The following is a 57,207-nucleotide window of genomic DNA, read 5'->3' on the forward strand; positions in this document are numbered from 1 at the left end:
AACCGGCGCGGCGATGAATACGGCGGCAGTCTCGACAACCGGATGCGGTTCCCGCTCGAAGTGTTCGATGCCGTGCGCGAGGCGTTTCCGGCCGACCGCCCGGTCACCGTTCGCGTTTCGGGTACCGATTGGGTCGAAGGCGGCTGGACGGCGGAAGAAACCGCACGGTTTGCGCAGGAACTGGAGCGGCGCGGTTGTTCGGCGATCCACGTGTCCAGCGGCGGCCTCGACCCGCGCCAGCAGATCCCTGTCGGCCCCGGCTATCAGGTGCCGCTGGCGCGGACGGTCAAGGACGCGGTTGCCATGCCTGTCGCGGCGGTCGGAATGATCACCGATCCTCAGCAGGCAGAGCGCATCCTCGAAGACGGGCATGCCGACACCATAGCCATTGCCCGCGCTGCGCTGTGGGATCCGCGCTGGCCCTGGCACGCCGCCGCCGCGCTCGGCGCATCGGTCAAGGCTCCGCCGCAATACCTCCGGTCCGAGCCCCCCGAGGCGGGCCGCATCCTCAAGGAAATGACACCATGAAAATCTCCGTCAAACTGCTTCTTGCCGCTGGCGCCGCCCTCTCGCTCGCCGCCTGCGCGACGACCCGCGAGGGTGCATCCGCGCCCCAGATCGAACAGGTCGCGACCTTCGATGGCGCGATGCCGACTGGCGTGACCGTCGCCCCCAACGGGCGCATTTTCGTCAACTTCCCGCAATGGGGCGACAACGCGCCGTTCACGGTTGCCGAGTTGGTCGACGGCAAGGCGGTGCCTTATCCCGATGCCGCGACCAACCGGCCCGATCCGGCCGACCCGGCGGGGCATTTCATCTCGGTGCAGAGCGTGGTGGCCGACGGCGCCAATCGCTTGTGGGTGCTCGACACGGCGGCGCCCAAATTCTCTCAACCGCAGGCCGGCGGTGCAAAGCTGGTGGCAATCAACCTTGCGACCGACCGGGTGGTGAAGACGATCGTCCTGCCGCCCAGCGTGGTGCTGCCCACGACCTACCTCAACGACGTGCGCTTCGATCTGCGTCAGGGCGCCGAGGGCGTCGCCTACATCACCGACAGCAGCAACGAGGGGGTCGGCGGCATTATCGTCGTCGATATCGCCAGCGGGCGTGCGATCCGGCGCCTGTCGAACCATGCGACGACCAACCCCGAGCCCGGCTTCACCCCGGTTGTCGACGGCGCGGTGCTCATGAACCGCCCGGCTGACGGCCCCGCGACGCCGGTCACGATCGCAAGCGACGCGATTGCGCTCAGCGCCGACGGCAGCCTGCTGTATTACGGTCCACTGTCGGGCCGCACGCTGCACGCGGTGCCCACGGCGATGCTGCGCGATCCCGCGGTGTCCGAGGAGGAGTTGAGCCGCGCGGTCCGCAGCCTGGGGCGCAAAGGCGCCTCGGACGGGATAGCCGAAGACGACAAGGGCCGCGTGTTCGCCGGCGATTACGAGAACAACGCGATCCGCATGCTCGACCAGGGCCGCTGGACGACGGTGGTCAGCGACCCGCGCATCAGCTGGCCCGACACGCTGTCGATCGGCACCGACGGCTATCTCTACTTCACCGCCAACCAGCTTCACCGCCAGCCAGGCTTCCACGGCGGGCGGGACTTGCGCCGCAAGCCCTACGAGCTGCTCCGCATCAAGGTGGGCACCGCTCCCGTCCTGTTGCGCTCGCGGTGACCCCATCAGGCCGGGCGGGCTCGCGCGGGCCCGCGATCCGGCGAAAAATCAACAACTGACTTGAAGGAATACTGTCATGACCAAGGGTATCGAAGGCAAGGTCGTTCTCATTACCGGCGGCAGCACCGGCATCGGCGCGGAAACCGCGCGTCTTCTCGCGGAACGCGGCGCCAAGGTGGCCATCGCCGCGCGGCGCAAGGACAGGCTCGACGAGGTCGTCGCGGACATCGCCGCAACTGGCGGCACGGCACGTAGCTACGCGCTGGACGTGACCGACAAATCGGCGGTCCAGTCCGTGGTCGCCGCAATCATTGCCGACTTCGGCCGCCTCGACGTGCTGATCAACAACGCCGGGCTGATGCCGATCCGTCCGATGGCCGAGGTCAACACCGACGAGTGGGACCAGATGATCGACGTCAATCTGAAGGGTACGCTCTACGGCATCGCGGCGGCCCTTCCCGGTTTTCTCGAGCAGGGCAGCGGTCACATCATCAACTTGAGCTCGGTTGCAGGCATCAAGGTCTTCGCACCGGGCGGCACGGTCTACTCCGGCACCAAGTTCGCCGTCAGCGCGATCAGCGAGGGCTTGCGCCACGAGGTGGGGGAAAAGGTCCGGGTCACGTCAATCGAGCCTGGAGCTGTCGAGAGCGATCTGAAGTTCACGACCTCTGGCACGGCTGCCGAGACGGTGCTGGACTTCTACAAGCAGGCCATTCCGGCGGCATCGGTGGCGCGTGCTATCGCGTTCGCTGTCGAACAACCTGATGACGTCGATGTCAACGCGATCGTCATCCGGCCGACCGCACAGCAGTTCTGATTTCGACGAGGAGGCGGGGCCGCGTGTGCTCCGCCTCCTGGGGAACGTACCGGCCCGCTCGTCCGTTATTTTGCCAAATGATATCTGTCCGTTTAACTTGAGGAGTCGATGATGCCCAAACTCGCGCTGTACGTGCCACTGAAGGCCAAACCCGGTAAAGAGAGCGATGTCGCCAATTTCCTGACCTCGGCATTGCCGCTCGTTCAAGCTGAGCCGGGCACTCTGACCTGGTATGCGATCGAGGAAGGTCCCGGTGCGTACGCGATCTTCGATACGTTCGACACAGAGGAGGATCGGCAGGCCCATCTTGACGGCAAGGTTGCCGCCGCGCTGATGGAGAAGGCGGAAGAACTGTTCTCGGAACCGCCGCAGATTCACAAGTTCACCCTGCTGGCCGCGAAATAGCGGAGCGGTCGGCACCCCAAGCTGCCGTACGACTGCACGGTTAGGGTCGCCTGCCCTCGGGAATGGACGGCCCGGCCGGCTCTGGAACTAAAGAGAAGAATACGACAGGCCATCCGCGATAGTGGATGGCCTTGTCTTTTGCGCTTATCCGGCCTTTTGATGCTGCTGCTGATAAGTCGGCGTTGATGTGTTGGGTTATCATGGCGCCGTTGGTTTCGCAGGAACTTCTTGAGGTCATCAATCTGCCGCTTTTTTAGATCGTCCTGGCCCAGGCAATCGAAAAGCCGCCGTAAATCGATCCTAGAGTTGCCGAACGGGAAGGAACCGCTCAGGCATCAGGCGGTTTAGGAAACAGACATCGGTTGGAAAGATGCGATGCTATGCGCCTTTGCGCTGGTCCGGATCATCAGCAAGCTCTCGATTTGATGACGCCCAGAGCAGAGCTACAAAAGGAGAAGATCCGTGAAAGCTATCGTGTACAACGGGCCCAAAGACGTTTCCGTCAATACCATCGATGATCCCAAGATCGAAAAGCCAACCGATGTTATCATCCGGCTGACCACGACCAACATTTGCGGGTCCGACCTTCACATGTACGAGGGCCGTACCAGCTTTGAGAAGGGCAGGGTCTTCGGTCACGAAAACCTTGGCGAGGTCATCGAAGTCGGCGCTGCCGTAGATCGTATCAAGAAGGGCGATCGCGTCTGCATGCCGTTCAACGTCGGTTGCGGGTTCTGCGAAAATTGCGAACGCGGTCTGACGGGTTTTTGCCTCACGACCAATCCTGGAACCGCCGGCGCAGCGTATGGCTTTGCCGAGATGGGGCCGTGGCAAGGCGGTCAGGCCGAGTTGATGCGCATTCCTTATGCAGACTTCAATTGCCTGAAACTGCCCGAGGACGCCGAAGAGAAGGAGGACGACTATGTCATGCTCTCCGACATCTTCCCGACGGGTTGGCATGGCGTCGAACTGTCAGGTTTCTTGCCTGGTGAGAGTATCGCGATCTATGGGGCTGGTCCGGTCGGTTTGATGGCCGCGCACTCAGCCGAAATTCGCGGTGCCTCTCAGATCTTCGTGGTCGATTCTCACGATGACCGACTGAAACTCGCCGAGGCGATGGGCGCCATTCCGATCGACATGCGCAAGGGCGATCCCGCCCAGCAGATCCTTGACGCAACCGGCGGCCTCGGGACCGACCGGGGGGTCGAGGCGGTCGGATACCAGTGTTGCGATCGCCACGGCAAGGAGCGCAGCAATTACACGATGAACTGCCTCGTCAAAAGCACGAAGGCCACCGGCGGAATCGGTGTCGTCGGCGTGTTCATTCCGGAAGACCCGAACGCGCCCGACGATCTCCAGAAGGAAGGCAAGATGGCGTTCGACTTCGGCAACTTCTGGTTCAAGGGCCAGAAGATCGGCACCGGCCAGTGCAATGTAAAGCACTACAACCGGCGACTGATGAAGCTTATCGAGCAAGACCGGGCCAATCCTGCCCAAATCATCTCGCACCGACTGCCGCTTGATCAGGCACCAGACGCCTACAAGCATTTCGACGAGCGCGATGCTGGTTGGACGAAGGTCGTGCTCAAGCCGGGCACCTGACCTTGGTCTTCGACGGAATAGGAAATAAATCATGACTTTGGAAGGCAAATCAGTTGCCATTCTGATCGCACCCCGTGGGACGGAAGAACCAGAATTCTCGAAGCCCAAGCAAGCTGTCGAGGACGCTGGTGGCAAAGTGACCGTGATCAGTTTTGAACCGGGCAAGGCTCGCACGGTCAATAGCGATCTTGACGAGGGCGGCAGCTATACTATCGACAAAACGTTTTCCGAGGTGATAGCCGACGATTTCGACGGACTTGTTGTGCCCGGAGGGACTGTCGGTGCCGACAAGCTGCGCGGCAGCGTCGAGGCAATTGGTTTCATCCGGGCTTTCTTTGATCAGAAAAAACCTGTTGCGGCCATATGCCACGCACCCTGGACATTGATCGAGGCGGGCGTGCTTGAGGGTCGCACCTTGACGTCCTACCCGACGCTGAAGGTCGATATCGAGAACGCCGGCGGTGCATGGACCAATGAGGAAGTCGTGGTCGACAACGGCCTTGTTACCAGCCGCGATCCCAATGATTTGCCCGCCTTCTGTGCCAAACTCGTTGAGAAAATCGCAGAAGGTGTCGGCGCAGCGCCCGCAGCAGGGAATTAAGGCGGGGCGTTTCGACGAAACGATGTGAGGGCCCTCTCCCTGGGGAAGGTCCGCACAAAGTGAGCGTGGCGGATGGCCGGCGATTGGCTGTCGGCCACGCCGCGTATCACACGAACACGGCGCACCTGACGGGCACTCAAACCCTAACCCGCGTCAACCGCGGTGACACATCGCCGGCTCCCGCTTCCAGATTCGACCCATTCCAACGTGTGGTCGAGATGCACCTGATCGAACGCCCGTTCGGTCAGGTTTACGACCTACAGCGCCGCTTTGAGATAGGGGGCAGTGAGACTGCCTTCCGCTTCCGCAACGACGCCAGGGACTCCGCTGGCAACGATACCGCCACCATCTTCCCCGGCCCCCGGTCCCAGATCGATGATCCAATCCACCTGCGTGATGGCGCGCATGTCATGTTCGACGACTACGACCGTATTGCCGGCGTCGACGAGGCCCTGCAGGTGTTGCATCAGCCGGTCGGCATCTGAGGGGTGAAGCCCCGAAGTTGGCTCGTCGAGGATGTAGATCGTGTTGCCGCGCTGGGCGCGTTGCAGTTCAGTCGCCAGCTTGATGCGCTGCGCCTCCCCGCCAGACAGCTCGGTCGCCGGCTGTCCGAGCCTCAGATAGCCAAGACCGATCTCCCGCAACACGTCGAGGGAGCGCATCACAGATGCCTCGCCAGCGAAGAAATCGCACGCATCGTCGACCGTCAGTTCGAGCACTTGGGCGATATTGCGCCCGTTCCATTCGACTTCGAGTGTTTGCGGGTTGTAGCGAGAGCCGTGACAGGTCGAGCAGGGCGCAAAAACGCTCGGCAGGAACAGCAGCTCCACCATGACGTATCCCTCGCCCTCGCAAACAGGGCAGCGGCCTTGCGCGACGTTGAACGAGAACCTGCCCGGGCTGTAGTGCCGCCGGCGGGCGAGCGGCGTATCAGCGAAGATCCGTCGCACATGGTCGAACATGCCGCTGTAGGTGGATAGGTTCGAGCGCGGCGTGCGGCCGATCGGTTTCTGATCGACCCGCACCAGCCTGCGAACATGCTCCATGCCCGCGATAATGCGTCCTTCAGTATCGTTCTGAACAACATCGAGCAGCGGATCGATATCCTCCTCCGCGGCCACGGGGGAGCCGCCGAGGTGTTCCGTGACAAGCTCGGGCAGAGCCTGACTGACAAGACTGGATTTGCCCGATCCCGAAACGCCGGTGACAGCGGTGAAGCAGCCGATGGGAAACTCGACGTCGAGACCATGGAGATTGTTCCGCCTGATCCCTTCCAGGCGTAGCCATGCCTTGGGATCGCGCGGTGTGCGCTCACTCCGAAGCGGCTCTGCGAACAGGTAGCGGCGGGTGATCGAAGTTTCGACGTCGGCAAGCCCCTCTATCGGCCCGCTGTAGAGGACTTCACCGCCCTTCTCCCCGGCTCCTGGCCCGACATCGACGAGCCATTCCGCGCGGCGGATCACGTCGAGATCATGTTCGACGACGAACAGGGAGTTGCCCGCCGCCTTGAGACGCTCGAGGATAGTGAGCAAGGCTTCGCCATCTGCCGGGTGCAACCCCGCCGAAGGCTCGTCAAGCACATAGACCACGCCGAAAAGCTGTGACGACAACTGGGTGGCAAGCCGCAAGCGCTGCAGCTCTCCGGAGGAGAGCGTCGGCGTGCTGCGGTCGAGCGAAATGTAGCCAAGGCCAAGATCGATCAGCGGCTCGAGCCGCTCGATCAATTCGCAGGCGAGGCGTTGGGCGGCGATCCGCTTCTCGTCAGAGAGATTGGGCGTGCGGCGCACGTCGGGCGCGCTCTTGTGCGCAGAGCCGCCCGCCGCAACCCGTTGTTCGACCGCTGCATCGCGGGCCACTTTTTCCAGAACATGGCCCTTCGAGGCGGTGGAGGCCGTCCCATATTCGCCATGCGCTACGGGCATCAGCAAGTCCTTCAGCTTGAGCACCGTCAGGTCGCCGAACTCGGCAATGTCGAGGCCGGCGAATTTGACCGACAGGGCTTCGCGCTTCAGGCGCTTGCCATCGCAGGTCGGGCAATCGCGGCCGATGATATATTGCGAGACGCGCTTCTTCATCAGCGCGCTTTTAGTGTTGGCGAAGGTTTCCAGCACATAGCGGCGCGCGCCGGTGAAGGTGCCCTGGTAGCTCGGCTCCATGCGGCGCTTGAGCGCCGTCCGGGTCTGTTCGGGCGTCAGGCCCGCATAGACCGGCACCGTCGGCGCCTCGTCAGTGAAGAGGATCCAGTCGCGATCCTTTTTCGGCAGGTCGCGCCACGGCGTATCGACGTCATAGCCGAGCGAAACGAGGATATCCCGCAGGTTCTGGCCATGCCAGGCGGTCGGCCAGGCGGCGATCGCCCGATCGCGAATGGTGAGGCTGTCGTCAGGAACCATCGTCTCTTCGGTCGCGTCATATACGCGGCCGATGCCGTGGCAGGTCGCGCAGGCCCCCGCGACCGTGTTGGGGGAGAAATCCTCCGCATAGAGCATGGGCTGATGGCGCGGATATTCGCCCACGCGGGAATAGAGCATCCGCACGAGGCTGGAGAGCGTCGTCACGCTGCCGACCGAGGATCGCGCGTTGGCCGAGCCGCGCTGCTGCTGCAACGCGACCGCAGGCGGCAATCCGTCGATCGTGTCGACCTCCGGCACGCCGGCCTGGTCGATCAGGCGACGGGCATAGGGCGCAACCGATTCCAGATAACGCCGCTGGGCTTCGGCATAAAGGGTGCCGAACGCGAGCGATGACTTGCCCGAGCCCGATATGCCGGTGAACACCACGAAGGCGTCGCGCGGTACATCGACGTCAATATTTTTGAGGTTATTCTGGCGCGCGCCGCGAACCTGCACGCAAGCGGGCGGCCCTGTATTCCCATGATCGGTGGCCTGCGTCGTCGCGTGAATATCCTTGCTCTTCAATTCAGTCTTCCTGCCCTATACGCCCGTGCGGCCCGTGATTCATCAAGATCGGGTGACCGATGAATGCATTTCCGACTCAAGACATCCAACGGCCAGGCTGGCCTGATGTTCGGCACCTTTGAAGTATTTTTCCGGCATTAGACAAGGTTACGACAAAACCATTTCTCCCGTTGGTCACGTTAGCGTCCGCGCTCGTGGTGTAATTTCTGGTGTAGATTGAGATGATCGCATGGGGTGGGGCATGCCCCACCCCATGCGATTTCGATCTCGGTGGCCACCGGGCTCATCGGTAAGGTGGAGTTACCACACTTCACACGCCCACCGAGGAGTTGATCCCGATGACCAACGACAGACTACCGCTTGCCGAGCTGATGGCGAAGACTGGAGATGGAGATTTCCTGCGCACGATCGCCGAGAGCGTATTACAGATCATCATGGAGGCCGACGTCGATGGCCTGGTCGGCGCTAGCCGACACGAGCGCTCCGGCGACCGGACGACCTGGCGGAACGGCTACCGCGACCGCAGCCTCGATACCCGGCTCGGCACGCTCAACCTGAGGATTCCCAAGCTACGGACCGGCGCCTACTTCCCTGGCTTCCTGGAACCCAGGAAGACCGTCGAGAAGGCGCTGGTCGCGGTGATCCAGGAGGCGTGGATCGCCGGCGTCAGCACCCGGCGTGTCGACGAGCTGGTGCAGGCCATGGGCATGACCGGCATCTCCAAATCCTCGGTGTCCAAGCTGTGCAAGGATATCGACGAACGTGTCCATGCCTTCCTTAAGCGGCCGCTCACCGGCGACTGGCCCTACCTCTGGCTCGATGCTACCTACCTCAAGGTGCGCGAGGGCGGGCGGATCGTCAGTGTCGCCGCGATAATAGCCGTTGCCGTCAACACCGAGGGCAAGCGCGAAATCGTTGGCCTTCACATTGGACCCTCCGAAGCCGAGCCATTCTGGTCGAGCTTCCTCAAGGACCTCGCACGCCGCGGACTGACCGGCGTGAAGCTGGTCATCTCCGATGCCCACGAGGGCCTCAAGGCAGCGATCACTCGCGTGCTCAGCGCCACCTGGCAGCGGTGCCGCGTCCACTTCATGCGCAATGCCCTGGCCTACGTGCCCAAGGGCCAGAACACCGTCGTCGCCGCTGCCATCCGCCAGGTCTTCCTCCAGCCCGACCATGCCGCCGCGACACAGGTCTGGCGCCAGGTCGCCGACCAGTTGCGTACCCGCTGGCCAAAGCTCGGCGCCTGCATGGACGATGCCGAGCACGACGTGCTGGCCTACATGACCTTCCCCGAGCAGCACCGCGTCAAATTACATTCCACCAATCCACTGGAACGCCTGAACAAGGAAGTGAAGCGCCGCGCCGATGTCGTCGGCATCTTCCCGAACGAGGATAGCATCATCCGCCTCGTCGGCGCCGTCCTGCTGGAGCAGAATGACGAATACCAGCTCCAGCACCGCTACATGCAGATCGAGGGCATGGCCGCCCTTGCTACACCAATGATCGAGGAGGCACAGCCGCTACAGATTACACCCAAGGCCGCCTGAAAATGCAGCCCGCTGGCCACACCCAATTCTACACCACATTGACGGACGCGACCTTGGTCACGCGACGAGGCCACACACGCTCCGCTGTCAAGCGCCTGGGCCACACGGCCCTGGTCCGTGCCGCTATCGGCATGTAACGACCGCACTTCGGCGCTTTTTACCGCATCGCGACGCGTTGCCCACTTGCCAGAGCGCGCGTCATCATGGCCGGGGTCGGGCCATGATGACGGCCGAGTTGTCGATCCGAGCGCCTCGCGCCGCGTCTTAGAACGCGACTGAACGGTCGATGTTGGCGGCGTCGAGGAAGAGGGGGAAGAAAATGCTGTCACCCCAGATAACCGGACTGGTCATCCGGAACTTCCTCGATGACTGGTGTTGCCAGAGGCGCCTGGGATCGGCGGGTCAGTAGTGAATGACCGTGCGGATCGACTTGCCTTCGTGCATCAGTTCGAACGCCTCGTTGATCTCCTCCAAACCCATGGTGTGGGTAACGAACGGGGCCAGATCGATATCGCCTCTCATGGCGTCCTCGACCATGCCGGGGAGCTGTGTACGTCCCTTAACGCCGCCGAAAGCGGACCCCTTCCAGACGCGGCCCGTAACGAGCTGGAATGGACGGGTGGAGATTTCTTCGCCCGCGCCGGCAACGCCAATCACGATCGACTGACCCCAGCCACGGTGCGCTGATTCAAGAGCGGCGCGCATGACATTGACGTTGCCGATGCACTCGAAGGTATGATCGATGCCCCATCCCGTCATCTCGATCAGCACTTGCTGGATGGGCTTGTCATGGTCCTTGGGGTTGATGCACTCGGTCGCACCGAACTGGCGTGCCAGCTCGAACTTGGACGGATTGGTGTCGATGGCGATGATGCGACCCGCCTTCGCCTGGCGGGCGCCCTGAACCGCCGCGAGGCCGATCCCGCCAAGGCCGAACACGGCGACCGAGTCTCCGGGCTGGACCTTGGCGGTATTGTGGACTGCGCCGATGCCGGTCGTGACGCCGCAGCCCAGCAGACAGACATGTTCGGGGTTTGCCTCGGGATTGATCTTGGCGAGCGAGACTTCGGCGACGACAGTATATTCACTGAAGGTTGAACAGCCCATGTAATGATAGAGGGGCTGACCGTTGTACGAAAAGCGGGTGGTCCCATCGGGCATCAAGCCCTTGCCCTGCGTTTCGCGGACAGCGACGCACAGGTTGGTCTTGCCCGACAGGCAGAAGTCGCACTTGCCGCACTCGGCGGTGTAGAGCGGAATCACGTGATCGCCCGGCTCGACGCTGGTGACGCCTTCACCGACCTCGACAACGATACCCGCGCCCTCGTGGCCCAGAACCACCGGGAAAACACCCTCCGGATCACTCCCCTCCAGCGTATACGCGTCGGTGTGGCACACACCGGTGTGCGTCACCCGTATGAGGACTTCGCCTTTCCGGGGTGGAGCGACATCGATCTCGACGATTTCGAGTGGCTTGCCCGCCTCGAAAGCTACAGCGGCGCGAGATTTCATGTTGGGATACCCTCGTTGAGTTAAACTGATTGCTGGTGGGAGGTCGTTGCGTCGTCGCAAATTCGACGACATTCTCATACTGGTAGGGAGTATCTTTATCATACTCCCTACCAGTATACAAGAGGTGTCCTGGCGAGGATCTCAAACCAGAGAAGGCAGCAGGGGCTGGCTTCTAAGTTCGGGAGAACGCGGGCAAGAAAATGAGCCTGAAATTGTCATTTAAGATAAGTACGCAGAATCTTCATTACGCCCTCCACGCCGTCATCGTGATCGCCGCCTGCGCCTCCGACGGCCCGATCTGCGCCCGCACCGAATGTTTCCCTGAGATGACTCTCCATCACTTCTGTCATCAGTCCATTTGTCGCACCACGCATGGCGACAATTTGCTGCAGCAGGGGAGCGCAATCGGCCCCCGCTTCGATCGCGCGTTCCAGAGCGTCCGCCTGACCCTTGATACGCCGCAAGCGTGTGATGGCTCGCTTCTTGTCCTCTGATGAATGTGGCATCGCGTTCTCCCGAGAAATCGCTCCAGCATACTATACAGGGGGGGAGTTTCAATCCTGCACAGAGCCGGGCGTTTTTATGATCGGGCGAGGTTCCGGTCATGCTCTCAAGGATGCGCCACGAGCAGCCTTGGCACGGGCGCCGCAAGTCCGATCCTCTGTCGGGGAAGGGGGGCGCGATCGCTCACTCCCCCACCGGTATGCCGGTCAGACCGTAACGACGACCTTGCCGATCTGCTCGTTCGATTCGAGGAAGCGGTGCGCGTCCTGGATGGCGTCGAGCGGGAAAGTGCGCGCGATCCGCGGCTTGAGCGCGCCCGATTCCAGACCCGCCACGATGAACGCCTTGGCGCGATCGAGGGCGGCGTCGTCCGAGACGATCTCACTGTAGAGATAACCCTTGAGCGTGAGGCTCTTGCCCAGCACGGAGAACAACGGGAACGGCGTCGGCTCCTCGCTGAGCGCGCCATATTCGAGCAGGATGCCGCCGCGCGCCATGCTCGCGGTCAGCGGCTCGAACGACGGGCCTCCAACCGGGTCGAGCACCACGCGCGCACCTGCACCATCGGTTATCTCCATCACCCTCGCCACCAGATCCTCTTCCCCGGTCGCGACGACATGATGTGCACCGGCATCAAGCAAGGCCTGGCGCTTGGCGCCGGTACGCGTCGTCGCGATCACCGTCGCGCCGACCATCCGCGCAATCTGGAAGGCAGCAAGGCCGACGCTGCTGGAAGCAGCGGTGACGATGACGAAATCACCTTCGCCGAGCTTCGCCTGCTCCACCAGCGCACCCCAGGCGGTGACATACTGCATCCACACGGCCGCCGCTTCCTCGAACGACAGCGCCGCCGGATGCTTGACGACGAGGCGGGCGGGCACGTTGGCGACCTCGCCATAAGTGCCCCAGCGCGCGATATCGAGCGGAGGGATGACGCTGACGGCTTCGCCTTGCGCAAACCCGGTCAAGTCCGCGCCGACCTTAACGACGGTGCCGGCAGCCTCATAGCCAAGGCGGCTCGGGAACTCGGCTTCCTGAAGGTAGGCATGGTTGCGGAACATCACCTCGGCGCGGTTTATGCCTATCGCCTTGACCGCGATCTGCACCTCGTCGGCCGCGGGCGCGGGCACTGCCAAATCTTCAATCTTGAGGACACTGGCGTCGCCATATTCGTGGATTCGAACGATGCGGCTCATGGGACATTCCTTGATTATTGAACGATCGTTCTGTATCGATGTCAGCGACGAGGCTCAAGCTATTATTTATCGATCATTCCATATCAGGCGCCAGAAATGACAGAGACGAAAGCACGTCGCGGCGCAGGTCGCCCTCGCGTGTTCGACACTAACGCAGCGCTCGACAAGGCGGTACGGCTGTTCTGGCAGCGCGGCTACGAGGCGACTTCGATGGCCGATCTGGTGGCAGAGACTGGCGTCGCCGCCGCCAGTTTCTATGCGGCGTTTGGCAACAAGGCGGGGCTGTTCGCGGCGGTGATCGAGCGCTATGCCGCGACGTTCAGCGTCCACCTCTATGCCCCCATCAACGACCCGGCGTTGTCCACCTTCGAGGCCGTCAAAGGCCTGCTGGAGCGAGCGGCGTCATCGTTCTCGGAGCCTGGAACGCCGGCCGGCTGCTTCATGTATTCGGCAGCGGCAGCCGTGTCGCCGGCGTCCGCCGCCATCGAATGCCTGCTGCGCGACAAGCGTATCGCGGCGGAGGCCCTCCTGATCGAGCGTCTGCATCGCGGCGCCGCGCAGGGCGAGCTTGCGGCCGATGCCGATCCGGCCGTGCTAGGCAAATTCATCAATACGGTCATGGAAGGCATGTCCGTTCAAGCGCGCGACGGCGCTACGATTAACGAACTGCTCTCCATCACCAAAATGGCACTCGATCGATGGCCGGCTGCGGTGTAATCGTCCAGGCGAGATCGTCCTTGATGTTCTAGCAACAAGCCTCTGTCGACTAACAACCAAGCCCACTGCGAGCCCAGTCCGTATGTCCGGATTGACCTGATCGCGCCAGCTCCCGCTCAAAGAAAATGCCCGCGCCCGGTTGAAAGGACTTTTCTACAACATCCGTGTAGGTCGGCTTTCCCGGCCTGCTGAAGTCCGGCGTGACGCGGTTGATGTAGGCCCAGTGGTCGAGCGCCCGCGAAATAAATTCCGGACCATAGCACATTGGGAAGCGGCCCCTCGAAGGGGCGCATTGCCTTGATGAAGGCAAGGGCGCGTAGCGCCCGCAGGCTTCATCAAGGCAGTCATGATCGGCCCGCAGGTCTCTAAAGTGAAGTTGTCGACTCAACCCTTTGGAGACAGACCGACCATGACCAAGCGTAGCTCTAATCCCACCGACGCCGTGCTGGTAGCCATCGATATGTCCAAACACCGCCAGGAGGTCCTGATCGAACGTCCAGAAGGCGGACGCCGACGTCGCATGACGGTGATGGCGACAAAGGCAGATTATGATCGCCTAGCCACGGATCTTAGCGACATCGGGCGTCCGATCATCGTCGGCTTCGAGGCTACTGGTAACTACCATCGCACGCTGGCGCATCGCCTGCTGTCCGCCGGCTTCGAGTTGCGCTTGATCTCGTCCGTTGCCTTGGCTCGAACGCGCGAGGCTCTGCACAATGGCTGGGACAAGAACGATTCCAAGGATGCGCAAGTGATCCTGCACATGCTGCGGATCGGCGCCACCCAGCGATACGTCGATCCGCTCGCCGCCGGGATCAACGACCTGCAGGAGATGTCGAAAACGCACGAGGCGATCTCCAAGGCTAAGACGCAGACATGGCATCGCATCCTGACCCACTACCTGCCGCTCTATTTCCCGGAGATTGAACGCTTCGCTGGCAACAGCCGATCCGACTGGTTCCTTGCTCTGCTCGAACGATTCCCGACTCCAGCCAGCATGACTGTGCTCGGCCAGGAGACTTTCTCCCGCGAAGCATGGGACTTGGTCGGCCGCAAAGTGTCCAAAGCCCGGCTGATCAACGATATCTACGAGACCGCCTGCGCCTCCGTGGCGCTACCTGTCAACGAGGATTCCGTCTCGATCGCTATGTTCCGCATGGTGATCGCCCAAGCACGCAACCTGATCCGGCAGCGCGACGAGATCGAGCGAACGGCGCATGCCATGCTGGCCGAAAACCGCGATTATCAGCTTCTGCGCATGATCCCCGGCATTGGGCCCATCAATGCGTTGACCATTCTCGCCGAGGCAGGCGATCTACGCCGCTTCAGCCATCACCGTCAGTTCCTGAAGTTCTGCGGTCTTGATCTTGCGACCCGGCAGTCCGGTACATTCCGAGGCCGCACGATGCTGTCCAAGTACGGTAATGCGCGATTGCGGCGGACCTTTTGGATGGCTGCCCAGGTCGCCGCACGTCAGCGCAACAACAGTTTCCGCGACAAGCTCGGACGATACACTGCCGGGCACGCGGATGATGCCGATCGTCGCCGCAAGGCGATGACGGCGCTCACCGCCAAGATGGCGCGCGTTGCCCATGCCGTCATCAAGACGGGGACAGAGTACCGACCGTTCCTTGAACGGTCGGATGCCAGGTGGAAGGACCCCTCTCTGCAAGTGCCGTGAGGGCGCGAAAGCGACCCTGTAGATAATGTTCGGGCCTTCCACCTGGGTGCGTATCTCGTTCTAAGGACGGTGAGGACCACGGCCGCTTCGGCGCCGCTGGATCCTGTGTTTGCTATGGCAGGGAGCGATCCCGTTGACGGTGGAAGCCATCTGGCTCAGAATGCATGCCTCGCCGCTCAATGTCGGCGCATAGAGATCTGTTGACCAAATCTCGCTTTCCTTCGTGACCCAGGACGTTATCCACCCTGATCTTGGCAGGCGGACTGCCGCGCTCGAACAGCAGGCGGTCCATGACATCGACCACCTGTTCACCCTTGATCCCCTGATCGACGTGGATCGCCAGGCACTCGCGGGTATAGGCATCGACAACATCTCCAGCTTAAATCAGCGACAGGTCGTTCCTTGCTCCGCTGGAATCGCAGCCTGACATGCGAGAAGTGCTGATCTCCATCGTCGGCCTGGCGAAGGCCTATCATCTTGAAGTCTGTGCCGAAGGGATCGAGACGCCGGGACAGGCGCAGCTTGCGCGCATCGCGGGTTGCGGCCGCTTGCAAGGTTGGCTGTTCGGGCGTCCGCAAGCCGCGAGCGCGTGCCAGACCGTGGCGTTGCGAGCTTAGGAGCGCGAGGGAAGCGGTCGTCCGGTCAACGACCGCGCCGACCCTGCGGAACGATCATGGCCGAACGACGGGCGAGCAATGGGCCGCCTCGATGCGCCACTGATCGCCCGGCAGCCGGTGCCAGCAGCGCGTATAGGCGAAGGTGCCGCTGAAAGGTTGCGCGTCGTAGGATCCCGACAACTGGACCGTGACGCAGACCACCGCGCTGTCGCCTAGGAGGCGAATGAGGGGTGGCTCGATGGGGTCCAGTTGTTCGATGCGAAGCAGGCCGGACTGGTGAGCGCCGAGATCATCGCCCTTGTCGAGCCGCACGCCGACCTGGTTGGTAAAAATCAGATCGGGGCTGAGCAGGGCATCGAGGGTCGCCGCATCGCTGGCGAGCATCGACGCGCGAAGCCGGCCTTCGGCATGCTCGATCTGCGCGCGGTCGTCCATAAGCAGGCCTGCCCCAAAGTCGTTTGAAAGGGAGGGCGGTCAACGGCCGCCCAGGATCGATCCCAATATGCCGCCGAGTCCGCCGGCTGATGCGGCGCTCCCGGAGGACCCGCCGCTACCGGCGAGCGCACCGGCAATGCTGCCGAGAATGGATTCCAGTCCGCCCTGCTGCCCCCCGGAGCGCTTGGCGAGGTGCCCCGCGACAAGCATCGCGAGGATAGGGAGCATCTTCTTGAGGATCGCGGGATCGAGGCCAGTGGCTTGCGATGCTTTCCCGGCGACCTCCCGGCTGACGTCCTTCGAGCCGAACAGGCTCGCCAGCAGTTGATTGCCAAGGCCGGTGTCAGTGGGGCTGGAGCCGACGACATTATCGATGAGCCCCGAGCCGCCCAACGCCTGGACCTGCGCCGCTAGACCCGCCGGCTCAACCGGGGCCGCCGTCTTGCCGTCGATACTGCCGATGAGCGAGGGAACAAGAGCCTGCGCCCCGCGCTCGGCATCTTCGCGTGAAATGCCAAGTTGCTGGGTCAAGGCGTCGAGGCTTCCTTCGGGAAGCAGATCGGCAAGGTTCATGTCACGTCTCCATTTCGCATGCGGGGCGGGGCAGCGTTGCACCAAGGGGTGGGCATCATCGGTCAGGGCGTCAACAGGCTTTCAGCCGCGCCGATACTTGCGCAGCGATGAGGCGGACAGTTCGGCGCGGCCCGCGGCGCCAAGAGCAAGCGCCGGCCCTTGGGATCAAGGGCTACCGTGACGATTTCGACGCGCCCTCGGCCCTCGAGGCTGCCAGCCAATAGAGGACCGCGGCGATAAGCCAGAGGCCGGCGAACAGGGCGCTGAATGTTCCGCCGCGCGCATCAATCTGTGCGCCCATCGCCGCGATGCCTGCCTGGGCAGCGGCAGCCGCGCTATGGGAGATCGCCATGCCCAGCGGTCTGAAGCGCGCCATCGCCGAGCCGATGAAGGCGATGATGGGCACGCCCGCGAAGAGGAGGTTGAAGGGACTGTCTTCCGAGCCGATCATGCCGACCGCGAGATTTGCCCAGATCATCAGGGTCCCGGAAAGACCGATGAGCGTCATGAGAAGCATATGAGGTTTTGCTGAAAAGTGCCGCCGCGCGGATATCATTTCGGCCAGTTCGTCCTCGATCCCGAGGATCGGCCCTTGCTGCGTGACGGCGTTCCGGTCGAGCTCAACGCTCGCTATCTCGACGCACTGGCGCTTCTCGTGCGCAATGCCGGGTCGCTCGTCGGCAAGGACCGTTTTCTGGGGGAAGTCTGGAAAGATGTGCCTGTCACCGACGAGGCGCTGACCCAATGCATCCGGCTCCTTCGCCAGCGTCTGGGTGACGATGCGAGCCGTCCGCATTTCATCGAGACGGTACCCAAGCATGGCTACCGCTTCATTGCCGAGGTCAACTGGCGCGAAGGCTCTGCCCCGGCCGAAGACTCGGCCCCCACACGCTTCACCCGTCGGCCGCGCCCTCGGCGCTCCGCCGCGTAGCGATGATGGCGGGAGCCGGAACGCTGGGTGCTGGGGGCGCCGGATTGATCGGCGGGCTCGCCTATGGGTTTGTCGCCGCGACGCCGCCACTGCCAGGCGGAGGCGGCGCCGCGTCCTCCGTCTTCGTGTTGCTCTGGCTCACCTTGGCGGTGGCTTTCGTGGGCGGCGCGAGCGTCAGCCTGGGGATCGCCATAGCCGAGGCCGCAGGCAAACGCCCATGGCTTACTCTTGGCGGCGCAGTCGGCGGAATGATCGTCGGCGGCGTCGTGAAGTTGCTTGGGATCGACGCGTTCAATCTCCTGTTCGGCCAGTCACCGACAGGGATTACGGGCGGGCTCGAGGGGCTTTTCCTGGGGGCTGGGGTAGGCCTTGGTGCTACTTTGTCCGGCATGGGCCGCTCTGATCGTTCCCTTCGCTCTGTGGCAGCGCGCGCGGCGCTTTGCGGCGGTGCGGCGGGCAGCGTTGTCGTTCTTCTTGGCGGACATCTCATGGCCGGGAGTTTCGAGCAACTCGTCCAGACATTCCCGCAATCGCGGATCGGCCTTGCGCAGATCGGCGGCCTGTTCGGCGAGCAAGGTCTTGGTCCGGTGGCCGAGGCGGCCTCTGCGTTCGTTGAGGGCGCGCTGTTCGCGGCGGGCGTGGTCGTTGCCATGAAGCTCGCGCGCCGTGATTTGGACAGGCCTGAAGGCCGCTCGGCGGCGTCGTCCGGCCTGGTCACGAGCGGCAGAGGCAGCGCGCCTCGGTTGGGTTAGGGCCCGCCAGCCCGGGTATGGGCAGCGAAGAGGTAGATAGGCCTGATCGGCTTGATTTTCCTTTCGGTTATCAGAACAGGTTTCCTGCGATAAGAGCGGTCGACATGAACAATGATCTTCCCGAACCGCGCCTGGATTTTGACGGCCTCAATGCGTTTCTCGACGCCGCCTTTCCGCTCGAAGCGCGCGCCAATTTAGGTTCGCTCGTGGAGATCGCTCCGGGGCGTGTCCGGATGCTGCTCGAGCCGACTGCGGCGATGGCGCGGCCTGGAGGGATCGTATCAGGCCCTTCGTTGATGGCGCTGGCCGACATTGCGGCGTATGCTGCGATTGCCGCCCATTATGGTCCTGAACCTATGGCAGTAACACATAACCTTTCGATCTCTTTCTTGCGGGCCTGCCAGTTCGAGGCGATCCATGCCGATGCCCGGCTGCTCAAACTCGGGCGCAGGCTATCAACGATCGACGTGCGGATCTGGCAGGGGCGCGAGGATCGCCTGGTGGCGCAAGCAACGGTTGGATACGCGCAGCCATAGTCGCAGTGTCCCCGCCACTTGGCGGCTGCTCCTTATCCCCGGGCCGACCGGAGGCTCGGCCAGGCGCCGCCGGCCGCGTCGTTTCGGCAATTATTGATCACATATATCGCCCGCTAAATGTTGCGGAAGGCAATGGATTCCTGCCTGGCACATCGCCGAACCGCCCTCGCAAGGGACGATGATTCCTACCGGCACCATCTGGCGAAGGAGGAATCATGCGTTTGTTCTTCATCGTGTTCGTGGGTTCAGGGATAGGTGGCGCGCTACGCCATCTCGTAGGTCTTGTATCGCTTCGACTGCTCGGACCGAGCTTTCCCTCTGGAACCCTGGCCATAAATGTCTTCGGCTCAGCGCTGATGGGGTTGGTCATCGTAGTGCTTTCGATGCGTTCGGGGACCAACCATGAGCTGCGGGTCTTCCTGACCACCGGCCTCATCGGCGGCTTCACCACCTGGTCGACGTTCAGCCTTGACGCGTACAGTCTCTGGGAACGCGGCTAACAGGCGGCAGCGATAGGCTACGTCCTTAGCAGTCTCGTCCTGTCGTTCGCGGTTCTGGCCGTTGTCCTGGTGGCGGCTCGCCGCTTCGGTTGATGCAGATTAGAGGTTAGACTGAGTGTCAGCGCTCATTTGCCGGCGGCCCTGACGGCGGGACGGAGCCAGAAGAAAATCGTGCAGCCAGCCCCGACCGAAATCTTGTTTTTGTCCCGACCGCAACAAAATTGGATGAGCGCGGCTATGCCGCGCTGGGCCAATGATACAGGAGCGAGGGCACCACGTTGAGCAGTCCTTATGAGGTCTTGGGGGTATCGCCGACAGCCTCGGCGGATGAAATTCAGAAGGCCTACCGAAAGCTCGCCAAGACCCTCCATCCCGATCTCAATCCTGGCGACCGGACGGCTGAAGACAAGTTCAAAGCCGTCGCGGGAGCCTATGATCTCCTTCGCGATCCCGAAAAGCGGCGTCGCTTCGACGCCGGCGAGATCGACGAGACCGGCGCCGAGCGACCGCCGCAGGGCTATTACCGGGACTATGCCAGCAATGATTACGGCCGATATGCCAACAGCGGCGGCTTTGCGGATTTCGACGAGGACCTGTTCGCCGACTTGTTCCGGCAACGTGGGAGAGCGCAGCCCAATCGGCGCGGCGAGGATCTCCAGTTCCGCCTGGGTCTGACCTTGGCGCAGGCGATCACGGGCGGCGAACAGCGACTGACCCTGCCGGGCGGTGGTACGCTCGACGTCAAGATTCCCGCCGGGATCGTCGATGGCCAGACATTGCGCCTCAAGGGCAAGGGCGGGATGGGCTTTGGCAGCGGCGGCCCCGGTGACGCCTATATCATGCTCGAGGTTCTGCCCGATCCGCGATTTGCGCGAGAAGGCGATGATCTCGTTCTCGAGGTTCCGATCTCGCTGAGCGAAGCGGTACTTGGCGGCAAGATCCAGGTCGCGACACCGACGGGTCAGGTGTCGATGACAGTGCCGGCCGGTTCGAACAGCGGCAGCACATTGCGCCTGAAGGGGCAGGGGGCCCCGCGCGCAGGCGGCGGCCGCGGCGACGAACTGGTCAGGCTGAAGATCGTACTGCCCAAGCCGACCGATCCGGAGCTCGAAGCCTTTGTGAAAAACTGGGAGGCGGGCAGGGCACATAATCCGCGGGAGGCAAGCCGATGATCGACCTGGACGACTTCGTGCAGCGCACGGGTATCGCACGGCAGGTTCTGACGACCTGGATCGAGCGCGAATGGCTGGTCGCCGAGCACCCCGGCACGTTGCAGCTCTCGGAGATGGATGCCGCCAGAGCACGGCTCATTCATCAGTTGGAAGGCGATTTCGGGATCAACGACGAGGGTATCGAGATCGTTCTCCACCTGCTCGACCAGGTCCATGGCCTGCGCCGCGCGCTCGAGACCATGCAGCGAGCAGAACCTGCCGGGCGGGGCAGGGTGACCCGGCGTGGGAGCCGCCTCCGCCAGCGCTACTATCGTTTGGGCAAGCGCCGGCTTTAGTTGGCCAGTCGCCGCCCGCCAATAGGCGCGACCAAGATGGGGATTATCGCCAAAGGCACGCCGGTGACGCGCCTGGCTCGCGCGCAGTGGGAAAGTCGGCGGAAAGAGCGGGGAAGACTGTGGAACGCCTGTTAAAAGGACAGGACCGCACCGCGATACAATTCGGCGTGTCGTGGAGCATCAGCGACAAATCGCGTGGTCACAAAAGGGATCGGTCTTGGCCATCCGGTGGGCGCAACCGGAGCCATGTTGACAGTGAAGGCGCTCTACGAGTTGAGCCGCACCGGCGGCCGCTACGCCCTCGTGACCATGTGCATCGGCGGCGGGCAAGGGATCGCGATGATCATCGAGCGGCTTGGCCCAAGGCTTTCGTGATCCGCCCGCTCGGTGGCCATTCTATTTGGCAGCGGCAGGTTAGGCTTTGATGCAAAGGCCGGCGCGCTTCCCCTCCTAGGCGGAACCGCCCGGAGGGATGGCGTCTTGCGCGCTGGCGTCAGCCTCCGCGGCGCCGGCCTTTGCACCTTCTTCGGCGGCTTCGGCCACCGACTTTTCGAACATCTTCTTGAGCACCCAGCCCACCGCGAAAGTGACGGTTGCGGTGACCACTGCCCGTGCCGCGGTTTCCTCGAGCGACCGGATGAATTTCCGACGCCGGCTCGGGGCCGTGGCGCGTTCGATGATACTGTCAGCTGCTTTCATGTCCTGCCTCGCGTGATCCTTCGGTCGTGGAACGCGCTAGGCCCGGCTGCGCTCCCGGCGCCTATGGATCATGCGCAATAAAATGACGTCGAGGAGACGCCAGTAGCCCTCGTCAGCAGGAGGGGCCCGGGTGCTTGGAATGTCGCGCCGGTTGCCGACGCTACTTGCCGGCGAGCAAGGATTGGTCGAGACGCGCGTCATCCGGAGGATTTTCGCGTCCGATCATCTCGATGGCGTCACGGGCTATGACACTGCCGCGATCAGGCAGATGGCTCGTGAATCGGACAGCGGTTGTACGCGGAGCGGTAATTGGCCGACATCGGATACGCGCTGCGCCGGACGCGATTGATGACGCCGAGTGGCTGGTGAGCGGCAAGGCCATGCCATGGACTGAACGCAAGCCCGTCGTCGATGCGCCTGGCCTTCTCGTCGTTCCAGCCAGGCTGGGGCTCGACGACAATCCGGCCGATCGCGCGGAATGGGCTTTGAGCTTCGTCCCAGACCACTGTGGCATCCTCTACGGGCATCGCCTCGAGATCGGTGCACAACTGCACGCGCAATTCCCATTCCGCGCCGTGGGCGGCGATCACCGCGTCTACTTCTTCGCGCAAGCCATTGTCCCGGCCCGCCAAATCGACCGGCTGGTCTTTCAGCGCAACGAGGTGCGGCGAAACAGGAGCGAGGGAAAATTTCGCAATATGGTCGCCGAACCGAAAAGCGGTCTGGCTGTAGAAGGTTTCCCCGAGCGGATGCGTGACAGGGTGACCGCCCAGTTGCTTGATCTTAGCGCTCTCGCCGCCAAGGGCTTCGATCACCGCTTCTGTGCCGCGCAGGACGGCTGACAGCGCCTTTTTGCTGCGTTCCGCCTTGTCCGTGGTCTTGGCGAGCAGTTTCAGATTGGCGAGAAAGTCCTTGGCTCGCGGCGCCGAGAAGGCCGGTCCGTTGACCATGATGATGTCCTGCGTGCTGGCATCCTCGGAACCTGGAAGCCGCTCGCCCTCGACGCCCAGGATCTTGATCGCCATCCCGCGCGGCAGGGAGACGCTGTCGGGAAGGATGTCGCCGGCGTTCGTCGAGATGCGCAGCACGACCTTGTGGTGGCCGCGGCGGGCGGCGATGCCCTGGGCAAGTTCGGCCGGCAAGCCGTCGAACAAGGCGAGCATACCCTCAAGCAGGCCGTGGCTCTTGGCATGCACGCTTCGCACCGCGTGCCCATAATCCTGCGAGGTCGTCTCGAGGATCCTGTGCAGTTCCCGGTCGATCGCCATGCTGGTCTCCGCTTCCTCCGGCTCAGGCGTCTCGACATCGGGGGAGAACAGAACCGGCTGCGGCATGAGGTGTTCCTTGGATCTAGCGTCTGTGCCGGAACCCGTCGCCGGGCAGGCGAGTTCCCATAGCGCATCCATTATGCCGGTCGCACGGCAACCGCCGCAAACCGACCGGACCGCCCCATGCCGCACCGACCGCTTTCCGATCAGGTCTTCGTCATCACTGGCGCGAGCTCCGGTATCGGCCTGCTTACCGCGCGTAAGGCGGCAGGGGCCGGCGCGCGCGTGTTCCTCATCAGCCGGAATGACGCGGCCCTGCGCGCGATCGTGCAGGAGATCGAGGCGGACGGTGGCCGGGCGGCTTACGCTGTCGCCGATGTCGGGGATCGCGAGGCGCTGCAGCGCGCCGCTTCCTGCGCCATAGCGGCCTTCGGCCGCGTCGACACATGGGTCAGCAACGCGGGGGTCGCCATCTATGCGCCGCTGCTCGCCACGCCATTGGAGGAACATGAGCGATTGTTCCGCACCAACTATTTCGGGGCGGTCAACAGCGCGCAGGTCGCCGTGCCCTATCTCACGGCAAGTGGCGGCGCGCTCGTTACGATCGGCTCGATTGCCGGCGACATGCCTTCGCCTGTCATGGGCGCTTATACTGCCTCCAAGCATGCGATCCACGCCTTCGTCGCCTCGCTGCGGATCGAACTCAAGGCCGCGCGATCGCCGGTGCGGGTGACGCTGATCAAGCCGTCGGGCATGACCACGCCGATCGCGATGCATGCCGCCAATCACCAGGACGGCCAAGCGCGGATCCCGCCGCCGCCTTATGATCCGGCGCTCGTGGCCGATGCCATACTCTATACCGCGACCCACAATGTTCGTGCCCTCACGGTCGGCGGCATCGGACGGCTGGAGGTGTTGTTCGCCAGCCATTTTCCGGCGCTGTTTGAGCGTCTCGCGCCGCTCGTCGGGCCTTTTCTCGTCGATCGCTCGAAGCCCGCGACGCAAGGTGACAATCTTTTCGGGCCGGGCGCCGATGGCGAGGCACGCTCGCGCAACGAGGAAGGGCGCCGATCGAGCCTAACCCTGGCGGCACGGACACGGCCACACGCGGCTGCGGCGCTCGTCGGCGGGGCTGCTGTGATCCTGGGCGGCCTGTTCCTGCGGAATCGGCGATCCTAGGGGAACCAGGGGGCGACCGGGGGGATTATCGAACAGAGCCGCGCTCCCGCGCGGGACAGGGAGCTGCCATGGCCACCATTTCCAAACCCGCGGCCCCTGGCGACGTCGAACCTCTCGATATCAGCCTCACCATCAACGGCGAACGGCAGGCGTTCACGGTCCTGCCTTGGGTAACGCTGCTCGATCTGCTGCGCGATCATGCCGATTTCACGGGCACGAAGAAGGGCTGCGATCATGGCCAGTGCGGCGCCTGCACGGTGCTGGTCGGCGACCGCCGGATCAACAGCTGCCTGCGTCTTGCGGTGATGCATGATGGCGATAACATCACAACGATCGAGGGGATGGGCGATGGGGAGGCGCTGCATCCCCTGCAACAGGCGTTTTTGGACCATGACGCCTTCCAGTGCGGCTATTGCACGCCGGGCCAGATCTGCTCGGCCCAGGGGCTGATCAACGAAGGCCGTGCCCGAAGCCGGGAGGAGATACGCGAGCTCATGAGCGGCAATCTTTGTCGCTGCGGCGCGTATACGAACATCGCCGACGCCATCGAGCAGGTCTTGGGAGAGCGAGCATGAACCGCTTTGGCTATGCGCGGCCAACGTCGATCGCGGACGCCGTCAGGCTGGCCGCAAAGGACGGTGCGCGCTACATCGCGGGTGGCACAAACCTGGTCGATCTGATGAAGGAACATGTCGAACGGCCGACGAGCGTGATCGACATTACCCGGCTGCCACTGGGTAGGATCGAGGAGGCTGAGGATGGGGGATTGAGGCTCGGTGCGCTCGTGCCCAATGCCGACACCGCCTATGACCGGCGCGTCCAGGATCGTTACCCGCTACTGTCGTCGGCGATCCTGGCGGGCGCCAGCCCCCAGCTGCGCAATGCCGCGACCAATGGCGGGAATCTCAACCAGCGCACGCGTTGCTACTATTTTTATGACACGGCGACCCCCTGCAACAAGCGGGTCCCGGGCTCTGGCTGCGGCGCGATCGGTGGGGTCAACCGCATCCATGCCATTCTGGGGGCTAGCGATCAGTGCATCGCAACCCACCCGTCGGACATGTGCGTCGCCCTGGCCGCGCTCTCGGCCCAAGTGGAAGTGGCCGGCCCGAATGGCGTCCGCACGATCGCGTTCGCGGACTATCATCGCCTGCCCGGCGAGGATCCCGCGCGCGACAACAGCCTCGAGCGCGGCGAGCTCGTCACGGCCATCATCCTTCCGCATGAGGATTTCACGCAGAACTACACCTATCTGAAGTTGCGCGACCGCTTGTCCTACGCCTTCGCGCTCGTGTCGGTGGCGGCGGCTCTGCGTATCGAGGGCGCCAGGATCGCCGAGGCGCGCCTCGCGCTTGGCGGCGTGGCGCACAAGCCCTGGCGCCTTCCCCACGTCGAACAGTTGCTGGTCGGCCGCGAGGCGGGCGAGGCGGTCTTCCGGCAGGTCGCTGACGCGCTGCTCGACGGTGCGGCCGGCCAGGGCGAGAACGACTTCAAGATCCCGCTTGCGCGGCGCGCGATCGTGCGGGCGCTGTCGCAGGCCGCGGCCGGCACGCCGCAATCGCAAACCGACAAACGCGTCGCCTGAGGACAGGACCATGGCAGCCATCATCGCTCACGACGGCATCGGCGCTCCGCTCAGCCGGGTCGAGGGACTTCTGAAGGTGACCGGCAAGGCGCGCTATGCCGCCGAATATCCCACCACTGGTCTGCTCCATGGGGTCGTCGTCAATGCCGCGATCGCGCGCGGGCGGATCACCCGGATCGACGACAGTGCCGCACGCGCGGTCGCAGGCGTCGTCGATGTGCTCACCCATGAAAATCGGCTGGAGATCGCATCCGCGGACAAGAAATTTCAGGATGACGTCGCCCCGCCCGGCTCGCCCTTGCGCCCCCTGTGCGACGCGCAGATCCACTATAATGGCCAGCCGGTCGCCCTCGTCGTCGCCGAGACATTCGAGGCGGCGCGCTATGCGGCAAGTCTCGTCGAGCTCGGCTACGAGCAGGATGCGCACAATACCCGGTTCGAAGTCGCGCTTGCGGAAAAGTTCGTGCCCAGGAAGAAGCGGTCAGGATATTATCCGCCCAAGAACCGTGGCGACGCGCGCTCGGCCTTCGAGACCGCACCGGTCACGATCGCCGGCGATTATCACAAGGGCGCCGAGCACCATAATCCCATGGAGATGCATGCCTCGACCGTCTTCTTCGAAGGAGACGGCAGGCTCACGGTTCATGACAAGACACAGGGTCCTCAGAATGTGCAGGCCTATCTGGCCGGCGCGTTCGACCTGAAGGCCGACGATGTCCGCGTGCTCAATCCCTTTGTCGGCGGCGCGTTTGGTTCGGGGCTGCGACCACAATATAATGTGTATTTGGCAGCCATGGCCGCCTTGAAGCTGAAACGCTCGGTACGCGTCGTGCTCACCCGCCAGCAGATGTTCACCCATACGCACCGCCCCGAATGCCTCAACTCGATCTCGCTTGGTGCCGAGCGCGACGGGGCTCTGACAGCGATCCTGACCGACGCCACGACCCTGACGTCCAGGTTCGAGAATTACATGGAGACCGTCGTCAACTGGGGCATGATGAACTATGCCTGCGAGAACGCGGAAGGCGCCTCCTATATCGCGCCGGTCGACACCTATACGCCTGGCGACATGCGCGCGCCCGGCGCGGCGACCGGCATGACACAATTCGAGATGGCGATGGACGAGCTGTCTTACGCGGTCGGCATCGATCCTCTCGACTTGCGGGTGAAGAATTACTCCAACATCGACGCGATGAACGGGACCGAGTTCACCAGCAAGGCTCTGCGCGAAGCCTATGCGCAGGGCGCCCAGGCTTTTGGATGGGACAGGCGCAGCCCGCAGCCGCGTTCGATGCGCGAAGGCCAGGAACTGATCGGCTGGGGCATGGCGACCGGAATGTGGGACGCGATGTTCTCCAAATGCGCGGCCCGTGCGACGCTCAAGACCGACGGCACGCTCGAAGTCGCAAGCGCGATGTCGGACATCGGCACGGGCACCTATACGGTGATGACCCAAGTCGCGGCGGATACGCTCGGACTACCGGCCTCGGCTATCAGGGCAAAGCTCGGCGATTCCACCCTTCCGCTATCGCCGGTAGAGGGCGGCTCCTGGGGTGCGGCGTCAGTGGGCGCAGCGGTGCAGCTTGCCTGTCATGGCGTGGCCGCCCGGCTCGCCAAGGCTGCTGCGAAGATGGACGGCGATCCGCTCGAGGGCGCGAAGCTGGATGACCTGCTCTTCGAGAATGGGACCATGCGCCGCCGCGACGGCAAAGGTGAAGCGGTCCCCTTCACGGCGGCGATGGAGGCCGCGGCGCTGGACAGGATCGAGGTCGAGAAGACAGCGCAGCCTGGCCCCCTCGACATGGTCAGCCTGATGCGCAAGTCGCGCAACACCCATAGCGCGGTGTTCTGCGAGGTGCGGGTGGACGAGGAGCTGGGCGTCGTCCGTGTGACGCGGGTGGTGAGCGCGATCGCGGCCGGCAGGATCATCAACCCCAAGACCGCGCGCAGCCAGATACTCGGCGGGATCGTGATGGGGATCGGCGCGGCGCTGCACGAGGAAAGCTTCCTCGATCACCGGCTCGGCCGGTTCATGAACCACAACTACGCGGAATATCATGTGCCTGCCCATGCCGACATCCACGATATCGAGGTGATCTTCGTCCACGAGCCGGACCCCGAAGTCACACCGCTCGGCGTGAAGGGCCTGGGCGAGATCGGTATAGTCGGCACTGCGGCCGCAGTCGCAAATGCCATTTATCACGCGACCGGGGCGCGGGTACGCAGCCTGCCGGTCACGATCGACAAGCTGCTCGTGGACTGAAGCCGCGCTTCCCGCATGGGCGCTCCCAGGGAGCGGCCACCCTACGGTGATCGCGCGGGGTGGCGGGTCGCATGAATGTCAGGGAGCGGGATATCGGGCGACGATTGCGGCGAGCTCTGCCGAAATCGCGTCTGCATCGCGGATAAGATCATCGGCCTGCGCATCGATCTCCTGCTGGATGTCGCGCGGCCACTCATGCTCCATCGTCGCGGCAAGCCGGCTGGCAGAATTGAGATAGGTGCTGGTACGCGCTTCCAGCATGGTGCACTGGTCCGCGTCGGTGTCGCTCTGGGTTGCCGGGTGGGCGGCGGCGAGCACCTTGCGGGCGGCGCGAACCAGCGCGCTCATGCGCAGACCGATCATGCCAAGATGCTGGGCGCGCCACTTGTCGACGGTCGCGTTGTCGTAGGCGGTGCGCGTGTCGCGGATTTCCTGGATCAGGAAGTCCGCTTCGGCCTGCGGGGTCATTTTGGATTTCGGTTCGAACATAGGCTTTCTCCATGCTTTGGCGCCGCCCGTACAAGCCGTGCGGTCGCCAGGGTTTAGGAAGGGGAGGGAGGCTGCCGCCTGGCGGAGCAGGTCGGAGCTAGATCGCCGAAGCGGGCTTCGCGGGGCTATTTGCCGGTGATCTTCACCCCGATGATGTCGGCGAGCTCGATGAGTGCAGTGAAGGTGTCGGCATCGGCGACGATGTCGACCGGCGCTTCGACGCTGCTGAATGGATCGGGCGGCAGCCGGTCTTCGAACAGAATGAGGGCGCGCGCGCTATCGTCCTGACGAGATACCCATCCCAGTCCCTGGACGTCCGGACACTGGGCATGGATGGCCTCCGCCCAGGCGCGGGTCTGTGGATAGATATCCTTGTCGCTCTCGATGAGATCGACCCGCGGAATGCCAAGCTTGCGCAGCGCTGTGCTGCTGAGATCGGCAAGCCTGAGGTCCGCGGCGGGTTGCAATCTGGAATAATGATGCTTCCTGAGCTTGCGTTTCGCGACGGTCTTCAGTCCCGGCGCATGAGGCACATCGTGGAAGACCGTTTCCATGGCGGCGCATTCGAGCGTCGTGCCACCATAGAGGGTAGGGATCGCATTGCCGGCGGCATTGCGGAGCGGACTGAAACGCGCGTTGCCGTGTGGACCGGGGTTGAAGGCATCCGGGGCATATTCATCGGGGTGAATGCGATGGATGGTCTGGCTCGCTGACCAGCTCGTTCGTTTAACGAGCGCATCGAGGTTGTCGGGCGGCGAGGCGATCGTGCGCGAAGGGATCGCTCCGGCAGGGGCGGGAGCCGGAGCGACAGGCGCCTTCTTGCGCGTTCGTGGCTTAGCTGGATCGGCACCTGCGTCGCGGGGTTTGGCTCGTTTAGCCATGACGCACGCCGGCGACCTCGTCGTGCGCGGCCGCGAGTACGCGCTCGGGATCGCTGACGAGGAGATCCTGTGGCAGAGCGCCGCCCAGGAACCCGTTGGCGGACGCGAACCAGATCGCGATGTCCCAGGCATCGAGCTCATCCCCGAAAACCTGGAGAATGGGAGTGAGACCCTTTACCGGCCGATATTGCGCCTCCGGGTCGAGCGCATAAGCTGGGTAGAGATCATTGCCATCATGGCGCAGCGCGAAGATCCTACCTTCGCGCTTCCATTTATTTGGCTGGGCGCTCGAGTTCAGCCCAGTAAACCCTGCGATTCCGGACAATTTGGCCGCAGTGAGCCATTCCGCGCTTTCCAGCACAGCCTTGCGGGCTTCGGCGTTCATACGAGCCTGGGTGAGCAGATGTTCGGGCGGCGAAACGGCGGGGACGAGCGCGTCGACCAGCTTTTCGAGAGTTGCGGTCTCACGGTCCGCGAGGTTGCGAAGGATCATCGGCGCGATCAGACGCACCGCCTCCGCGAAGGCCGTGGCTGCCGCTTCTCCAGCATGTTCCAGCTGAAAGGCGATGATGGGGCCGTCCTTGTCCTTCAGACGCGCGCGCACGTCCCGCGCGGAGCCGGTAAGAGGTTTGATACGGACGTCCGAAAAATCCGGCGCTGTTGCGGTGGCCATGATCGCCTCACTGGATATGATGGATATCCATATAGCATGATATCCTAAATAATCAATGAGAGGTCGAATTCAATCAACATGTGCCGCGCTTTGTGCCGCGCGGCACATTCTCGCTTCGACAAGTGAGTTGATCGCCAGCATGCCCGCCTCGAAAGAAGGGCGGAGCGAAGCTTGTTAACCAAGCCATGTCATAGCGCTTTAACCAGGCTATCGAGGTAGGGACATTGCATGCGGGTTTTGTTGATCGAAGACGACACTACGGTCGCGAGTGCCCTCGAGCTGATGCTGAGTGCCGAGGGGTTCAATGTCTACTCGACCGACTTGGGCGAGGAGGGCCTCGATCTCGGCAAATCCTATGATTACGATCTCATCTGTCTCGACCTCAACCTGCCGGACGTGCACGGGTTCGACGTCCTCAAGAAGCTGCGGATGGGCCGAGTCGACACTCCGGTGCTGATCCTCTCGGGGATTTCGGAACTGGATTCCAAGGTCCGTGCCTTCGCCATGGGCGCGGACGAGTATCTGACCAAACCCTTCCATAAGATCGAGCTGGTCGCGCGGATCAACGCTGTCGTCCGCCGGTCGAAGGGTCATGCCGAGTCCGTCATACGTATCGGCAAGATTGCCGTGAACCTTGATGGGAAGGTCGCCGAAGTCGACGGGGCCCGCATACATCTGACAGGCAAGGAATATGCGATGCTCGAGCTGCTGGCCCTGCGCCAAGGCTCAACGCTCACCAAGGAAATGTTCCTGAACCATCTTTATGGCGGCATTGACGAACCGGAGCTCAAGATCATCGATGTTTTCATCTGCAAGCTACGAAAGAAACTGACCCTCGCATGCGGCGGCGAAAACTATATCGAAACGGTGTGGGGCCGCGGCTACATGCTCCGGGCGCCAGGCGAAGAGGCCTTTGAGCAAGCGGCCTAAAGCTTTGGGTGCTCCACACGCCTCGTATCTTTCGGCAGGGTGGATGTGCTGATGCCGTCCCTTTGAGCGCGGCAGTCCGCGCTTTCCCCTTGGGTGCTCCGCTCGGCTCTGACTAGATCGGCCTCAGGCTTCGTCCCATCAAGCTTCGAGCAGTCGTTCGAGGCCCTTGGCGACGCATTGCGCGGGCTCATCGGCCGTCATGACCTCAAGACCCGTTGCGTCTGCGATCATGGTGCGCATCAAGGGCACCAACGCGCTGCCGCCGGTCAGCAGGATGCCCTTGTCGTGGATGTCCTGACTGAGGTCTGGCGCGGTCTGCCCGAGCACGTCGCGCACGACCTTTACGATCTGGGCCACATGTTTTTCGACGACCCGGTCGAGATCGGCCATGTTGATCGCAATCGTCTTGGGCAGGCCGGTGCGCAGGCAGCGTCCGCTGACGGGTATCGCATCGCCTTGCGCGCTGCGTGACCCCTTATGCGCGACATAGTCGAGCTTGAGCTGTTCCGCCGAGCGATCGCCGATGAGGAATTTGTGCTGGAGATGGACCTGGTCGGCGAGCGCGCGATTGAGCGTGTCGCCGCCGATCCGCACCGATCCGGTGCCGCAAATCCCGCCAAGCGAGAAAACAGCAACCTCGGTCGTTCCCGCGCCGCATTCCACGATCATCGATCCGGCGGGCTCATCGACGGCAAGCCCGGCCCCGATGGCGGCGGCGAGCGGCTCGGTCAAAAGCGTGATCGGGCCGAGCCCGGCGTCGGCGGCGGCGGTGAGCATCGCTCCGCGCTCAGCCTGGGTCGCATCGGCGGGGACGCCAATGATGGCGGCGGGTGTGCGCCAGCGGCTCCGGCCCCTGGACTTCGACAGGGCATAGCGGAGCACCCGTTTCGCGGCATCGATGTCCTGCAGGACCCCGCGACATAGCGGCCGCGCAATGCGCAGGGCCGCTGGCGTGCGGTCGATCATCGCATAGGCCTCGCGGCCGGCGGCAAGCAGGCTGGTCATGTTATGCTTGCCCGCGACACAGCATAGCGACGGCTCGTCGAAAACGAGGCCGTCGCCGCGACGCAGAATGCGGATGTTCGCGGTCCCGAAATCGATTGCGATCTCCGGTCGCCGCTGTGGCAGGAAGGACGTCATAGGATCGTCCTACCCGTCCCTGGCCACATTGTCTTCCATCTTGGCCTCGTTCGAAGCCATGCAGCTCACGGCCGGCTGAAAACCGCGCTGCGGAACTTATAGATGCAACGCGCGGGAACGGCTCATCGGCTTGACGACCACGTCCCCGCGCCCGGAGCACGAACCGGAATTGTGCTATTGGTGGGCGGCGACGAAGAGACCATTGGGCCGCGGGCCGTAGGCACAGGCCGGCCTATATGACGCCAAGCGCCCGCATTGCCTCGGCCACGCGGACGAAGCCGGCGATGTTCGCGCCAAGGACATAGTCGCCCGGCGTTCCGAACTCGTCGGCGGTCGATGCGCAGGTGTCATGAATGCGGCGCATGATATCGGCAAGGCGCTGCTCGGTCTGCTCGAACGTCCAGCTGTCGCGCGACGCGTTCTGCTGCATCTCCAGGGCCGAGGTCGCCACGCCGCCTGCATTGGCGGCCTTGCCGGGCGCGAAGAGGACGCCCGCCTCCCTGAAGAAGCGTACGGCTTCCGGCGTCGAGGGCATGTTCGCGCCTTCGCCAACGGCGATCACGCCGTTCTGGATGAGCGCTTTGGCGTCGCGGCCAGTGAGCTCGTTCTGGGTGGCGGATGGCATCGCGATTTCGCAGGGGACGTCCCAGATGGAGCCGGTATCGGAGAAACGCGCTCCGTCGCCCTTGAGCCTGGCATATTCCGAAATGCGTTCCCGGCGGCTTTCCTTGACCTCTTTGAGGAGTGCGAGATCGATGCCGGCCTCATCGACCACATAGCCGCTCGAGTCCGAGCAGGCGACGACCTTGCCCCCGAATTCGGTTATCTTTTCGGCGGTGTAGATGGCGACATTACCCGAGCCCGACACCACCACGCGGCGATTATCGAAGGTGAGCTGCTTGGTCGCGAGCATGCGCTCGACGAAGTAGACCGCGCCGTAGCCGGTTGCTTCGGTCCGGGCGCGCGAGCCGCCGTAGACCAGGCCCTTTCCGGTAAGGACGCCGGCTTCGTAGCGATTGGTCAGGCGCTTGTACTGGCCGAACAGATAGCCGATTTCCCGGCCGCCCACGCCGATGTCGCCGGCGGGGACGTCGGTATATTCGCCCAGGTGCCGGTGAAGCTCGGTCATGTAGGACTGGCAGAAGCGCATGATCTCGCCGTCCGATCGGCCGCGCGGATCGAAGTCGGAGCCGCCCTTGCCGCCACCGATCGGAAGGCCGGTGAGCGCGTTCTTGAACGTCTGCTCGAAGCCGAGAAATTTGATGATGCCGACGTTCACCGACGGATGGAAGCGCAGGCCGCCCTTATAGGGGCCGAGTGCCGAGTTGAACTGTACGCGAAAGCCGCGGTTGATGTGGACCTGGCCCCGGTCGTCGACCCAGGGGACGCGGAAGATGATCTGGCGCTCGGGCTCGCAGATCCGCTCGATGAGGGCGTTCTCGAGATAGCTGGGATATTTCGCGACGACGCGGCCCAGGCTTTCGAGGACCTCGGTCACGGCCTGGTGAAATTCGAGCTCTCCTGCATTCCGGCGCAGGACCTGATCGAGCACGGGCTCGAGCTTCTCATCGATCTTCGACATGATTTCTCCCAAGGGCGAACACCCTCAAGCGCTTAATGCGAGGCTGTACGAAAGGCCATCGCGGTGTCTTCGGTGAGAGCGGTGGGGGTGGCAGGCGCGCTCTTCGCGCAGATGCGGTCGGCTAGCAGGTCATTGGGGGCCATCGCCTTTGGCTCAGGCGTTCGGCTTGTCGGCGAGTGCTGCGCAGATGGCGCTGGGGGTCCATCCGGTTTCGGTCGCGGTTTGGACGATCGTATTATAGGTAAGATCCTTGAGATCGGCGACTATGCGCGCACACTCCTCGTCGAACCAGGGATCGAGCTCCTCCATATATTCCCGGAGCGCCGCTTTCACGAGCAGCATATTGACCGAAAGGGAGAAGGCTAGGCCCTCCGGCCTTTGGTGCTCATTCCAGACGGCGATGAGAGGCATGTCTGCCTGGGCCGCTTTGAAAGCCTTCTCAGACTGCAGATCGAAGCAGTAGACGGGCTTCAGGCCATGGACGTCGGCCAGATGATTGAGCGTTGCCTGGCGGAAAGCCGCTCGAAGTTCGTCATCGGAGATGACCAGGGCGGCTGTCTTTGTTTGCCCGGGCAGTTTCACCACCTTCGCGGACGGAGCACTGCGCAATTGCTGCTTCAGCCGTTTGAACATGCGCAATGCTCCGGGTTGTGTGGTCCGATGCAAGTTACAGCAGGGCTGCCTGCGAGGAAAAGCTTTCAATTGTCGCAGTTCGGTGTTCCTGCAGGTTGCGATTGATTGATGAAGGTCCCGGCCATGCTATCGTTGCAGGTGGCTATTTCGGCGACGCAATACGGTCGACGATCTGCGGCGAGCGATCAGGCCGGGACTGACTATATCGATTTTGCCGGGTGTGGGGCCTTCGCTTCCTCGTCGCCGGCGGCGCCACGATCGATGATGAATATGCCATTCTCCAGCCGGGCAGCCCTGCGCATAGCCTGCCATGTTCCGTATTTGGCTTTGACGTAACGCGCCAATTTCATAGATTTGGCGGTGTTTACACGCATTCAGGCCTCCCGTGCAGGAACGGTTCGAGCGGCGCCCGGCTAGACCAACGCAGTCATTGGCTAAGCGGCAGCGGCAGCGGCTCGCGGCTTACCTTCGCGATGGTGAGCAGGCGTTCATGACCATCGCGGTCGGGCCAGAGGATCGACTGTCCGGCGCGCAGGCCGATGAGCCCGGCACCGACCGGGGTAAGGATGGATATCCGTCCTTCGGCGATGTCGGCGTCCTTGGGAAAGACGAGCTGGTAGCGATGTTCCTTGCCACTCGCTGCGTCCGTGAACTGGACCACGCTGTGCATTGTGACAATGTCGGCGGGAATTCGATCAGCCTTGTGGATGGTGGCGCGTCCCAGTTCTTCCAGCAGCAACTGGCTGACCTGGGGCAGGCGGGTGGCGGCGCTGGTGGCGAGATCGGCCAGGATATCGGCTTCGCTGTCGATCATATGGATGGGCGGCCGGCGGGCCGCTTTGGTCTTGGTCATGGCTATGGCTTTCCGGAATAGAGACAAGGCGCACCAATCCAAGTGGTGCGTCACATTGTACTGATCGAGCCCCGGGCTCGGGGCAGGATGCGCCGGAACCCGGGGCTAAATGCCCGCGAGAAGCTGTCCCCCGTGGTGGCGGAACCGGAAGTGATGACGCAGCATCTGCATCGGGTAATGATGTCCCCCTTGCGCCCCCAAGTCAAACCCGATGCCAAGCCATCCGCCGAGATGCCGCTCGCTGGCCTTGCGTGCGGCACAGCGCATGGGCAACGTGCGCGGAGGGGGAAAGCCGATCGCAACCGTAAGTGACCCAGACCGCAGCCCAGCTGCCTTGTCCGAGCGCGCCAGTCTTTTGGCGGCGTTGCCGCCGCGCGCCCATATCGAGCGCATCGCAAGCCGGAAGATCAAGGGTTTCTGCGGAACGATCGACGAGGACGGCGTCTATTACGACCCCGTCCACAAGCAGAACCAGAGCCTTTCCCAGCACATTATCGCGGACTATCACGGCCGCTTCCTGATCGAACTCATTCAGAACGGGCACGACGCCCATGACCGGGCGCGACGGGATGGGGAGATCGCTGTCCTGCTCGCGGGTGATGAAGGCGACAGCGGCACGCTTTACGTCGCCAATCGAGGGCAACCTTTTGCGTCCAGGAATGTCGACGCGCTTTGCGAAATGGGTTTGTCGAGCAAGCCGCCGGGCGAGGCGGTCGGCAACAAGGGCCTCGGCTTTCGCAGTGTCCGGCACGTCAGCGATATTCCGCAAATCTATTCGCGCCTGACCGAGGACAGTCCGGGCGATCTCTTCGACGGCTATCGCTTCACCTTCGCCCGCGGCAGCGAACTTGATCCGCTGCTTCCCGACGAGGCCACGCGGGCGCTCGCGCGCACCGACCTTCCAGCCTTTTACATCCCTCGCTGGCTGGACCGGACGCCGGACACGGTGAAGGAATTCGCGCGCAAGGGATTTTCGAGCGTGATCCGATTGCCGCTGCGCAACCAGGCTGCCCTCGATGTGGTTCGCGCCGAGATATTGAGCCTGGCCAAGGCCGAAGCGCCGATGCTGCTGTTCCTGCGCCGAATTGCGACGCTGCGCGCAGAAATCCAGGGTGACCGGATCAAGGAGGATGCGCTCAACCTGAAACTCTCCCGGAGCGAGACGCCGCTCGAAGACGATCAAGGTCCAGCTTTGGTCGATTTGGGCGAAAACGGCTCCTTCTGGGTCGCCCGGGCGGAAATCCCCGAGAGCGACATGCAGGCGGCGGTTGCAGAGGGCCTTGAAAGTGGCGCACTGCCGGAGAGCTGGAAGGGGTGGAAAGGCAGCGGCGAGGTAGCGGTTGCTGTCCCTATCGGCGAGACGATGCCGGACTTTCACCCTCGTCTTTACACCTTCTTGCCAATGGGGCGCGGCGCCACGTCTCCGTTCCGCGGCCATTTGCACGGCAGCTTTTTTCCGAGTTCGAACCGGACGAGCCTCGACCCTGCTGTGCGGGTCAATGCCCTGGTGCTCGATCATGCGGTAAAGCTAGCGTCCGCGACGGCGGCCTGGCTGCAGCGACGTGGCTCTGCGCAATTGGAGGCGAAGGTCCCGGTCCTCACCGCTGTGCGGGCGGCTGTCGACCTCTTGCTCTGGAATACGCCGACCAGCCTGCTGCAGGGCGAGAGTGATGGCGAGGGCGAGGAGGCGATTGACCTCGGCACCGCGATGACCGCTGCGATTGTTCGGCAGTGGGGGGCATCCTCGCTGGCGGAGGCGGACTTCGTTCCATGCCTGGCCGATTGGACCGGGGATGCGCTCGCCCGGCCCCCCTTCGGGCCGGTTGCCTTTGTCAGTCCGGCGGGCTCGCGCCGTGTGCAGGGCGCCGACACGTCCTTCTCGCTCGACGTGATCGCGCGACACGGGAAGTCCGCAGACCTCGCGCCCTTCTGGCCGGGGCTTGGCGAGCAGCGCAGCGAGAAGTTGGCGCTGTTTCTGCGCAGCCATGCCGGCGGCCATTTCAGGGATCGCATGACCGCATCGGAGCGGGCCATCATTGTCGAGGGGCTGGCGAGGGCGATCGCGAAGCCGCGCAGGCCTGATTGGGCGCGCTGGACCGCCTTTTATCGCGACCTGTCCGACTTCATGGGAGGCGATGCCTCGGCACTGGCGGGCAAGGCGATTCTGATTTGCCAGGATGGCTCGCTGCGCGCCACGCGATCGCAAGCGCGACCCGAGCCGTCGCGGGGGGAGACGCCCAAGCGCCGGACGCGCCGCGCGCCGCGCGAAGCTTCGGTGTTTGTGCCGCCAAGGCGCGGCGATGCCGAAGACAGCATTGGCGAGGATTTCTATCCGCCAGCCCCGCTGCGCGAATTCTTCGCCTTCCTGCACGACAGACTGCCCTGGTATGGCGAGCTCGCCGCCGCTCGTCAGTTCCTGGAGAAGGATCTGGCGACGGCATTCGAAAGCGAGGCGCTGCTCACCCGCATTTCGCAGATTCTCGAGCGGGACGAGACGAAGAAGGTCAGGGCAGCGGGACTGCGCTGGGCCTTTGCCATCTGGCGCCGCTCGGTTGCGATCATGCGAGCTGTCACGCTGTCTTCCGCTTATCGCCTCTTCGTGCCGACGATCGATGGCGAATTCATCCGCGCGTCGGAGGCGGTCTTCTCCTCGGCCTGGCCCGACCGCACCCTTGGCTATGACCTGCAGCAATTTCTCGAGCTCGCGCCTGCGGGATCCGCCGATCTGGCCGAGGTGCGTGCCCGCCGGCTGGCCGCGCCGTCCGCCGCCGTGTTTGGAACGCGGTTCGTGGACGATTGGACGGATTTTCTGATCGGAATTGGAGTGCAGCGAGGCCTCGAGCCGCGGACGAAGGAGCTTCAGCATTATGTCAGCGCCGGACGGGTGACGAGCTTCGATTTCCTCAAGGACCTCGGTCTCCCGGACAGTTTCGGATCTCTGTTGAAAAAGGACATCGCGACCCGGCCGGGAGTTTCGGTTGGGCTGCCGACATCGACCGATTATGATGTCGGGGCGCTATGGTGGATGCCAGGGCAAGCAGATGTCGAGGCCTTCAGCGACGAGGCGCTCGACGCCTATGCCAAGCTCATTCTTGCCTGGATCGGGCGTGCAGCGCACCGGCATCTCTGGATGTCGGTCAAGCATCGATACAATCATCGCTCGGACAATCGCGATTGGCCCACGCCGCTAGCGGCTTTTCTGCGATCGACGGCATGGCTGCCCTGCGAAGAGCCGGGCGCCGATGGCCTGAAGCGGTCGCGGCACGAAGGTTCCAAGGTCTGGCTTCCGCGCGGAAGTGATCGCTTTCCGCCGTTCCTTCGCCGCTTGTCCTACAAGCTCGCCCGGGCGCTGGACCGAACGCCCGACGCCGTCGCCGATACCCTTCGTAAGCATGCCGGGCTCAAGACCTTCAATGCGACCGACACGTTGCTCGAACAGGCAGGCTTTCTGGCCGAACAATTCGCCCAAGGCTGCGTCCGCCGGTTTCATGAGCGCGAACTCATCAACATCTATGCGCGCTGCTGGGCCCGGCTTGCCGAGAGACATGGGGCGCAAGATGCTGCCGTGCCGCCGGGCAAGCCGCCCGCGACGCTGTTGGTGCGCAGGCGCGGCCAGCTTGGCGTCGCGACATTGGGGGCCGGTGCCGCCGAGACAATCTATGTTCGAGACAGCACGGATCTGATCGCGACGAGCCTGGTCGAGGTGCTTGGCGATCCGCTGCTCGACGTTCGCGGGGCCGAGCCGGAGCGCCTGGGCGTGCTCCTTCACAAGCTGTACGGCAACGGTGTGCGGCGAACCTCGCAGCTCGCCTACGCGATCGAGGTCGATGGATCGCCTCTCGAAGAGCTTAGCCTGGGCCCCAAGTTGGTAAGCTGCTGCCCCTGGCTCCGCTTGATGCTCGCTGTGGCGCTCGAGGCCCTCGACAGTGTCGATCTCAATCGCTTGCCGGCGGACCGTGCCGCCATTTTGCAAACGCTGGATCGGCTCGAGCTTCATCAGACCGCTGCGCTTCGCTTCTTGCTCAACGGCCAGGATGTAACACCGCCCACTGCGCGCGGAGCCTATCAGTTCGAGCGGGCCGAGGGCGAGCCACTGCTTGTCGTCATGGGAACCGGCCCGCTCGACTGGGCCAAGATCGAAGCGGCGTTGCCGGCGATCGGCGAGGCTATCCGGCATCCGGCCGTTGTCCCGCATATGAAGCTGCTGGCTCGCCAGCTGTTGCTCGATGATGTGGCGGTCGACGATCAGCCTTCAGGTCAAGGAGACCTGCTGCGTCTGTGCCGCGCGCTGGAACTCACCGAACAGGCGGGCGAAGCCGCGCGCGACGCGCTGGGTGAAAGGCTGGACCGGTTGGCACCATGGTTTCGTGCGGTGGTCTTCTACCATGGCGGGGAAAGCGCATTCGAGACCTGGATGCAAGACGAGGCTGCCGCGCTGGAGGATGCGGGCGTAGCAACCGAGCAGTTGCGATCCCTGTTGCCGGCGGTGAGCAGCGTGGAAGAGATCGTGGCGGCGGCTCGGGCTTCGCTTTCGACTGGGGAGTTGCGCGAACGGCTGGGCCTGGAGTTCGAGAGTTTCAATGCCAGCCTGATCGCAACGGGGAGCGAGCCGGACATCGACCCGGAGGGACAGCAGCAACAGCTCGACTTCTACGTGGCGGACAATCGCATTCTGATCGTCGACGCGCTTCGCAATCTGACAGCGCCGACGCTGCTCGCGTTCACGCCTGACCCGAGGTACAAGGCGGCCATCGAAGCCTTGGGGGCCCTCAAGCCCAATCCCGATTGGCTCCTGCGATATGAGCGGATACCCGAGCCGCTCCTGGCCGGTCATGTTGCGGCATGGTTGGCGGCGACGGGCGCGCCGGCAATCGGCACGAATCCGGAAGGGCTGGGCGATCTCGCGGCCGTTCGCACCGGCAACGCCACTATCCTGCGTCAGGTCGCTCGTACAGCGCCGCCGCTCGTGCGCGCCTGGGGTGTGCAGCATTCAGTTTCGGTGGGTGATCTGTGGCGCGACGCCGGGCAGGTGGAGACGGAGCTTCGCCGCCGGCTCGACGATGCAGGCGCGTTCGACTGCCGCCTGTGGGATGAAGCCGAGCTCCTGATATGGCTGGAGAAGCTCGGCGCCTGGCCCTCCGGCATGAAGCACAGCCTTGATCGCGCTGTGCTCGGCGTTCCTGAAACCGACATTGAAGCGGCGGCGCAAAAGGCGAGGGAGGAGCGGGAGAGACGCAGTCGCGAAGCGCGATCGGTGCGGCTCAATGGGACGCTGCGCGATCCGCTCGAGGTGGACTGGCTCAGTCTTTCCGCCGAGCTGGCCGGCAGCCTGTCAAAGAAGCTTCTGAACCGGCCGATCGGCAGCTTTGCACAGCTGGCCGCCGGGGGAGGCGGACGCGGCTGGCGCCGGGGATCGGGATCCGGCGGCGGGGGCAGTGGCGGCGCCTATAGCGGAATACCGCAAGAGAAGAAGGATATGATCGGCCGGCTGGGCGAGCTTACGGTCTATCACTGGCTGAAGGCTCGGCAACCTGGTCAGGATATCGACCGATGCTGGGTGTCGGGTAATTCCGGGCCGTTCGTTGGCAAGGAAGGACGGGACAATCTTGGCTATGATTTCCGGATCAGCTTCAACAAGCAAGTCTGGTATATCGAGGTGAAGGCGAGCACCGAAGATCCTTGCCAGTTTGAGATGGGAGAGACCGAGGTACGGTGGGCGCGAGACATTGCCCGCTCTCGAGCGGCTGACCGCTATGTGATCGCCTATGTGGCTAATGTGGGGCAAACCGGCGCCACGACCATCGATATCCTGCCCAATCCGCTCGGCCCTGAGGCTGACGGCGTGGTGAACATCGCGGGCGATAGCATTCGCTACACGTTCGACCGCCGCCGCCGCTAGGACAGCGAGCGGGTTCTGCGCCGCCTGTTCGTCGTCGGGAATGGCGGGCTTGTTTTTGCGTGATCAGGCCCCATATCTTGCCTGCTACAGTCGCAAATAGACGGTCTTTCGGTGCTTTGCGGCTCTGCTCTTCCTTCTTTCCCTGCCCCTCGCAGCACGAGGGTTCCCGATCTCCGGGAGCCCGATCCTAGAAGGATATCTTACATGAGCACCATCACTGGCACCGTCAAATTCTTCAACGCCGACAAGGGTTATGGCTTCATCGCCCCCGAAACCGGCGGACAGGATGCGTTCGTCCACATCTCGGCAGTCGAGCGCGCAGGCTTTAACACGCTCAACCAGAACCAGCGGCTCAGCTATGAACTGGAAACCGACCGCCGCGGCAAGACCAGCGCGGTCAACCTGCAAACGCAGGACTGAGACACAAGGAGGGCGGCATGAAGTGCCGCCCTTTTTTTTATTCGAAAGGATTGTCCATGGCGAATGACGCCGAGCATTATCGCGGGCTGGCGGCCCGCGCCCAGGCCGAAGCTGACGCGGCGACCCTCAGCAATGCCCGCGACCGCGCTCTGAGATCCGTCGCGGCCTTCGAGACCATGGCGCTTCAGCACGAACATACCGCCAAGCGCCGAGCGGAGCGCGAGGTCTCCACTGCGGCGGACCGATTGGTCGCGCTCGGCTCGCCTCTATTGCAATAGCTGGCCGCCTGGCGCCCGCCCCGTTTTGCAAGCCAGCCCTTCCCTTGCTTCCCCATCCGCGTAACGATTGCCTTCAGAGAGGCGGTTGCAATGGCGGATGATAGGGCCTGGCAGCCACGAGCAGCCAATTTGCTTCGAAGAGATCGTCTGCCGGCCCACTGGCTGATACCTGCTTGCCTGCGATTGATCAGTTAGCGCCGGATTGGCAGTACCACATTGCTTTAGTCCGCAATTCTCCCCTATGACGATACGGTCTGCGGAGACGCGGATGGAGGCGTGGAAACCTTCTTATGTGAGAGCCGGCGAGCTTAGGCTACCGGGCAGCGGACGCGTATGTCCAAGGCCTGGCCCAAAGGCGTTCGCGCCTGACTCACATCAGGTTTCCAATGCCCGGTTTCCGGGCTGCACGCTTCCCTACCAGGCAGCGTGCTGTCGGCTGTCTGCGGCAGATCGACCTACGCAAAGCGGAGAATGTTTGACCATATCATCGGGGGGCGGAAATGAGAAAAACAGCGGATACTGACGTTCCAGTGGGACGAGCTTGTGGCGACTGAACCGACTTCGCACTCGCGCGCCGCGTCACTCATACGTCAGGCTTTGGCTATACTGGATGAGAGCGGTGAGAGCACTGCGGCCGCCTATCTGCAGCACGCCTTGGACATCCTGCCTGAAGGGCCGATGGATGATGGCGGGGAGTCGAGGCTGCGCTCCCATATCCCGGTGATCCGCGCCATGGGCGGTGCGCTTGCCCTCGTTGCTACAATGATCGGGCGCGGCGGTGATGTGTCATTGGACGAATTTTCGCGCCTTCTGGGCATTTACGCGGTCGCCACTTCGGAGAGTGCCAATGATGAAGGGATGGTTCTAGCTTATTGGGCGAGCATGGTGCGGGATGTGGCAGAGGCTCAGCCCGGTAGTCCGGCGGGGCCCGCTTAGACAGAAGGCGCGAGTAGGACGGAGCGTCCGCCGCCGTAGAGGTCTATTGCGATCAGCCTGTGCCGCCCAGGTTCTTGTGCGCGCGTTAAATTATATCCCAGAATTCCTGACAATTCTCTCGCGTAGCTCGGCACTTTCCATTGATCGTGCGCGCCCTTTCAGTAGAAGCAACAGGTCGGCAGAGGGGGGAAATTTGTCAATTCATGCGACTGCAGCGGCTTGGGTGCGTTTTTTACGCAACTACGGCCCGATCCCAACCAACGATAATATGTACGATGAATCGATTCAGCGCGCGTTGAAGCGACATAAGATCGTGCCTATCACGCTGCCGGCTCCTCTGGTGAAGCGTTTAGTGGAGAACTTCCGGGCGGAGATGCCCGCCTCGCACATCATCACTGGGACGGCAGGCGACGGAAAAACTTATCATTGCCGTGAGGTGTGGACCGCGCTCGGTGGGGATCCCGCAGTCTGGAACGAAGGCGCAAAGATCCAGACGCTGGCGATAGGCAGTCGCTCCCTTGTCATCGTTAAGGACCTCAGCGAACTGCGCGACGAGGAAAGTGCCGGCTTGATCGCCGACTTCGCGCGTGACGTGGCGAATCCCGCAACTTCGACCTTCTATCTTCTGGCGGCTAACCACGGCCAGCTCCTGGAAAAGCTCAAGTCCGCGCCGCCAACAGATGAGATCGAGCGGGTTACCACCGTTATCGAGGAACTCCTTGTCACGGGCAATAATCCGGATTCGGCTATCGCCATCGACCTTGACGATCTCAGCCGATCGCCTGCCGCTGAAACGGTGATGACCATCATTGATGAAGTCACGCAGCATGATGGTTGGGACGGGTGCGGTAGTTGTGCCGCCAATGCGGGCGATGCCATCTGTCCGATCTACGAGAACCGGCGGCGTCTGATAGGGGAGGGCGAGGGAGACGCCTTTAAGCGCCGCATCGCGGCGCTCATCGAATTGAGCGAGCGCAATGGAAACCACTTTCCCGTGCGCCAGCTCCTCGCCCTCATTGCCAATAGCCTGCTAGGCCATCCCGATGCGCGCGATGGATTGATGAGTTGCGCGGAGGTGCCGCGGATCGTCCAGGAAGGCAGAACTGATCTCGCGAGCATCTACCGGAATATCTTTGGCGAAAACCTGAGGCCGAGCAAAGCGGAGAAAACCGAACTCTTCCGCAAGCTCAATGTCTTCGGGATCGGCGCCGAGACAAGTAACCGTGTCGACAATCTGTTAGTCTACGGTGCGGACGATCCTGCCTATCGGGGAGATTACGAGCGGCTGGTTCTTGTCGATCCCATCTACGGGGCGACCCCGGCCTATTCGGCAGCGCAGCGTGCCTATCTCGAAGGGGTCGAAACAACAGATCGCACGGCGTTTCTGGCGAGCCTGAGATCCCAGCGCCAGCGGCTCTTCTTCACCTTGCCCGATGAACTCGCAGTCGATTATGACCTGTGGGATTTGACGGTCTTCCGATACGCCGGCCTCTATCTCGAGGTGGCGGAGAAACTTGCAGCCAAGCAACCGGTCCCCCGGCAGGCCATCACGATGATAGTGCGGGGCCTCAACCGTATCTTTACCGGGATGCTCGTCCAGAACCAGGACGAGCTGGTTCTCGCCACCTCTGGCAGTTATTCCCAGTCCAAGCGCAGCCCCCTTCTCGATGAACTTATCTCCGTCCCGCGGCAGGGCGGTGAGGAAGTCGCCATAGTGAGCGACGGGACAGGCGGCTTCTCTGTGTCGGTACGGTTGGTCCGCGGGTCGGACATTCCTCTCGTCACCCTCGCACTCTCGCCGACACGGTTCGAATTTCTCGGCCGCGTCGCCGAAGGCGCGCTGCCCAGCAGCTTTTCGCTAGAATGCCATGAAGACCTCCTGGCCTTCAAGGCGCGGCTTCTGCGGGAGACCGAGAACCGCCGGAAGCTCGATGGCGACGAGATTGTGGATGGAGAGTTGATGCTCCGCTTTATTGATCTTGGCAACGACGGACGCGCGGTGGCGCGCCGCGTAATCGTGCGGGTTTAACAATGGAAATTCTTGCCCGCCCGACGAGTTTTGATGATCGCACCGGCCCCGATTTCTGGATCGACGAGGCTATCTGGGGACATCGTTTGTACGATGAGCAGACCCCGTGGCTGACCTTTCTTGAGTTCATGACGGTGCTGCTTGCCGAGCACCGAGCGGGACGAGCGTTGCGTGAGGACGCGCTCAACAGCCTGTCCTATCGACCGCAGCTTCAGCTACGGCTGCGTAACCTTGTTTTCAACAATCCGCACATCATGACCGTTCTGGCCGAGGATCGCGCTGACGATGCCGCCTGGAGTATTTGGCTCACTAAGATGGCTGAGACCGCAGGCGGTATCGAAGAGCGGGATTTCTCCTATCTTCGCGACCGCTTCGAGACTTTCCAAGACTTCGCAGCGGTGATCAGCTTCCTGCAGGGATCGGCGATCGAAGGATCGAGCAACAAGCGTTGGAGCTCGAAATTCGTTTTCCCGTTTGGGCCGAACGCGCTCTATGAGGACGCCAACGTCAATCCTCGCGGGGGCGTATCAAACGATCGACGCTTTTTCGCCCGAACAGGCGAGTTGCTCTACCTCATGCTCTGTAGGAGCAGGGATGCCGATGCGCTGCGGGGCCTGCTAATCTCGCGCTTTCTGGAAAATCCCGCACCTTATGATCGGATGGCGGCCGCCCTGCAGGGCGAGCCCCATTTCTCCAAGGTCGAGCGAGCGGGGGCCTATCTTCCCTGTTCAAGCCATAGCCTGTTCGACCGTCTGGCCGAAGATTGGCTCGCCATCCTTCAACTGCCGATTCCGGCCTATGACGCCATCCCGCATCTCGTGACGATGACGGGCCTGAACCTCATCCTTTACCAACTCGAGCGTGCGCGTGAGGTGTTGGAAAATGAGCCGGTGCAACTGGTCTGCGAAATCGTATCGCCGAAGAAGTCGGTGGTGCGGGATCTTTCGGCCGATTCCTATCAACGCAACAATGGACTTCCCCAGCAGGCGGTGGAGCGCTTCGTGAGGCGCGTTGGAGAGACTGAGGAATGGGCGAGGGCGCTTCGCTCCGATGAACCTGTCCTGTTCGCCGCGGACATTCTGAAGAAGAATTTCGGCTGGCCTGATACTGAGGAAGAGGAAGCGGCAACAGACCCACAGGCCCTCATCAACCAGCTCGCCGACAAGGGGATCAGCCGTCACAAGCAGCACATCGGTAAGATCCATATGAGCTGGGCAAGAGCGATAGGGCTGTCATCGCGGCGGTCTAGCCGGCGTGTGCGTTATGCGCCCACCGATCGGCTGCTTAAGACATTGGTCGCCTGCTGTGTCGAAAAGCGCTTGGAATTCAGAGATTTTCTGGCGCTTTTGCACGATCGCTACGGGATCGTCATCGGCGACGCCCAAGCGCGTACCTTTATCGAAAGCGGTGATGCCGATCAGGAGGATTTCTCCGATAATGCCCGGCGCCTGGAGGAGCGCCTTGCTAGCCTCGGGCTGCTGAAGCGTCTCTCCGATTCTTGCGCCTATGTCGAAAACCCGTTTCAGCGAGCCCAAGCCGCGTGACTCCATCAGATCTTATCGGTGCCGCTGGCGCCGCCTCAATTCGCCAGCGCCTTGCCAATCTTGCCGATGCCGAGGGCGTCGCGCGCTATCTTCTGGACCGCCTGACGGGAGAGCAGGTCGCGGCGATCACGCGCGCACTCCTTGAGGATTCTGCGACCGATGCCCTGCTCAAGATTGCATTGCCGCGTACTTTGATCGGCAACTTTGAGCTTCCGGCTCACGTCGTGACCGACGAACGCACGGTCGCGATCCGCCATGCGGATTGCGATCGTCCAGCTCTTCTCATCGCGAACACTGACGACGACCAGGGCGCATCGCTCGGCGACGTGACGCTCATCGGCGCAAAGCAGCTGACCGAGGACGCGGAGCCGTGGGTGGAGGCCGCTGCCGCCGGGCTTGGGCTTCCCGACAGCCAGATCGGCGCGTGGAAAGCCGCTCTTAAAGGTCTGAATGCGGCCGACGATTGGACGCTCCATCAGATCTCGAATTATGTGGCTCTGACACGCGAGCGGATCGCGGCAGAATCGGCCGCGGTTCCGGACGCCTTGGGATGGGCTTTACCCGCGCTGCACCTGCCGCGCGACAGTGGCTATTTTCTCGCGATCCGCGACAAGGAGCTTGAGCAGTCGCGACGCTGGAAGCGCCTGTTTGAAAAGCTCGTATCGGATCGAAAACCGCTCCTCGCCAAGCAGAAGCCCAATCGCCAGATTATTGAGAGCGATGAGTTGCGGTCGCAGTTCGAGGCTGTGCAGGAAGATATTCCGGCCGAGGTTCATAGCGCGATCGAGGACTTCATAGGCTCCACGCCGGGTTGGAACGAGGCCGCCGATGCGCTGTCGCAATTCGAATGGGAATCCCAGAGTGTCCTCCAGCTATTTTCGGGCATCAAGCTCAAGAAGACCACCCTGCCGCAGGAAACGCTGGCCTTTTTCGAATTCACGCTGCCCGATAGGCTGAGCCTATCCGACCTCGACTATCTCGAGGCGCTGAAGGGGCGCTCACTCAAGGAAACGCGCGATGATGATCGCGACTTCTTCGAGGCGCATCGCGACGATCTGGGCCAGGACAAGGCGCTGCGGGTCAAGTGGGAACGTTTCATCTTTGGGCGCCCAATCGAGTGCAACGATTTCCTTGAGGGCTTGCTACGCGCTTTCGAGCGCCTGTTTGGGCAGGTGAACCTCGCAGCGGGCAAACGCACCCTCAAGATTCGCGCCGCGCGAAAAAGCCGTTCGCAGCTCCTCGATATCAATGCCGACGTGGGGCTCGCTTTCGGCCTTCGCTATCGCGGACTACCGGCGCTGACTGGAACCGCGGTCGAATGGGAAGTGCCCTATCTCTTCGACTATGAGGAACTTCTCGACCGCGCGAAAAAGCGCAAGAAGTATCGGCGCAATGAGTCCACCTCGCGGGCGGCGCTACAGATCAAGTTCGACGTCATCCTTGAATGCGGATCGGAGCGGGCGACCGTTCAGCTGATCTGGATTGCGCAGCCCAATGCGATCGGACTGGAGTTGCCCAAGGATCTAGGTCGTCTCGTTAAGCGCCCGCTGACCCGCAGCAGCGTAGCGCGTTTGCCGGTCAGCCGTAAGGGTGCTCTGCAATCGGTCTCGCTTGGAGATGTGGGCACACTCCAACCTGCCTTTGGGCAGGACGCGGGGTCGCTCATTCCCCGCACCACTCTCGGCGAGGATCTAGCCAGGGCCTTTCCCAAGGCGCTCAAGCTCGCGGGGCAGGGGGGGCGCATTGATCCGGCAGGTATCGCCGCGATCGAGGCCGCATGGTCTGAGTTTGTCGGAAAATATATCGAGGCCATTGCCGCCTTGCAGGTATCGGGCTTTGCCTCGCCCATATTCCTGGCACAGGCCGAAGCGTTCGGCAGTCTGCTGCGCACGCTTGCGCTTCACGCGCCAGGCGATCTCAATCGTCGTGATCTGTGGGAGCCGGTCCTGAGCTTGGGTGTGATCCCGGTGACCGGAAGCGCACCTTCCGCGATCGTGGCGCCCTGGCATCCGCTCCGGCTTGCCGCGGGAGCGATCCGAATGCGCTCGGTGGCAGGTCTGGCGGACTATCTCCTTTCCGATGTGGACGTGAATTTCGGAGATTCTCGCCTGTTCTTCTCTGATCTGCGCGATGAACTTGCCCATCCGCTCTATCCCGAAATCGCGGTAGGTTATGACGGGACGGAGCCCGTGCTGCTCGCCGAGACGGGGACGATCAACGATTACAGCCTGCTTGAGCGGCCGGTGCGCGATCCTTCGGAGGCGACGACTGACGTCGATCCCGGTGAGGCCTCACGACAAATCCGCGGGCTGCTGGAGCGCTATCTGGACCTCCAGCCGCATGAACGCTCAAATCTCAGCATCATGCTGTTTAATTGCGATGCGGCCGGACTTCCTCTCGCAACCGTAAACAGTCTGAGTTCAGTGCAGGACCAGGAAGAGGTGCATTGCAATGTCCTCGTCCGTCACCGCGATCGATCGCGCCTCTCGCGGGTCTATGGCGAGTTGCTCGACCGATCGGAGGGCGATCCCGATGCCGTTGTGGTGAGCGAGACGTCGCGCAACTTCATGTCCAAGCTGCGGATCGGCGTAATGCTCGACAGCGGCGCGCTCCGCCCCGGCAATGCCGCGCGCGAAATCGATGTAGCATTCCTGCATGACGTAGTGTCGCGCCAGGCGCGGGAGCAGTGGTTTTCGGTCCCCGCCGCGGAGACGAACCCATCCCTGCTAGAGCACGTGCCCGCCCGCTGGTCCTACCGGCGCGTGACGGCGGAAGATGAGCTGAAGGCAACGGTCTATCTCACCTGTCCGCGTCAGCCCGATGCTGGCTGGGCCTATGTCGATGCGGTGGCCAATGTGATCCGGCGCCAGGCCCATGGCAGCCACGAGCATTACCTCCCTGCAAGACAGATTTCGTTTCAGGATTCGGGCCTCAAGGCGATGTTCGACGAGGTTCATGAGCTTGCCGAATGGGTCGCGACCTATGACGACCTTCTCGACAAGCGGCAGCTTGCGGCGCAGGGGATCAATGTCATCCGGTACCGGCGACAGCGGACCCATGGCCGTAACATGGTGGTTTCCTCCACGTCGGAGCTGCGCATTCTCAATGTCCTGGTGCGTCGTCGGCTGAACGAACTGTCGCTAGGTCTCGATGAGGATCGTCTCTCGAAACTGGCGCGACGGCTTATCGAGGATGCCAACTCTATTTCGGGTGATATCGTACTGCGGGCCGCGAAACGGGGCGTGTCCGCGGGGGAACTTATTGGCCTGGTTCTCAGCCGTGCCCTCGTTGCCGAGGAGCTCGGCGCCCAGCCTGCGGTCGCCTGGTTCCTGCTCGATGACTATGCCGAGTGGCTGGGGCAACGCGAGGAGGGGATCGCCGACATTCTGGGCTTGTGCCTGGTCGGAAGCGAGAGCGAAGCACCGCGCCTCCGCGCAATCGTTACCGAAGCCAAGTATGTCGAGCAGAGCGGGTCGGCCGAAGCGAGCCGGAAGTCGCGGCAACAATTACGGCAGACAGTTGCGCGCATCGATGACGCGCTGTTCGGCGATCCGGGGCGACTCGATCGCGACCTCTGGCTTTCCCGCATTGCCGATCTCCTGCTCGACGGCACCGCCGCACTGGGTCAGGCCAACTTGCTGGAGCAAGTCCGGGACGGCATCCGGCGAGGTGGTGTACCGATCGATTTACGCGGCTATTCCCACATTTTCATCACGGGACCGGCAACCGATGGCAGTTCGCTTGGAGAACAGGAGCGCATCACTGACGTGAGCGGGGGGCTCCAGGAGACCTTCTCGCGCGAAGGCCTGCGGCAGCTTCTCAAGGCCTATGAAGGCGGTCAGCCGCTAAAGCCAATCCGCGCTGGACTTGGTGAGGCAGATAGCTGGGATCGTCCCAGTTATCGTGACCCTGCCCCCGCGTCGACTGGACTAAGGACGTCACGGCCGAACCCAAGGCGGCAATAGCGGCCCAGGTCGTGGCCCATGACTATGATGACGATGATTTCGAGGAAGAGCCGACGGCGTCTCCAGAACGTGTCGCGGCAGACCTATTGCCGGCTGCGATTGAGTCGACAACGATCGATGTCGATGTCGATGTCGACGGGCCGGGACAGACGGCAGCGGCCGTTGCCGAGGTGGTCCCACAATATCCAGCGCACATCCCGCCGGCGATCGACGCGCCCACCGGGGCAGTGGCGGCTGCGCGGATGGCACCGAAGGCACCGGCAGGATCGACATCTTTTAGCGCACTCGTAGCGGCGCGCGCTGAACGCGCACAGGACGATTCTGCCGACGATCAGGCGTGGCTCGAAGCGACCTCACAGAAGCTGCGTTCCGCGCTGATGGGGTATAATCTTCAGGCCAAGGTTCTAGGGACGCGCCTGACGCCCAATGCCGCTCTCATCCGGTTCATGGGCAGTGATCGACTTCGGGTTGAGGACATCGAGGCGAAGCAATCGGCACTGCTTACCACGCACGGACTGCGTCTCATCTCGGTTTCGCCTCATCCCGGAGAGATTGTCGTCGGCGTGGCACGACCACAGCGGCAGATCGTGTCTCTATGGGATGTCTGGGGACGCCGGGAACTGAACCGCAACGCGGCGGGCGTGAATGCGTCGTTCGTGCTGGGCCTGAAGGAAATGGACGGTGAAATACTTTATCTCAACCTGGGAGGACCCTTTGCCGGCGGGCAACAGCATGAGCCGCACACGCTCGTTGCCGGCGCGACCGGTTCGGGGAAGTCAGTCCTGATCCAGGCCCTGCTCCTTGATATCGCGGCGACCAATCCGAGTAGCTTGGCGCACATCCATCTCATCGATCCGAAAATGGGGGTAGACTACGCGGCGATTGAGCGACTGCCGCATCTGCAAGGCGGCGTGATCGTTGATCAGACGCGCGCGATCAAGGTGATGGAATCCCTCGTCGCCGAGATGGAGCGCCGCTACGAACAATTTCGTGTCGCCGGCGCGCGCGATATCCGGGCCTATAATACCAAGGTCGGTCCGGCGGAGCGTTTGCCTTACGTGTTTCTTGTCCATGACGAATTTGCTGAATGGATGCTCACCGACGACTATAAGACGGCCGTCACCTCGAATGTGTCGCGCCTGGGCGTGAAGGCGCGCGCGGCGGGCATGCATCTTATCTTTGCAGCGCAGCGTCCGGACGCGAACGTCATGCCGATGCAGCTGCGCGATAATCTCGGCAATAGGCTCATTCTGAAAGTTGCAAGCGTTGGAACTTCCGAGATCGCCTTGGGGGTCAAAGGGGCGGAGCAACTGCTCGGTCTGGGGCATCTTGCAGCGCGGCTGAGCGGCGAGCCCGCGATCATCTATGCGCAGGCCCCTTTCCTTTCGGACGAAGATATAGATGCCGCGGTGGATGCCATTATCCGCAGCGAGAACCAGACCGCATAGGGATCGCACAAAGCTCGACGCGCTTGGAGACTATACAAGCGCGTCGGCTGCTTTCCCTGTTTCTCGCGGCAACGGCCATTGTGCGTTTAGACGCTCGGTTCACTTATGGCAGATCACACAACTGCTCGAGCCCTCATCGACACCATAAATATCATCCAAAGTGGGAGCAGGTTTGGCGGATAGAGGATTGACCCGGCGGTTGCGCAACAGGCGCTCACGCCGCTTTTGATAGTCGTCCTTGATCTGATCGACGCGTTTCGGTTCGATCAGTTCGGTCAAACTCTCCCCCTGCGTCCAGGTAAAGGGAGACCCGTCCCTCAGCGCAGTTTTTTCATAGTCGACCGCTTCCTGGAACCGGGCGGGATGCTCCTCGAAAAGGCGAACCCATTCGATCTTTTGCTGGAAGAAGCAAAAGGTACAGCCGGATCGCGAACGCCACTGATAATATTCGGGTTCGCCCACGTCTGAGTGCTGAAGTATTTCAAGCACGCCAGCGCGATCTATACCAGCGTTCCGCAGCGGCAGGTGGACCCGCATATTGGGATGGGTAGCTTGATAACCTTCCCGGCTCGGCTCATCCGCGCGAATAGCTACATAGGAATGGACGATCGTGCCCGCATCAAGATCTTGACGGAGCCAATGCTCAAGCGGGCGAAGCTTGAGCTGGCGCGTACACCAGCGCGTGCGGGGCGACGGTAGGAAATTGCCATATTCCTTGAGCCAGAAGTCGAAGTCGCGATCGGGATTGAGCCGCGCGATCGAACGCCCGAGAAAACCCTCAAGCTTGTCGAGGAACTTGTAGACTTCGGGAAGTTCCTTGCCAGTATCGGTGAAGAAATATTCAAGTGGCAGATCGGAATGATGCTGGCGCATATAGACGGCAAGGGCCGCGCTATCGCGGCCGCCGGAGAGGCCGAGGATGTGTCGTTCCTTGGTCATGCCGCTTCCACTTCGTCATCGGCTTCGGCAGCAAGCATTGCCACCGCGCGCGCGAGCGCTGCGAGCCTCAGGCGGCCCGATTTGTCATCGGATCGCAGTTCGGCAACAACGCGATCCGCAAGGGTCGCAGCGGCTTTCTTTTCCTTCTCGCTCAACACAAAACTGCGCATCAGGGGCGGAGTCTTGGGGTCAAGCCCGACCACAAGCGCGAGCGCCTCAGTGTGGGATTGCCGGTCGCGCACCACGGCAAGAGCCTCGAGCTCGCGGAAGCGGCGGCCAAAGCGAGCGATCCCGGTCAGTGCCTCTTCCCGGTCGCGGTCCGACCAGTTGCGTGCGGGCTTGTGGAGCAGGACGCTGACGAGGCTCTCAAGATCGCCGGTTCCTTGCTCGATCGCTCCGGCACGATCAGCGAAGGCATCGAAGGCATAATCGTTGGTGAGACCCTTGATCGTGGCGGCGCGCTCCGAAATGCCGCCAAAGCTTTCGATATCAATGCCAAGGGCACGGGCAAGCGCTTGGCGCAATTCCGTCAGCAGCTCAGGGTAGCTGGCCTCGCATCCAAGGAGCCCTTGATAAACGAGTTCAGGGGAAAGCCGTTGGCCGAAAGCCTCTGGCAAGGCATCGAATAGCAGCGCTTCGGGATCTTCCGCCTTCGTCACGACGGCACGGACTTTGCGTGCATCGTCTGCCAATCGCTGGGTGCGTAAGGCATAGTCCGGCAACGCCTCGAAGCGCTGGAACAGCGCAGCCGCAACGGGAAGGGAACCTTCGCTTGACGCCGTGCCGAGGAGTTCTCCCAGACCGCTGAGGAATGCAGTCTCCCGCACCGAACGATCAATTCGCCGCAGACGGAAGTCGGCGGGCCGCTGTAGCAGCTTGTCGACAACCACGTCGTTGATGGCGGTCTGGTAGACGCCGTCGATGTAGATGGCGACGCTGTCCCGACGGGCGAGCATATAGGCAAGCGCCAGGACGGGCATGACGCCCGCCTTAAGGCCGTAAGGAGCTCGTGCCCACTGGCTGAATACTGTGTCGAGTCCCTCTGAGCCAGCGGCGTCGATCAGGTCCCAGGCAGGCTGGAGCGAGCGGCCTTCCGGACTGTCATCGGGATCGTAAAAAGCATAGTTGCCCGCAGGCGTTTGCCGATGGAGTCCGAACGGCTTGAGGACCGTCAGATATAGCCCGAGCTCTGCCGGGTAGCCCGTGATACCCAAATCGGCTTCCGCGGAGCGGCTGACCATTGCGTGTGCAAGGTCGCGCGATGCGGCCATGGCGTTTGATGAGGGCTTGTCGCGCTGCAGCAGCTCGCTCTTGAGGATCGGTGCTGAGGGATACCCTGCGTCGGCCAGCGCGCTTGCAACGACGGCGAGTGGCTCGCGCAGCCCCTTTGCTGGCGCGGGCGCGAGGAACCAGCGCGCGGTCTCGAGAGCGGCTTCGAGACTGCGATGGAGTTCATCAACGCACAGGGACTGGCGCGCTGCGATCTCGCGCCGCGCGATCCTGTCGCCCTCAAGTTGTGGGTGGTCGCGAATGACTCTCTCGACCGCGAGCAGTTCCGAGGCGGACGATCGGAGGGCGAAACTGTCCGCGGCAGCTCCGACCGCGATTACTCGACCTTTGCGTTTCAGGAGCTTTGCGGTCGCTTTTGCCAAAGCATCAAGCTCGGCAGGCTGCACTGAACCATCGCCAAGGACCAAGACCAAAAGGCCACTACCTCGTTCGCTGCGGGCAAGAAGCGCGGTGGAGAGAGACTGTGCGCTCTCCTCGGCTCCAACGATATGGAGAGCGATCTCGAACGTACGTAGAGCGCCGGTGAGGAAATAATGCCGCTTCGCGGTCGCAAATCCAAACCCTGCGCGTTGGGGGATGGGATCGAGCTGCCGGTTGTCGATCGGCATGATCGCGCGGCTGACGGCATCTTCCAGATCGAAATCGCTGCCAGCAAACAGGGCGTAACCGCCGAGGCGGGGTTGGCGGATGAGAACGGCCCAGTCGAGGAGATCCTTGATGGCAGCTTCCCGCTCGGCCTCTGCTGCCATGGGATGGGCCGCGGTCAGAAAATCGTCGGCGAGGGCAACGCCTGAGCCATTGCGGAAGAATTCGATGACGGCGGCGGACTTTGTCAATGCTACGTGCAGCGGCCCACCCTTGGCGCTGGCGCGTTCGATGGCCTCAAAGGCAAGGCTAAAGCGACTACCATCGGGGCCGCTGGCAAGCGCCATGCCGAAGTTGGCAGAAAGATAGTCCCAAAGCATCGAGGGATCATACGTCCCTGCTCCAACCTTGGTGGCTGTGAGGAATTGCTGAAAACCGGCAGGTTCGGCCGAACTCAGAAAGCCGAACACGCTGCGCTCGTTCTGCGCGAAGCGCGCGCGAGAAACGGGTCCGAGAAGCAGGGCGGTCACAGGATTGAGGGGCCATGTGTCCGCCAGGGCCTGCGCGAGACTGGCGATTTCGGTAGGCCGGCGCTGGGCGACGGCCGTCGCGACGTGACCGGCATTCTCGAGGGCTTCGGCCGGCGGCGTGCTCGCGATCGCGCGGCCAAGCAGGGCAACGGTCTCGTCCGCACCACTGAGAAACGCGATGTCCTGATAACGACCCTGGACCTTTGCCCATTCCTGGCGGGCATCGCGTGCAGCGCGCGCGGCATATTGTTCAAAAGACTGGTGAAGAATGCCGATGACGACCAAACGGCCGTCGCTACGTGACGCGCGCTCGGCGAGATCCTGCAGGAGATGGACATCGCCGCCCTCGAGCGCCTCATGCTCAAGCATCTTGCCAAGCTCGTCGAGGATCAGGAGCGTCCCGCTGCTGCGCGGCGCTGGGCCAGACAGGAGCGCTTCAATCAGGCGGTCATCGCTGGAGCCATGACGGTTTCGGGCTTGCTCGTCCCAGCCAAAGCTGCTTGCGGCTGCTTCGGCGATTGCCTCTCGCAAGCGTACCCGCCCACCTGTAACCGCGACGACTTTCCAGTCACCACCACGCTTGGGAAAAGCTTTGGCATAAAGCTCGCTCAGCGCCTCGCCCGCGATCTCCCGCGCGATCTTACGGTTCGCTTTGGGCCCCGCGACGAGGTTGGCGAGGAGAAGCGCCGCACTTGACTTGCCGCCGCCGTAAGGGCCGGTCCAGGTGAATGCACCCTGTTGGCTCTCGATCTGGCTCTCAGCAAGTTGCGTCAGCGCCTTGCGGACCGTCGCCTGGAGCACGTAGCCCACAAGTGGCGGAGTACCGTTGAGGTCAGCATCCAGGCGCGCGGAACGCGCGAAGCGGCGATCGATAGCGACATGCGCTGCGAGCGACTTCATGCCGCGACCTTCCAGCCCGGAGCAGCGCTATACGCCGCGGGGACCAGTCGCCTAGCGTCGATTTCCTCAATTTTCTGCACCTGTCGCAAACCTGCGGTATCGACCCACTGCCAGGCGCCTTCAGTCACGTCGTCAATGCGCATCAGGCGCGTGATGACGCTGTCCTCATCAAGTTTGAACACGCGCCCAGGCGAGCCTGGCGCGTAGCAGATCTGCTCGGCCGTGAGCGTGGTCGCGCCGCCGGACCGGTCCCAGAATGTTCCCAGGGCATAGGCGAAGATTGCATCATGCAGGGTGGGCTTGGGGCCGCGAACAAATTCATACCAGCCACCAAGACGGGCTTCGCGGATGAGAGCGAGCTCGGCGAGGAGCGGCTCGGCCGCGTCTTCGCTGAATGTCTCCCCCTTGCGCACGTAGCTGCGCAGAAAAACTTCGATGTCGCGCTTCAATGTGCCGCGGGTTGCGCGCCAGCCTTGCGCTGCAACTAGCGCGCTGAGTTCCTCCAGGAGATTGGTCGGATCGAACTCGATCGCGTTGAGCACGTTGAACGCGTAAAAGGCTGTGGTCGCCTTGGTCTGGACACTCGCGATATGCCAGTGCACGAGCCAGATCGTTGCCGCCTGCTCGAGGAAGGGATCGAGCCCGTCATCAGCAAGAATGGCATGGCCCAGCGTGGTGGGGCGGATGATCCGATCCGCCTCGTCGAAAAGTCCCGAGGCATTCGCCCAGTAGCGCATCGAATTCGCCATGTTGCGCCCGACGCCGAAGCGGGCAATGGCTTCCTGTTCCTGGAATGTTCCTATAGGGGCTTCCACGCCGACTGCGTCGTACGCCTTCTTCAACCACAGCAGTCGGAGCGGGAACGTCTCGTGTCCCGTGAACTGCACCTTCGAATCAATTTTCAAACCATCCCTAGCCATGCGAAAACGCTACTGGCGAACTTCTCCAGTAGCAAGGGCGCATCGTGAGGCAGCAGCGACAATATGATCCGTCGCCGAAAGAATTTCCCCTTCGGTATTGTAGCGATTGCAGAAAACGCGGATCACAGATCGTGCCTCCTGCTCGGAAAGTCCAATGGCTTCAAGAACATGGGATATTCTGATCTGGCCGGACGTGCAAGCTGAGCCTGTCGAAATCGCTACTTGCGAGCCAAGCAGCGCGCTCAGGGTGTCGCCGTCCATCCCGGCGATCGCAATCGCGGCGCCGCCCGGGACCCTGTCGGCGTCGCCGCTCACGAGT

At 62.7% G+C, this 57,207-nt stretch carries 48 protein-coding genes, 5 pseudogenes and 1 riboswitch (2 of these 54 cut by a window edge); of the genes and pseudogenes, 31 read left to right on the top strand and 22 right to left on the bottom strand.

What is annotated here, in order from left to right; genetic code table 11:
• The 7 genes from CJD35_RS21300 to CJD35_RS21325 all read left to right on the top strand — a co-directional run.
• Window positions 1-528: the 3' end of an NADH:flavin oxidoreductase/NADH oxidase gene (locus CJD35_RS21300; protein ID WP_095687336.1), read on the top strand. The gene continues 585 nt to the left of window position 1, outside the view; 528 of the gene's 1,113 nt are visible here — the last part of the coding sequence; its start codon lies off the left edge, out of view; its stop codon occupies window positions 526-528.
• On the top strand, window positions 525-1,676 hold the full coding sequence (locus tag CJD35_RS21305; protein ID WP_095687337.1) for an L-dopachrome tautomerase-related protein: 1,152 nt from the start codon (window positions 525-527) through the stop codon (window positions 1,674-1,676). The genes CJD35_RS21300 and CJD35_RS21305 overlap by 4 nt, the downstream gene beginning before the upstream one ends.
• A gap of 76 nt (window positions 1,677-1,752) precedes the next feature.
• Window positions 1,753-2,493, top strand: a complete 741-nt coding sequence (locus CJD35_RS21310; RefSeq protein WP_095687338.1) for an SDR family oxidoreductase — start codon at window positions 1,753-1,755, stop codon at window positions 2,491-2,493.
• Between the two features lie 111 nt (window positions 2,494-2,604).
• Complete coding sequence (locus CJD35_RS21315) at window positions 2,605-2,898, top strand: putative quinol monooxygenase (RefSeq protein ID WP_062106251.1); 294 nt, start codon at window positions 2,605-2,607, stop codon at window positions 2,896-2,898.
• Window positions 2,899-3,023: 125 nt separating this feature from the next.
• Window positions 3,024-3,155, top strand: coding sequence for a hypothetical protein (locus CJD35_RS23485; protein WP_276327795.1), 132 nt, complete (start codon window positions 3,024-3,026; stop codon window positions 3,153-3,155).
• Between the two features lie 205 nt (window positions 3,156-3,360).
• The gene (locus tag CJD35_RS21320; RefSeq protein ID WP_095687339.1) at window positions 3,361-4,500 is read left to right on the top strand and encodes a glutathione-independent formaldehyde dehydrogenase; all 1,140 of its coding nucleotides are present in this window, start codon (window positions 3,361-3,363) and stop codon (window positions 4,498-4,500) included.
• Between the two features lie 31 nt (window positions 4,501-4,531).
• Window positions 4,532-5,101: a type 1 glutamine amidotransferase domain-containing protein gene (locus CJD35_RS21325; protein WP_095687340.1), complete on the top strand. Its 570-nt coding sequence runs from the start codon at window positions 4,532-4,534 to the stop codon at window positions 5,099-5,101.
• A gap of 257 nt (window positions 5,102-5,358) precedes the next feature.
• On the opposite strand, the gene CJD35_RS21330 is transcribed toward CJD35_RS21325, so the two are convergent.
• Window positions 5,359-7,950 (bottom strand): excinuclease ABC subunit UvrA, encoded by a 2,592-nt coding sequence (locus CJD35_RS21330; protein ID WP_095687341.1) that lies wholly within the window; start codon window positions 7,948-7,950, stop codon window positions 5,359-5,361.
• A gap of 407 nt (window positions 7,951-8,357) precedes the next feature.
• Between CJD35_RS21330 and CJD35_RS21335 the strand changes: the two genes are divergently transcribed.
• Window positions 8,358-9,569 carry an IS256 family transposase gene (locus CJD35_RS21335; RefSeq protein WP_095686774.1) on the top strand — a complete coding sequence of 404 codons (1,212 nt, stop codon included), beginning with the start codon at window positions 8,358-8,360 and terminating at the stop codon, window positions 9,567-9,569.
• 402 nt (window positions 9,570-9,971) lie between these two features.
• Here the strand turns inward: CJD35_RS21335 and CJD35_RS21340 are convergent, their stop codons facing one another.
• The 3 genes from CJD35_RS21340 to CJD35_RS21350 all read right to left on the bottom strand — a co-directional run bounded on the left by CJD35_RS21340 (window position 9,972) and on the right by CJD35_RS21350 (window position 12,781).
• Window positions 9,972-11,081: an S-(hydroxymethyl)glutathione dehydrogenase/class III alcohol dehydrogenase gene (locus CJD35_RS21340; protein ID WP_095687342.1), complete on the bottom strand. Its 1,110-nt coding sequence runs from the start codon at window positions 11,079-11,081 to the stop codon at window positions 9,972-9,974.
• A gap of 215 nt (window positions 11,082-11,296) precedes the next feature.
• Window positions 11,297-11,587 (bottom strand): metal/formaldehyde-sensitive transcriptional repressor, encoded by a 291-nt coding sequence (locus CJD35_RS21345; RefSeq protein ID WP_095687343.1) that lies wholly within the window; start codon window positions 11,585-11,587, stop codon window positions 11,297-11,299.
• Window positions 11,588-11,791: 204 nt separating this feature from the next.
• The gene (locus CJD35_RS21350; RefSeq protein ID WP_095687344.1) at window positions 11,792-12,781 is read right to left on the bottom strand and encodes a zinc-dependent alcohol dehydrogenase family protein; all 990 of its coding nucleotides are present in this window, start codon (window positions 12,779-12,781) and stop codon (window positions 11,792-11,794) included.
• A gap of 138 nt (window positions 12,782-12,919) precedes the next feature.
• Between CJD35_RS21350 and CJD35_RS21355 the strand changes: the two genes are divergently transcribed.
• Both CJD35_RS21355 and CJD35_RS21365 read left to right on the top strand, forming a co-directional pair.
• Window positions 12,920-13,498 (top strand): TetR/AcrR family transcriptional regulator, encoded by a 579-nt coding sequence (locus CJD35_RS21355; RefSeq protein ID WP_244917332.1) that lies wholly within the window; start codon window positions 12,920-12,922, stop codon window positions 13,496-13,498.
• 409 nt (window positions 13,499-13,907) lie between these two features.
• A pseudogene (locus tag CJD35_RS21365) lies at window positions 13,908-15,201 on the top strand (IS110 family RNA-guided transposase).
• Window positions 15,202-15,414: 213 nt separating this feature from the next.
• Here CJD35_RS21365 and CJD35_RS21370 read toward each other — a convergent pair.
• Window positions 15,415-15,549, bottom strand: a pseudogene (locus CJD35_RS21370) (IS3 family transposase); the annotation flags it as partial.
• Between the two features lie 67 nt (window positions 15,550-15,616).
• Here CJD35_RS21370 and CJD35_RS21375 point away from each other — a divergent pair.
• Window positions 15,617-15,796, top strand: a complete 180-nt coding sequence (locus CJD35_RS21375) for an EAL domain-containing protein (RefSeq protein WP_244917333.1) — start codon at window positions 15,617-15,619, stop codon at window positions 15,794-15,796.
• 54 nt (window positions 15,797-15,850) lie between these two features.
• Here CJD35_RS21375 and CJD35_RS21380 read toward each other — a convergent pair whose 3' ends face one another.
• The 3 genes from CJD35_RS21380 to CJD35_RS21390 form a co-directional block, all read right to left on the bottom strand.
• Entirely contained in the window at window positions 15,851-16,231 is a 381-nt protein-coding gene (locus tag CJD35_RS21380) for a nuclear transport factor 2 family protein (RefSeq protein ID WP_095687348.1), read from the bottom strand.
• Between the two features lie 39 nt (window positions 16,232-16,270).
• Window positions 16,271-16,804 carry a DUF937 domain-containing protein gene (locus CJD35_RS21385; protein WP_095687349.1) on the bottom strand — a complete coding sequence of 178 codons (534 nt, stop codon included), beginning with the start codon at window positions 16,802-16,804 and terminating at the stop codon, window positions 16,271-16,273.
• Window positions 16,805-16,976: 172 nt separating this feature from the next.
• Window positions 16,977-17,360, bottom strand: a complete 384-nt coding sequence (locus CJD35_RS21390; RefSeq protein WP_244917334.1) for a hypothetical protein — start codon at window positions 17,358-17,360, stop codon at window positions 16,977-16,979.
• Between CJD35_RS21390 and CJD35_RS23275 the strand changes: the two genes are divergently transcribed.
• The 7 genes and pseudogenes from CJD35_RS23275 to CJD35_RS21420 form a co-directional block, all read left to right on the top strand.
• The gene (locus CJD35_RS23275) at window positions 17,340-17,735 is read left to right on the top strand and encodes a winged helix-turn-helix domain-containing protein (protein WP_244917335.1); all 396 of its coding nucleotides are present in this window, start codon (window positions 17,340-17,342) and stop codon (window positions 17,733-17,735) included. The two genes, CJD35_RS21390 and CJD35_RS23275, sit on opposite strands and share 21 nt — an antisense overlap.
• Before the next feature lie 44 nt (window positions 17,736-17,779).
• Window positions 17,780-18,487 carry a hypothetical protein gene (locus CJD35_RS23280; RefSeq protein WP_244917336.1) on the top strand — a complete coding sequence of 236 codons (708 nt, stop codon included), beginning with the start codon at window positions 17,780-17,782 and terminating at the stop codon, window positions 18,485-18,487.
• A 17-nt stretch (window positions 18,488-18,504) separates the two neighbouring features.
• Window positions 18,505-19,023 carry a PaaI family thioesterase gene (locus tag CJD35_RS21400; RefSeq protein ID WP_244917337.1) on the top strand — a complete coding sequence of 173 codons (519 nt, stop codon included), beginning with the start codon at window positions 18,505-18,507 and terminating at the stop codon, window positions 19,021-19,023.
• A gap of 119 nt (window positions 19,024-19,142) precedes the next feature.
• Window positions 19,143-19,218: riboswitch (Fluoride riboswitch) on the top strand.
• A gap of 20 nt (window positions 19,219-19,238) precedes the next feature.
• Window positions 19,239-19,616, top strand: a pseudogene (crcB, locus tag CJD35_RS21405) (fluoride efflux transporter CrcB).
• Between the two features lie 185 nt (window positions 19,617-19,801).
• A complete protein-coding gene (locus tag CJD35_RS21410; protein ID WP_095687350.1) occupies window positions 19,802-20,695 on the top strand; it encodes a DnaJ C-terminal domain-containing protein in 894 nt (297 codons plus the stop codon).
• Window positions 20,692-21,030, top strand: a complete 339-nt coding sequence (locus tag CJD35_RS21415; RefSeq protein ID WP_095687351.1) for a chaperone modulator CbpM — start codon at window positions 20,692-20,694, stop codon at window positions 21,028-21,030. The genes CJD35_RS21410 and CJD35_RS21415 overlap by 4 nt, the downstream gene beginning before the upstream one ends.
• 207 nt (window positions 21,031-21,237) lie before the next feature.
• Window positions 21,238-21,405: pseudogene (locus CJD35_RS21420) on the top strand (acetyl-CoA C-acyltransferase); the annotation flags it as partial.
• A gap of 75 nt (window positions 21,406-21,480) precedes the next feature.
• Here CJD35_RS21420 and CJD35_RS21425 read toward each other — a convergent pair.
• Together CJD35_RS21425 and CJD35_RS21430 are read right to left on the bottom strand one after the other, a co-directional pair.
• Complete coding sequence (locus CJD35_RS21425) at window positions 21,481-21,729, bottom strand: hypothetical protein (protein ID WP_095687352.1); 249 nt, start codon at window positions 21,727-21,729, stop codon at window positions 21,481-21,483.
• A 260-nt stretch (window positions 21,730-21,989) separates the two neighbouring features.
• Entirely contained in the window at window positions 21,990-23,063 is a 1,074-nt protein-coding gene (locus CJD35_RS21430) for a catalase family protein (protein ID WP_095687353.1), read from the bottom strand.
• Window positions 23,064-23,180: 117 nt separating this feature from the next.
• On the opposite strand from CJD35_RS21430, the gene CJD35_RS21435 reads away from it, so the two are divergent.
• The 4 genes from CJD35_RS21435 (at window position 23,181) to CJD35_RS21450 (ending at window position 28,024) form a co-directional block, all read left to right on the top strand.
• Complete coding sequence (locus CJD35_RS21435; protein WP_095687354.1) at window positions 23,181-24,176, top strand: SDR family oxidoreductase; 996 nt, start codon at window positions 23,181-23,183, stop codon at window positions 24,174-24,176.
• A 68-nt stretch (window positions 24,177-24,244) separates the two neighbouring features.
• On the top strand, window positions 24,245-24,751 hold the full coding sequence (locus tag CJD35_RS21440; RefSeq protein ID WP_095687355.1) for a (2Fe-2S)-binding protein: 507 nt from the start codon (window positions 24,245-24,247) through the stop codon (window positions 24,749-24,751).
• Window positions 24,748-25,761 carry an FAD binding domain-containing protein gene (locus CJD35_RS21445; protein ID WP_095687356.1) on the top strand — a complete coding sequence of 338 codons (1,014 nt, stop codon included), beginning with the start codon at window positions 24,748-24,750 and terminating at the stop codon, window positions 25,759-25,761. The genes CJD35_RS21440 and CJD35_RS21445 overlap by 4 nt, the downstream gene beginning before the upstream one ends.
• Before the next feature lie 10 nt (window positions 25,762-25,771).
• Window positions 25,772-28,024 (top strand): xanthine dehydrogenase family protein molybdopterin-binding subunit, encoded by a 2,253-nt coding sequence (locus CJD35_RS21450; RefSeq protein ID WP_095687357.1) that lies wholly within the window; start codon window positions 25,772-25,774, stop codon window positions 28,022-28,024.
• A gap of 78 nt (window positions 28,025-28,102) precedes the next feature.
• Here CJD35_RS21450 and CJD35_RS21455 read toward each other — a convergent pair whose 3' ends face one another.
• From CJD35_RS21455 to CJD35_RS21465, 3 genes are all read right to left on the bottom strand, one after another.
• Window positions 28,103-28,513, bottom strand: coding sequence for a hypothetical protein (locus tag CJD35_RS21455; RefSeq protein ID WP_095687358.1), 411 nt, complete (start codon window positions 28,511-28,513; stop codon window positions 28,103-28,105).
• Window positions 28,514-28,638: 125 nt separating this feature from the next.
• On the bottom strand, window positions 28,639-29,394 hold the full coding sequence (locus CJD35_RS21460; protein WP_174703671.1) for an RES family NAD+ phosphorylase: 756 nt from the start codon (window positions 29,392-29,394) through the stop codon (window positions 28,639-28,641).
• Window positions 29,387-30,067: a hypothetical protein gene (locus tag CJD35_RS21465; protein WP_036530429.1), complete on the bottom strand. Its 681-nt coding sequence runs from the start codon at window positions 30,065-30,067 to the stop codon at window positions 29,387-29,389. Before CJD35_RS21465 ends, CJD35_RS21460 begins: the two co-directional genes overlap by 8 nt.
• Before the next feature lie 228 nt (window positions 30,068-30,295).
• Here CJD35_RS21465 and ctrA point away from each other — a divergent pair, with 228 nt between their 5' ends.
• The gene (gene ctrA / locus CJD35_RS21470; protein ID WP_095687359.1) at window positions 30,296-30,997 is read left to right on the top strand and encodes a response regulator transcription factor CtrA; all 702 of its coding nucleotides are present in this window, start codon (window positions 30,296-30,298) and stop codon (window positions 30,995-30,997) included.
• Window positions 30,998-31,135: 138 nt separating this feature from the next.
• Here ctrA and mreB read toward each other — a convergent pair whose 3' ends face one another.
• From mreB to rnk, 5 genes are all read right to left on the bottom strand, one after another.
• A complete protein-coding gene (mreB, locus tag CJD35_RS21475) occupies window positions 31,136-32,137 on the bottom strand; it encodes a rod shape-determining protein (protein WP_095687360.1) in 1,002 nt (333 codons plus the stop codon).
• A 232-nt stretch (window positions 32,138-32,369) separates the two neighbouring features.
• A complete protein-coding gene (gene gdhA, locus CJD35_RS21480) occupies window positions 32,370-33,719 on the bottom strand; it encodes an NADP-specific glutamate dehydrogenase (RefSeq protein ID WP_095687361.1) in 1,350 nt (449 codons plus the stop codon).
• Window positions 33,720-33,872: 153 nt separating this feature from the next.
• Entirely contained in the window at window positions 33,873-34,352 is a 480-nt protein-coding gene (locus CJD35_RS21485) for a hypothetical protein (RefSeq protein ID WP_095687362.1), read from the bottom strand.
• Window positions 34,353-34,552: 200 nt separating this feature from the next.
• The gene (locus CJD35_RS22830) at window positions 34,553-34,726 is read right to left on the bottom strand and encodes a hypothetical protein (RefSeq protein ID WP_174703672.1); all 174 of its coding nucleotides are present in this window, start codon (window positions 34,724-34,726) and stop codon (window positions 34,553-34,555) included.
• A gap of 53 nt (window positions 34,727-34,779) precedes the next feature.
• Complete coding sequence (gene rnk, locus CJD35_RS21490) at window positions 34,780-35,205, bottom strand: nucleoside diphosphate kinase regulator (protein ID WP_095687363.1); 426 nt, start codon at window positions 35,203-35,205, stop codon at window positions 34,780-34,782.
• 334 nt (window positions 35,206-35,539) lie between these two features.
• Between rnk and CJD35_RS21495 the strand changes: the two genes are divergently transcribed.
• The 8 genes and pseudogenes from CJD35_RS21495 to CJD35_RS23670 form a co-directional block, all read left to right on the top strand.
• Entirely contained in the window at window positions 35,540-41,104 is a 5,565-nt protein-coding gene (locus CJD35_RS21495) for a protein NO VEIN domain-containing protein (RefSeq protein WP_244917338.1), read from the top strand.
• Between the two features lie 204 nt (window positions 41,105-41,308).
• Window positions 41,309-41,524: a cold-shock protein gene (locus CJD35_RS21500; RefSeq protein WP_011950600.1), complete on the top strand. Its 216-nt coding sequence runs from the start codon at window positions 41,309-41,311 to the stop codon at window positions 41,522-41,524.
• Between the two features lie 56 nt (window positions 41,525-41,580).
• A complete protein-coding gene (locus CJD35_RS21505) occupies window positions 41,581-41,802 on the top strand; it encodes a hypothetical protein (RefSeq protein WP_095687365.1) in 222 nt (73 codons plus the stop codon).
• A gap of 597 nt (window positions 41,803-42,399) precedes the next feature.
• Complete coding sequence (locus CJD35_RS23285) at window positions 42,400-42,738, top strand: hypothetical protein (protein ID WP_244917339.1); 339 nt, start codon at window positions 42,400-42,402, stop codon at window positions 42,736-42,738.
• 193 nt (window positions 42,739-42,931) lie between these two features.
• Window positions 42,932-44,767 (top strand): hypothetical protein, encoded by a 1,836-nt coding sequence (locus tag CJD35_RS21515; protein WP_244917340.1) that lies wholly within the window; start codon window positions 42,932-42,934, stop codon window positions 44,765-44,767.
• A gap of 2 nt (window positions 44,768-44,769) precedes the next feature.
• Complete coding sequence (locus CJD35_RS21520) at window positions 44,770-46,311, top strand: methylation-associated defense system protein MAD7 family protein (protein WP_095687367.1); 1,542 nt, start codon at window positions 44,770-44,772, stop codon at window positions 46,309-46,311.
• Window positions 46,308-50,276, top strand: coding sequence for an FtsK/SpoIIIE domain-containing protein (locus tag CJD35_RS21525; RefSeq protein ID WP_478219206.1), 3,969 nt, complete (start codon window positions 46,308-46,310; stop codon window positions 50,274-50,276). The genes CJD35_RS21520 and CJD35_RS21525 overlap by 4 nt, the downstream gene beginning before the upstream one ends.
• 314 nt (window positions 50,277-50,590) lie before the next feature.
• A pseudogene (locus tag CJD35_RS23670) lies at window positions 50,591-51,724 on the top strand (FtsK/SpoIIIE domain-containing protein); the annotation flags it as partial.
• 99 nt (window positions 51,725-51,823) lie between these two features.
• Here CJD35_RS23670 and CJD35_RS21530 read toward each other — a convergent pair.
• The 4 genes in view from CJD35_RS21530 to CJD35_RS21545 are tightly spaced (at most 9 nt apart) and all read right to left on the bottom strand, a layout consistent with a single transcriptional unit that may run on beyond the window.
• Window positions 51,824-52,663 (bottom strand): phosphoadenosine phosphosulfate reductase family protein, encoded by an 840-nt coding sequence (locus CJD35_RS21530; RefSeq protein ID WP_095687368.1) that lies wholly within the window; start codon window positions 52,661-52,663, stop codon window positions 51,824-51,826.
• On the bottom strand, window positions 52,660-55,968 hold the full coding sequence (locus CJD35_RS21535; RefSeq protein ID WP_095687369.1) for an ATP-binding protein: 3,309 nt from the start codon (window positions 55,966-55,968) through the stop codon (window positions 52,660-52,662). The genes CJD35_RS21530 and CJD35_RS21535 overlap by 4 nt, the downstream gene beginning before the upstream one ends.
• Entirely contained in the window at window positions 55,965-56,888 is a 924-nt protein-coding gene (locus CJD35_RS21540; protein ID WP_244917341.1) for a DUF4007 family protein, read from the bottom strand. The genes CJD35_RS21535 and CJD35_RS21540 overlap by 4 nt, the downstream gene beginning before the upstream one ends.
• A gap of 9 nt (window positions 56,889-56,897) precedes the next feature.
• Window positions 56,898-57,207: the final stretch of a cysteine desulfurase family protein gene (locus tag CJD35_RS21545; protein WP_095687371.1), read on the bottom strand. The gene runs 860 nt beyond the window's last position; only the last 310 of its 1,170 coding nucleotides appear in the window; the start codon falls outside the window, past its right edge; it ends in the stop codon at window positions 56,898-56,900.

This window comes from Sphingobium xenophagum, from assembly GCF_002288285.1.
Lineage (GTDB): Bacteria > Pseudomonadota > Alphaproteobacteria > Sphingomonadales > Sphingomonadaceae > Sphingobium > Sphingobium xenophagum.

What these genes read in the sequence shown, in the direction of transcription:
- CJD35_RS21310 (WP_095687338.1), top strand. Translation starts at nt 1,753, where the DNA reads ATGACCAAGGGTATCGAAGGCAAGGTCGTTCTCATTACCGGCGGCAGC.
- CJD35_RS21340 (WP_095687342.1), bottom strand. Translation starts at nt 11,081, where the DNA reads ATGAAATCTCGCGCCGCTGTAGCTTTCGAGGCGGGCAAGCCACTCGAA.
- CJD35_RS21505 (WP_095687365.1), top strand. Translation starts at nt 41,581, where the DNA reads ATGGCGAATGACGCCGAGCATTATCGCGGGCTGGCGGCCCGCGCCCAG.
- CJD35_RS21435 (WP_095687354.1), top strand. Translation starts at nt 23,181, where the DNA reads ATGCCGCACCGACCGCTTTCCGATCAGGTCTTCGTCATCACTGGCGCG.
- CJD35_RS21305 (WP_095687337.1), top strand. Translation starts at nt 525, where the DNA reads ATGAAAATCTCCGTCAAACTGCTTCTTGCCGCTGGCGCCGCCCTCTCG.
- CJD35_RS21445 (WP_095687356.1), top strand. Translation starts at nt 24,748, where the DNA reads ATGAACCGCTTTGGCTATGCGCGGCCAACGTCGATCGCGGACGCCGTC.
- CJD35_RS21390 (WP_244917334.1), bottom strand. Translation starts at nt 17,360, where the DNA reads ATGATATCCGCGCGGCGGCACTTTTCAGCAAAACCTCATATGCTTCTC.
- CJD35_RS23485 (WP_276327795.1), top strand. Translation starts at nt 3,024, where the DNA reads ATGGCCTTGTCTTTTGCGCTTATCCGGCCTTTTGATGCTGCTGCTGAT.
- CJD35_RS21485 (WP_095687362.1), bottom strand. Translation starts at nt 34,352, where the DNA reads ATGTTCAAACGGCTGAAGCAGCAATTGCGCAGTGCTCCGTCCGCGAAG.
- CJD35_RS21325 (WP_095687340.1), top strand. Translation starts at nt 4,532, where the DNA reads ATGACTTTGGAAGGCAAATCAGTTGCCATTCTGATCGCACCCCGTGGG.
- CJD35_RS21430 (WP_095687353.1), bottom strand. Translation starts at nt 23,063, where the DNA reads ATGCCGCAGCCGGTTCTGTTCTCCCCCGATGTCGAGACGCCTGAGCCG.
- mreB (WP_095687360.1), bottom strand. Translation starts at nt 32,137, where the DNA reads ATGACGTCCTTCCTGCCACAGCGGCGACCGGAGATCGCAATCGATTTC.
- CJD35_RS21455 (WP_095687358.1), bottom strand. Translation starts at nt 28,513, where the DNA reads ATGTTCGAACCGAAATCCAAAATGACCCCGCAGGCCGAAGCGGACTTC.
- CJD35_RS21385 (WP_095687349.1), bottom strand. Translation starts at nt 16,804, where the DNA reads ATGAACCTTGCCGATCTGCTTCCCGAAGGAAGCCTCGACGCCTTGACC.
- CJD35_RS21415 (WP_095687351.1), top strand. Translation starts at nt 20,692, where the DNA reads ATGATCGACCTGGACGACTTCGTGCAGCGCACGGGTATCGCACGGCAG.
- CJD35_RS21425 (WP_095687352.1), bottom strand. Translation starts at nt 21,729, where the DNA reads ATGAAAGCAGCTGACAGTATCATCGAACGCGCCACGGCCCCGAGCCGG.
- CJD35_RS21315 (WP_062106251.1), top strand. Translation starts at nt 2,605, where the DNA reads ATGCCCAAACTCGCGCTGTACGTGCCACTGAAGGCCAAACCCGGTAAA.
- CJD35_RS21440 (WP_095687355.1), top strand. Translation starts at nt 24,245, where the DNA reads ATGGCCACCATTTCCAAACCCGCGGCCCCTGGCGACGTCGAACCTCTC.
- CJD35_RS22830 (WP_174703672.1), bottom strand. Translation starts at nt 34,726, where the DNA reads ATGCGTGTAAACACCGCCAAATCTATGAAATTGGCGCGTTACGTCAAA.
- CJD35_RS21335 (WP_095686774.1), top strand. Translation starts at nt 8,358, where the DNA reads ATGACCAACGACAGACTACCGCTTGCCGAGCTGATGGCGAAGACTGGA.
- ctrA (WP_095687359.1), top strand. Translation starts at nt 30,296, where the DNA reads ATGCGGGTTTTGTTGATCGAAGACGACACTACGGTCGCGAGTGCCCTC.
- CJD35_RS21465 (WP_036530429.1), bottom strand. Translation starts at nt 30,067, where the DNA reads ATGGCCACCGCAACAGCGCCGGATTTTTCGGACGTCCGTATCAAACCT.
- CJD35_RS21450 (WP_095687357.1), top strand. Translation starts at nt 25,772, where the DNA reads ATGGCAGCCATCATCGCTCACGACGGCATCGGCGCTCCGCTCAGCCGG.
- CJD35_RS21530 (WP_095687368.1), bottom strand. Translation starts at nt 52,663, where the DNA reads ATGACCAAGGAACGACACATCCTCGGCCTCTCCGGCGGCCGCGATAGC.
- CJD35_RS21520 (WP_095687367.1), top strand. Translation starts at nt 44,770, where the DNA reads ATGGAAATTCTTGCCCGCCCGACGAGTTTTGATGATCGCACCGGCCCC.
- CJD35_RS21345 (WP_095687343.1), bottom strand. Translation starts at nt 11,587, where the DNA reads ATGCCACATTCATCAGAGGACAAGAAGCGAGCCATCACACGCTTGCGG.
- CJD35_RS21540 (WP_244917341.1), bottom strand. Translation starts at nt 56,888, where the DNA reads ATGGCTAGGGATGGTTTGAAAATTGATTCGAAGGTGCAGTTCACGGGA.
- CJD35_RS21380 (WP_095687348.1), bottom strand. Translation starts at nt 16,231, where the DNA reads ATGGACGACCGCGCGCAGATCGAGCATGCCGAAGGCCGGCTTCGCGCG.
- CJD35_RS21400 (WP_244917337.1), top strand. Translation starts at nt 18,505, where the DNA reads ATGGGCAGCGAAGAGGTAGATAGGCCTGATCGGCTTGATTTTCCTTTC.
- CJD35_RS21535 (WP_095687369.1), bottom strand. Translation starts at nt 55,968, where the DNA reads ATGAAGTCGCTCGCAGCGCATGTCGCTATCGATCGCCGCTTCGCGCGT.
- gdhA (WP_095687361.1), bottom strand. Translation starts at nt 33,719, where the DNA reads ATGTCGAAGATCGATGAGAAGCTCGAGCCCGTGCTCGATCAGGTCCTG.
- CJD35_RS21350 (WP_095687344.1), bottom strand. Translation starts at nt 12,781, where the DNA reads ATGAGCCGCATCGTTCGAATCCACGAATATGGCGACGCCAGTGTCCTC.
- CJD35_RS21500 (WP_011950600.1), top strand. Translation starts at nt 41,309, where the DNA reads ATGAGCACCATCACTGGCACCGTCAAATTCTTCAACGCCGACAAGGGT.
- rnk (WP_095687363.1), bottom strand. Translation starts at nt 35,205, where the DNA reads ATGACCAAGACCAAAGCGGCCCGCCGGCCGCCCATCCATATGATCGAC.
- CJD35_RS21460 (WP_174703671.1), bottom strand. Translation starts at nt 29,394, where the DNA reads ATGGCTAAACGAGCCAAACCCCGCGACGCAGGTGCCGATCCAGCTAAG.